At 68.0% G+C, this 56,431-nt stretch carries 53 protein-coding genes (1 of these 53 cut by a window edge); 32 read left to right on the top strand and 21 right to left on the bottom strand.

Annotated elements, in window-relative coordinates; genetic code table 11:
* Positions 1–38 precede the first annotated feature (38 nt).
* Complete coding sequence (locus ABZ004_RS32285; protein ID WP_355684918.1) at positions 39–536, bottom strand: LacI family DNA-binding transcriptional regulator; 498 nt, start codon at positions 534–536, stop codon at positions 39–41.
* A 100-nt stretch (positions 537–636) separates the two neighbouring features.
* Between ABZ004_RS32285 and ABZ004_RS32290 the strand changes: the two genes are divergently transcribed.
* A complete protein-coding gene (locus ABZ004_RS32290; protein WP_355684920.1) occupies positions 637–3,408 on the top strand; it encodes a sugar-binding protein in 2,772 nt (923 codons plus the stop codon).
* A gap of 13 nt (positions 3,409–3,421) precedes the next feature.
* Positions 3,422–6,010 (top strand): glycosyl hydrolase, encoded by a 2,589-nt coding sequence (locus tag ABZ004_RS32295; protein ID WP_355684922.1) that lies wholly within the window; start codon positions 3,422–3,424, stop codon positions 6,008–6,010.
* Positions 6,011–6,066: 56 nt separating this feature from the next.
* On the opposite strand, the gene dprA is transcribed toward ABZ004_RS32295, so the two are convergent.
* The 4 genes from dprA to ABZ004_RS32315 form a co-directional block, all read right to left on the bottom strand.
* Positions 6,067–7,248, bottom strand: coding sequence for a DNA-processing protein DprA (gene dprA, locus ABZ004_RS32300; RefSeq protein WP_355684924.1), 1,182 nt, complete (start codon positions 7,246–7,248; stop codon positions 6,067–6,069).
* Positions 7,245–8,822: a YifB family Mg chelatase-like AAA ATPase gene (locus ABZ004_RS32305; protein WP_355684926.1), complete on the bottom strand. Its 1,578-nt coding sequence runs from the start codon at positions 8,820–8,822 to the stop codon at positions 7,245–7,247. The genes dprA and ABZ004_RS32305 overlap by 4 nt, the downstream gene beginning before the upstream one ends.
* A complete protein-coding gene (locus ABZ004_RS32310) occupies positions 8,822–9,178 on the bottom strand; it encodes a YraN family protein (RefSeq protein ID WP_355684927.1) in 357 nt (118 codons plus the stop codon). The genes ABZ004_RS32305 and ABZ004_RS32310 overlap by 1 nt, the downstream gene beginning before the upstream one ends.
* A gap of 114 nt (positions 9,179–9,292) precedes the next feature.
* Entirely contained in the window at positions 9,293–10,912 is a 1,620-nt protein-coding gene (locus ABZ004_RS32315) for an amino acid permease (protein ID WP_355684929.1), read from the bottom strand.
* Between the two features lie 136 nt (positions 10,913–11,048).
* On the opposite strand from ABZ004_RS32315, the gene ABZ004_RS32320 reads away from it, so the two are divergent.
* Both ABZ004_RS32320 and ABZ004_RS32325 read left to right on the top strand, forming a co-directional pair.
* Positions 11,049–11,993, top strand: coding sequence for a tyrosine recombinase XerC (locus tag ABZ004_RS32320; protein WP_355684931.1), 945 nt, complete (start codon positions 11,049–11,051; stop codon positions 11,991–11,993).
* A gap of 31 nt (positions 11,994–12,024) precedes the next feature.
* On the top strand, positions 12,025–12,504 hold the full coding sequence (locus tag ABZ004_RS32325; protein WP_355684933.1) for an Rrf2 family transcriptional regulator: 480 nt from the start codon (positions 12,025–12,027) through the stop codon (positions 12,502–12,504).
* A 152-nt stretch (positions 12,505–12,656) separates the two neighbouring features.
* Here ABZ004_RS32325 and ABZ004_RS32330 read toward each other — a convergent pair whose 3' ends face one another.
* Positions 12,657–13,661 carry a peptidoglycan DD-metalloendopeptidase family protein gene (locus ABZ004_RS32330; protein WP_355684934.1) on the bottom strand — a complete coding sequence of 335 codons (1,005 nt, stop codon included), beginning with the start codon at positions 13,659–13,661 and terminating at the stop codon, positions 12,657–12,659.
* Between the two features lie 287 nt (positions 13,662–13,948).
* Between ABZ004_RS32330 and rpsB the strand changes: the two genes are divergently transcribed.
* The 6 genes from rpsB to ABZ004_RS32360 all read left to right on the top strand — a co-directional run bounded on the left by rpsB (position 13,949) and on the right by ABZ004_RS32360 (position 18,835).
* Positions 13,949–14,923 (top strand): 30S ribosomal protein S2, encoded by a 975-nt coding sequence (gene rpsB / locus ABZ004_RS32335; RefSeq protein ID WP_355684936.1) that lies wholly within the window; start codon positions 13,949–13,951, stop codon positions 14,921–14,923.
* Positions 14,924–15,075: 152 nt separating this feature from the next.
* Positions 15,076–15,894, top strand: coding sequence for a translation elongation factor Ts (tsf, locus tag ABZ004_RS32340; RefSeq protein ID WP_355684938.1), 819 nt, complete (start codon positions 15,076–15,078; stop codon positions 15,892–15,894).
* Between the two features lie 48 nt (positions 15,895–15,942).
* Complete coding sequence (gene pyrH, locus ABZ004_RS32345; RefSeq protein WP_355684940.1) at positions 15,943–16,704, top strand: UMP kinase; 762 nt, start codon at positions 15,943–15,945, stop codon at positions 16,702–16,704.
* 127 nt (positions 16,705–16,831) lie between these two features.
* The gene (gene frr, locus ABZ004_RS32350; RefSeq protein ID WP_355684941.1) at positions 16,832–17,389 is read left to right on the top strand and encodes a ribosome recycling factor; all 558 of its coding nucleotides are present in this window, start codon (positions 16,832–16,834) and stop codon (positions 17,387–17,389) included.
* Positions 17,389–18,225 carry a phosphatidate cytidylyltransferase gene (locus ABZ004_RS32355; RefSeq protein WP_355684943.1) on the top strand — a complete coding sequence of 279 codons (837 nt, stop codon included), beginning with the start codon at positions 17,389–17,391 and terminating at the stop codon, positions 18,223–18,225. The genes frr and ABZ004_RS32355 overlap by 1 nt, the downstream gene beginning before the upstream one ends.
* A 19-nt stretch (positions 18,226–18,244) precedes the next feature.
* Positions 18,245–18,835, top strand: coding sequence for a GNAT family protein (locus ABZ004_RS32360; RefSeq protein ID WP_355684945.1), 591 nt, complete (start codon positions 18,245–18,247; stop codon positions 18,833–18,835).
* A gap of 18 nt (positions 18,836–18,853) precedes the next feature.
* On the opposite strand, the gene ABZ004_RS32365 is transcribed toward ABZ004_RS32360, so the two are convergent.
* Complete coding sequence (locus ABZ004_RS32365; protein WP_355684946.1) at positions 18,854–19,426, bottom strand: TetR family transcriptional regulator; 573 nt, start codon at positions 19,424–19,426, stop codon at positions 18,854–18,856.
* 107 nt (positions 19,427–19,533) lie between these two features.
* Between ABZ004_RS32365 and ABZ004_RS32370 the strand changes: the two genes are divergently transcribed.
* Entirely contained in the window at positions 19,534–20,079 is a 546-nt protein-coding gene (locus ABZ004_RS32370; protein WP_355684948.1) for a hypothetical protein, read from the top strand.
* Here ABZ004_RS32370 and ABZ004_RS32375 read toward each other — a convergent pair.
* The gene (locus ABZ004_RS32375; protein WP_355684950.1) at positions 20,038–21,063 is read right to left on the bottom strand and encodes an MsnO8 family LLM class oxidoreductase; all 1,026 of its coding nucleotides are present in this window, start codon (positions 21,061–21,063) and stop codon (positions 20,038–20,040) included. The two genes, ABZ004_RS32370 and ABZ004_RS32375, sit on opposite strands and share 42 nt — an antisense overlap.
* Positions 21,064–21,326: 263 nt before the next feature.
* Between ABZ004_RS32375 and ABZ004_RS32380 the strand changes: the two genes are divergently transcribed.
* The 3 genes from ABZ004_RS32380 (at position 21,327) to rlmN (ending at position 24,857) form a co-directional block, all read left to right on the top strand.
* Positions 21,327–22,067, top strand: coding sequence for a C39 family peptidase (locus ABZ004_RS32380; protein WP_355684952.1), 741 nt, complete (start codon positions 21,327–21,329; stop codon positions 22,065–22,067).
* A gap of 86 nt (positions 22,068–22,153) precedes the next feature.
* Positions 22,154–23,695 (top strand): alpha/beta fold hydrolase, encoded by a 1,542-nt coding sequence (locus ABZ004_RS32385; protein ID WP_355684953.1) that lies wholly within the window; start codon positions 22,154–22,156, stop codon positions 23,693–23,695.
* 40 nt (positions 23,696–23,735) lie between these two features.
* Positions 23,736–24,857, top strand: coding sequence for a 23S rRNA (adenine(2503)-C(2))-methyltransferase RlmN (gene rlmN, locus ABZ004_RS32390; RefSeq protein ID WP_355684954.1), 1,122 nt, complete (start codon positions 23,736–23,738; stop codon positions 24,855–24,857).
* Here rlmN and ABZ004_RS32395 read toward each other — a convergent pair whose 3' ends face one another.
* The gene (locus tag ABZ004_RS32395) at positions 24,858–25,547 is read right to left on the bottom strand and encodes an alpha/beta hydrolase (RefSeq protein WP_355684956.1); all 690 of its coding nucleotides are present in this window, start codon (positions 25,545–25,547) and stop codon (positions 24,858–24,860) included.
* 82 nt (positions 25,548–25,629) lie between these two features.
* Between ABZ004_RS32395 and ABZ004_RS32400 the strand changes: the two genes are divergently transcribed.
* Complete coding sequence (locus tag ABZ004_RS32400; protein ID WP_355684957.1) at positions 25,630–26,052, top strand: MarR family transcriptional regulator; 423 nt, start codon at positions 25,630–25,632, stop codon at positions 26,050–26,052.
* Here ABZ004_RS32400 and ABZ004_RS32405 read toward each other — a convergent pair.
* A complete protein-coding gene (locus ABZ004_RS32405) occupies positions 26,049–27,137 on the bottom strand; it encodes an LOG family protein (RefSeq protein ID WP_355685037.1) in 1,089 nt (362 codons plus the stop codon). The two genes, ABZ004_RS32400 and ABZ004_RS32405, sit on opposite strands and share 4 nt — an antisense overlap.
* A gap of 65 nt (positions 27,138–27,202) precedes the next feature.
* Here ABZ004_RS32405 and ABZ004_RS32410 point away from each other — a divergent pair, with 65 nt between their 5' ends.
* A complete protein-coding gene (locus ABZ004_RS32410) occupies positions 27,203–28,492 on the top strand; it encodes an aspartate aminotransferase family protein (protein WP_355684959.1) in 1,290 nt (429 codons plus the stop codon).
* Positions 28,493–28,523: 31 nt separating this feature from the next.
* On the opposite strand, the gene ABZ004_RS32415 is transcribed toward ABZ004_RS32410, so the two are convergent.
* Complete coding sequence (locus ABZ004_RS32415) at positions 28,524–29,408, bottom strand: aminoglycoside phosphotransferase family protein (protein WP_355684961.1); 885 nt, start codon at positions 29,406–29,408, stop codon at positions 28,524–28,526.
* Between the two features lie 125 nt (positions 29,409–29,533).
* Here ABZ004_RS32415 and ABZ004_RS32420 point away from each other — a divergent pair, with 125 nt between their 5' ends.
* Together ABZ004_RS32420 and ABZ004_RS32425 are read left to right on the top strand one after the other, a co-directional pair.
* Complete coding sequence (locus ABZ004_RS32420; RefSeq protein WP_355684962.1) at positions 29,534–30,382, top strand: hypothetical protein; 849 nt, start codon at positions 29,534–29,536, stop codon at positions 30,380–30,382.
* On the top strand, positions 30,379–30,771 hold the full coding sequence (locus ABZ004_RS32425) for a GntR family transcriptional regulator (RefSeq protein WP_355684963.1): 393 nt from the start codon (positions 30,379–30,381) through the stop codon (positions 30,769–30,771). The genes ABZ004_RS32420 and ABZ004_RS32425 overlap by 4 nt, the downstream gene beginning before the upstream one ends.
* A 56-nt stretch (positions 30,772–30,827) precedes the next feature.
* Here ABZ004_RS32425 and ABZ004_RS32430 read toward each other — a convergent pair whose 3' ends face one another.
* The 4 genes from ABZ004_RS32430 to ABZ004_RS32445 all read right to left on the bottom strand — a co-directional run bounded on the left by ABZ004_RS32430 (position 30,828) and on the right by ABZ004_RS32445 (position 34,145).
* Positions 30,828–31,742: an amino acid ABC transporter permease gene (locus ABZ004_RS32430; protein WP_355684965.1), complete on the bottom strand. Its 915-nt coding sequence runs from the start codon at positions 31,740–31,742 to the stop codon at positions 30,828–30,830.
* Complete coding sequence (locus tag ABZ004_RS32435) at positions 31,739–32,428, bottom strand: amino acid ABC transporter permease (RefSeq protein WP_355684966.1); 690 nt, start codon at positions 32,426–32,428, stop codon at positions 31,739–31,741. The genes ABZ004_RS32430 and ABZ004_RS32435 overlap by 4 nt, the downstream gene beginning before the upstream one ends.
* Before the next feature lie 65 nt (positions 32,429–32,493).
* Positions 32,494–33,324, bottom strand: a complete 831-nt coding sequence (locus ABZ004_RS32440; protein ID WP_355684968.1) for a glutamate ABC transporter substrate-binding protein — start codon at positions 33,322–33,324, stop codon at positions 32,494–32,496.
* A gap of 59 nt (positions 33,325–33,383) precedes the next feature.
* The gene (locus ABZ004_RS32445) at positions 33,384–34,145 is read right to left on the bottom strand and encodes an amino acid ABC transporter ATP-binding protein (RefSeq protein WP_355684970.1); all 762 of its coding nucleotides are present in this window, start codon (positions 34,143–34,145) and stop codon (positions 33,384–33,386) included.
* A 257-nt stretch (positions 34,146–34,402) separates the two neighbouring features.
* Between ABZ004_RS32445 and ABZ004_RS32450 the strand changes: the two genes are divergently transcribed.
* Positions 34,403–37,078 (top strand): hypothetical protein, encoded by a 2,676-nt coding sequence (locus ABZ004_RS32450; protein WP_355684971.1) that lies wholly within the window; start codon positions 34,403–34,405, stop codon positions 37,076–37,078.
* A gap of 130 nt (positions 37,079–37,208) precedes the next feature.
* On the opposite strand, the gene ABZ004_RS32455 is transcribed toward ABZ004_RS32450, so the two are convergent.
* Positions 37,209–38,771 carry an amidohydrolase family protein gene (locus tag ABZ004_RS32455; RefSeq protein WP_355684972.1) on the bottom strand — a complete coding sequence of 521 codons (1,563 nt, stop codon included), beginning with the start codon at positions 38,769–38,771 and terminating at the stop codon, positions 37,209–37,211.
* Positions 38,772–38,890: 119 nt separating this feature from the next.
* Between ABZ004_RS32455 and ABZ004_RS32460 the strand changes: the two genes are divergently transcribed.
* From ABZ004_RS32460 to ABZ004_RS32475, 4 genes are all read left to right on the top strand, one after another.
* Entirely contained in the window at positions 38,891–40,426 is a 1,536-nt protein-coding gene (locus ABZ004_RS32460) for a PQQ-binding-like beta-propeller repeat protein (RefSeq protein WP_355684974.1), read from the top strand.
* Between the two features lie 32 nt (positions 40,427–40,458).
* Positions 40,459–41,940: a tRNA (N6-isopentenyl adenosine(37)-C2)-methylthiotransferase MiaB gene (miaB, locus tag ABZ004_RS32465; protein ID WP_355684976.1), complete on the top strand. Its 1,482-nt coding sequence runs from the start codon at positions 40,459–40,461 to the stop codon at positions 41,938–41,940.
* Complete coding sequence (locus ABZ004_RS32470) at positions 41,933–42,667, top strand: phosphotransferase (RefSeq protein WP_355684977.1); 735 nt, start codon at positions 41,933–41,935, stop codon at positions 42,665–42,667. Before miaB ends, ABZ004_RS32470 begins: the two co-directional genes overlap by 8 nt.
* Positions 42,668–42,819: 152 nt before the next feature.
* On the top strand, positions 42,820–43,635 hold the full coding sequence (locus ABZ004_RS32475; RefSeq protein ID WP_355684979.1) for a MarR family transcriptional regulator: 816 nt from the start codon (positions 42,820–42,822) through the stop codon (positions 43,633–43,635).
* A gap of 41 nt (positions 43,636–43,676) precedes the next feature.
* Here ABZ004_RS32475 and ABZ004_RS32480 read toward each other — a convergent pair whose 3' ends face one another.
* From ABZ004_RS32480 to ABZ004_RS32495, 4 genes are all read right to left on the bottom strand, one after another.
* The gene (locus ABZ004_RS32480; RefSeq protein ID WP_355684981.1) at positions 43,677–45,530 is read right to left on the bottom strand and encodes a LamG-like jellyroll fold domain-containing protein; all 1,854 of its coding nucleotides are present in this window, start codon (positions 45,528–45,530) and stop codon (positions 43,677–43,679) included.
* 77 nt (positions 45,531–45,607) lie between these two features.
* A complete protein-coding gene (locus tag ABZ004_RS32485) occupies positions 45,608–46,060 on the bottom strand; it encodes an NUDIX domain-containing protein (RefSeq protein WP_355684983.1) in 453 nt (150 codons plus the stop codon).
* A gap of 93 nt (positions 46,061–46,153) precedes the next feature.
* On the bottom strand, positions 46,154–46,387 hold the full coding sequence (locus ABZ004_RS32490) for an antitoxin (protein ID WP_355684985.1): 234 nt from the start codon (positions 46,385–46,387) through the stop codon (positions 46,154–46,156).
* Between the two features lie 101 nt (positions 46,388–46,488).
* Entirely contained in the window at positions 46,489–46,725 is a 237-nt protein-coding gene (locus ABZ004_RS32495; RefSeq protein WP_355684986.1) for a hypothetical protein, read from the bottom strand.
* Between the two features lie 182 nt (positions 46,726–46,907).
* Here ABZ004_RS32495 and miaA point away from each other — a divergent pair, with 182 nt between their 5' ends.
* The 4 genes from miaA to ggt all read left to right on the top strand — a co-directional run bounded on the left by miaA (position 46,908) and on the right by ggt (position 51,081).
* Positions 46,908–47,930: a tRNA (adenosine(37)-N6)-dimethylallyltransferase MiaA gene (gene miaA, locus ABZ004_RS32500; protein WP_355684987.1), complete on the top strand. Its 1,023-nt coding sequence runs from the start codon at positions 46,908–46,910 to the stop codon at positions 47,928–47,930.
* Positions 47,911–48,438 (top strand): SigE family RNA polymerase sigma factor, encoded by a 528-nt coding sequence (locus tag ABZ004_RS32505; RefSeq protein ID WP_355684988.1) that lies wholly within the window; start codon positions 47,911–47,913, stop codon positions 48,436–48,438. Before miaA ends, ABZ004_RS32505 begins: the two co-directional genes overlap by 20 nt.
* A 1-nt stretch (position 48,439) precedes the next feature.
* The gene (locus ABZ004_RS32510) at positions 48,440–49,123 is read left to right on the top strand and encodes a hypothetical protein (RefSeq protein WP_355684990.1); all 684 of its coding nucleotides are present in this window, start codon (positions 48,440–48,442) and stop codon (positions 49,121–49,123) included.
* Between the two features lie 140 nt (positions 49,124–49,263).
* Positions 49,264–51,081, top strand: a complete 1,818-nt coding sequence (gene ggt, locus ABZ004_RS32515; protein WP_355684992.1) for a gamma-glutamyltransferase — start codon at positions 49,264–49,266, stop codon at positions 51,079–51,081.
* A gap of 204 nt (positions 51,082–51,285) precedes the next feature.
* Here the strand turns inward: ggt and ABZ004_RS32520 are convergent, their stop codons facing one another.
* Positions 51,286–53,865, bottom strand: a complete 2,580-nt coding sequence (locus ABZ004_RS32520; RefSeq protein WP_355684993.1) for a tetratricopeptide repeat protein — start codon at positions 53,863–53,865, stop codon at positions 51,286–51,288.
* Positions 53,866–54,042: 177 nt separating this feature from the next.
* On the opposite strand from ABZ004_RS32520, the gene ABZ004_RS32525 reads away from it, so the two are divergent.
* The 5 genes from ABZ004_RS32525 to dapF form a co-directional block, all read left to right on the top strand.
* The gene (locus tag ABZ004_RS32525) at positions 54,043–54,498 is read left to right on the top strand and encodes a carboxymuconolactone decarboxylase family protein (RefSeq protein WP_355684994.1); all 456 of its coding nucleotides are present in this window, start codon (positions 54,043–54,045) and stop codon (positions 54,496–54,498) included.
* An 18-nt stretch (positions 54,499–54,516) separates the two neighbouring features.
* Positions 54,517–54,648 carry a hypothetical protein gene (locus ABZ004_RS32530; protein ID WP_355684996.1) on the top strand — a complete coding sequence of 44 codons (132 nt, stop codon included), beginning with the start codon at positions 54,517–54,519 and terminating at the stop codon, positions 54,646–54,648.
* 77 nt (positions 54,649–54,725) lie between these two features.
* The gene (locus ABZ004_RS32535; protein WP_355684997.1) at positions 54,726–55,235 is read left to right on the top strand and encodes a SigE family RNA polymerase sigma factor; all 510 of its coding nucleotides are present in this window, start codon (positions 54,726–54,728) and stop codon (positions 55,233–55,235) included.
* A complete protein-coding gene (locus ABZ004_RS32540) occupies positions 55,232–55,711 on the top strand; it encodes a hypothetical protein (RefSeq protein ID WP_355684999.1) in 480 nt (159 codons plus the stop codon). The genes ABZ004_RS32535 and ABZ004_RS32540 overlap by 4 nt, the downstream gene beginning before the upstream one ends.
* Positions 55,712–55,739: 28 nt before the next feature.
* A protein-coding gene (gene dapF, locus ABZ004_RS32545) for a diaminopimelate epimerase (protein ID WP_355685001.1) crosses the window boundary here: on the top strand, positions 55,740–56,431 show its 5' portion. It continues 154 nt past the right edge of the window; the window shows 692 of its 846 coding nt (coding positions 1–692); the start codon lies at positions 55,740–55,742; its stop codon lies beyond the right edge, outside the window.

A 56,431-nucleotide genomic window follows, 5' to 3' on the forward strand; every position in this document is an offset into this window, starting at 1 on the left:
CGATTCGGCCCCTCGAACCGCGTGCAGCGTCGCGGGCATCACGAAGACGTCGCGCGCTGTGCCGCCAACGACGGCAAAGCAATGCAGCGGAAGGCATTGATCACCGGGACCTCGAACCGGTCGGTCAGCGACGGGGTCGGGAACGACGTGCCCGTACCGATCACGATCACGCCGTCGATCCGGCGGGCGCGCAACTGCAAGACGCTCTCGGTGATGTCCTGCTCGTCCATCCGGGCGTCGTACAGCAGGACGGCCTGCTCTTTGGCGCCCAGCTCGGCGGCCACAGTGGCCAGCACGACCCGGCTGAACGGGTTCGAGGCGCGGTGGGTGAGGACACCGATGGTCTGGCTGCGGCCGCGGGCGAAGGAGCGGGCCAGCGCGTTGTGCCGGAAGCCGAGCCGGTCGGCGGTGACGCGCACGTGCTCGCGGGTCGCGGCCGAGATCCGGTCGGTGCCGTTGAGCGCCTTGGAGGCCGTCGACAGCGAGACCCCAGCCGCGTTCGCCACGTCGGACAGGGTGATCAGCTGGTCGGCCATCTGATCATCGTAGTCAGTCGCGAGCCATTGACAGCGGTTCGGAGCCGGTACCAAGGTGTGATTTGCGAAACCGCTTTCGCTCTCTTGGGAGGAGCACCACATGACCCGCCGTCGCTCTGGCGCAGTCAGTCTTCTCACGGCCGGTCTGCTGCTGGCCGCCGTACTCCAGCCACCCGCCCGCGCTGCTGTGACGGTCGCGCCCGCCCTTGCCGTCACGACCCCGACCGTCGGCAACGTCTTCGTCGCCGGTCAACAGGTGACGCTCGGCGTGAGTACCGACGCCGCGACCGTCGGCTGGACCGTTCGCGACGCCGCCGGCACCGAGGTGGCCGAGGGCTCCGCGCCGGCTGCGTCGCTGAACGGCCGGCTCACGCTGCCGATCAGTACGCCGGGCTGGTACCAGACCGACCTGACGGCGATCGGGCCCGACGGCTCGACCACGTCGGGTGGCACGGACTTCGCGGTCCTCAGCCCGCACGACTTCTCCAGCTCGACCGACACCCGGATCGGCGTCGCTTCAGCGCTGGCATTCGGCGGCGCCGCCAACCCCGGGCTCGAGGCGGTGCCGTTGATGGCGGTGGGCGGGATCTCGACGGCTCGCGACGAAGCGTTCTGGTCCGCGGCGGAGACGACGAAGGGTGTCATCCAGTTCCCGCAGAAGGTCAAGGACTACAAGGCCGCACTGGACGCCAACCACGTCGACTTCCTGAACATCCTCGACTACGGCAACACGCTGTACTACCCGGACGAGGCGCCCGCGACGGACGATCAGCGCGCTGCCTTCGCCCGGTACGCCGTCGCCGCCGTGGACGAGTTCGGCACCGAGCACACGACGTACGAACTGTGGAACGAGTGGAACCTGCGCGACCCGAACGGCGCTGCCAAAGCCAGCCCGGACAACTACGTCGCGCTGCTCAAGACGGTCAGTGCGGCGGTCCGGGCGAAGCATCCCGACGTGAAGCTGACCGGTCCGGCGCTGGCCGTCATCAACGACTGGCAGGCCTGGTTCACGCGGTTCGCCGACCTCGGCGGGCTGGACTACGTCGACGCGGTGACCATCCACCCGTACGTGCAGCCGCTCGACCCGGAGGCCTCCGTCACCTACCTCAACACCATCCGCAGCATTATGACGGCGCACGGCTCGACCAAGCCGATCTACATTACCGAGCAGGGCTGGGCGACCGGAACCAACCCGAGCGCGGTCTCCGAGCCGGCCCAGGCCCGCGACCTGGTCCGCGGCCAGCTGCTCTCGTACGGCGCCGGCGTGGCCCGCTACAGCTCGTACAACTTCATGGACTCCGGCAACGACCCCGCGAACGTCGAGCACCGGTTCGGCCTGGTGCGCAACCGGCTCGACCCGCGGGGAGCGCTCGTACCGAAGCCGTCCTATGTCGCCACGGCCGTCCTCGCGCGGCAGATCGACGAACTCCCGCTGATCGGCCAGACCCGCTTCGGCAGCGCCGGGTACGACGTCAGCTTCAACGCCGGTGGCGGACAAAGCGTGCACGCCGTCTGGTCCACCACCCCCGGAGTCGTGGCCGCGACCGCACCGGCGGGCTCGACGGTCCAGGTGACGAACCTGTACGGCGTGGAGACGACACTGACCGCGGATCCCAACGGGCATGTCTGGGTGACAGCTGGACCGGACCCGGTCTACCTGCGGGGAGCCATCACCGGACCGATGCTCCCATCGAGTCGTTTCGCGTTGTCGGTCGCTGCCGAGATCGCCGGCGATCCGGCCACCGGCACGCTGACCTTCACCAACCCGGACGCTGTATCGCACGCGTTCACCGTCAGCGCCGGCGGTGCCGGGACAACTGGCTCGGTCGCGGCGGGCGCTACCGCGACGGCCGCGGTCAGCTACCCGGCGCAGGACTCGACGGGATCGCGGACGTACTCCGCCAAGGTGACGATGGACGGTCGACCGGTAGCACTGATCACTGCGGCCGGCACAGCGACCGCACCGCTGTCGGTGACCGCTTCGCACGTGCTCAACGGCAGCGGCAAGGACCTACTCAGATTCCGGGTCACCAATGCGTCGTCTCGGCCCATCACGGTCGCGGGACTCGACTGGACCACCGGCCCTGCGTCCGGCACCCTGCTCGCCGGGTCCACGGTCCCGGCACACGGTACTGATCAGGCCGACGTCCCGCTGACCCTGACCGGGCCATCGACGTGGTCCGCGAGCCTTCGCCGGCAAGGGCTGGCGGACATCAAGGCGGCAGGCAATCTCACTGCGTTGGCTGCGCCGACCGTCGCCTACCGGCATCCGGTCACCCTGGACGGTGTCATCGACCCAGCCGTGGCCGCGCAGCCGGCGATAGCGCTGGAGGGCACCGGTACTCCGCCCGTGACGGGATGGACGGGACCGAGCGACCTGTCCGGATCACTGTGGCTGACGCACGACGACCAGTTCCTCTACCTGTCCGCCAAGGTCACCGACGACGTGTTCGCGCAACCGAACCGCAACGGCAACATCTGGGCCGGCGACAGCCTGCAACTCGGCATGACCGCGGGTGCGCCGGGCGAGGCGACGCAGGTCCAGGAGATCGGCGTCGCGCTGACCGATGCCGGCACCGTGGACACCTGGCGATGGACCCCGGTGAGCCAGACCGGTACGCCGCCCGGCGTACAGGCCAAGGTGGTTCGTGACGAGGCGGCGCACAGCACGACGTACGAGATCGCCGTCCCGTGGAGAACTCTCGGGTTCGCTCCGGACGACCGGTTGCTGTCGACGACAGTCGTGATCAACGAGAACGACGGGACCGGCCGGCGCGGCTGGCTGAGCTGGGGCAAGGGCGTCGCGGAGACCAAGAACCCGGCCGGCTTCAACGCGGTCCGGCTGGCTCCGGCCGCCCTTCCGGCGAGCTGACGGGGGAGTCGTCATGACACGTCGACGGTTCCGCCTTGCCGCGATCGTCCTGGTCGTCCTGCTCGGGTGCCTGGGCACAGCGCCGCCGGTCTTCGCCGCGCCGGCGCTGACGCTCTCGACGGTTGCCCTGGGCAATGTGTTCACCGACGGGCAGCAGGTTCAGGTGGGGCTCAGTACGAGTGCGGCCTCGGTGAGCTGGTCGGTGACCGACGTGAACGGCGCGACAGTGACCAGCGGAAGCCAGGCCGCCGCCAGTACGTTGCAGATCCCGGTCACCACTCGCGGTTGGTACCAACTGAGCGTGCAGGCCGCCGACAGCGGTGGCACAACGACAGCCCGGACGACCTTCGCGATCATCGGTCCACTGGGCGCGACCCCGCAGTCCGGGATCACGACCAGTGAGCTGGGCGATTTCCAGAGCTCGTCCGAAGGCTGGAGCTTCTATCCGGGCAGCGAATACCCGGGCGCCACCGGAAGCTTTGCCCAGGACACCTCCGACGGTCACAGCGGCGGCAAGTCCGGCCGGTTGTCCGGGGATTTCTCCGGTGGGGGCGCCTACGTCAGCGTCAAACGTGCCGTACCCGCGGTCGGCGCCACCACCTTGAGCTTCTGGGCCCGGACCACCGGGAACGTCTCCTGGATCAACGTCCGGCTGACCGATTCGACCGGACAGGTGCACCAGCAGCGGGTGAATCTCTCGAGCGCGACGGATTGGCAGTCGCTGGCGATCACCCGCTTGAACGGCGGCCGGCAGTACGTTCACTTCGGTGGCGCGAACGACGGTGTGTGGCACGGCCCCGCGAAGGGCGTCGAGCTGGTCCTCGATCGCAACGGAATCACCGGCGGCGGTACGACGGCCACCATCAGCATCGACGACCTGACGGCCGGAGCACCCGCGGCGCAGCCGAACACGGTGCTCGGCGACTACGAGAGTTCGGCTGAAGGCTGGAGCTTCTACCCGGGGAGCGAGTTTCCCGGCGCCACCGGGAGCTACACACTCGACCCGAGTACCGGACACACCGGGGTCCAGTCCGCCAAGCTGTCCGCCAACTTCTCGGGCGGTGGGAACTACGTGGCGCTGCAACGCGACCTGACCTCGCAGAACCTGTCGTCGCTGACCCTTTGGGTGCGTACCACTCAGGTGTCGTCGATCGGACTGCGCCTGACCGATGCCACCGGTCAGGTCCACCAACAACGCCTGCCGTTGTCCGGATCCTCGAACTGGCAGTCGCTGGCCGTCTCCCGGTTCGACGCCGGTACGTCGTACCTGCACTTCGGCGGAGCAGACGACGGGATCTGGCACGGTCCGGCCAAGGCCATCTCGCTCACGCTCGACAAGCCACAGATCATCGGCGGTGGGACAGCCGCGACCGTCAGCATCGACAGCGTGACGGCCTTGTACTCCGGCCCGCTGCTCGGTGCCGGCACGCACTTCGGCGCGAAGTGGAGCCCGGATCCGCTGCCGCTGGTCGCGCTGTCGGGCGCCCGCACGGTGCGCGACGAGGCCTACTGGGGGGACGCCGAGACGACGCGGGGGACGTTCGCCTTCCCGGCCAAGGTGACGAACTACCTGACCACGTTGCAGAACAACTCGATCGATCCGCTGCTCATCGCCGACTACGGCAACTGTCTGTACGACTGCCCGGACCAGGCGTTCAACGCGCCGTCCACCGATCCCGGGCGAGCAGCGTTCGCCAACTACGCCGACGCCCTGCTCACGAAGTACCCGCAGGTGAAGAACCTCGCGGTCTGGAACGAGTGGGACAACAACGCCGCCGGGCCGGCGAACAAGTCCCCGGACAGCTACCTCGCCCTGCTGAAGGCGACGTACGCCAGGGTGAAGGCCGGCCATCCGGCGGTCACTGTGGTCGGTGGAGGCGACACAGATGTCAACCAGGTGGCCTGGTTCCAGTCGTTCGCCGCTCTCGGAGGCCTGCGTTACCTGGATGCCGTGTCGATCCATCCGTACAACTACCTGCACGCGCCGGAGAGCCTCGGTACGTACATCGCGCAGCTACGGGCGATCATCCGCCAGTACAACGGCGGTGTCGACAAGCCGATCTGGATCACCGAGGCCGGCTGGCGGACGGCCACCAGCAGCGATTCGGTCGACGAAGGCACTCAGGCGATGTACGTGGCTCGTGCGGAACTGGTCACGCTTGGCCTCGGCATCCAGCGGCACTATCTGTACGACTTCATGAACGACGGATCCGATCCGGCGGGACTCGAGGACAACTTCGGTCTCATCCACCACAGCACCGACCCGCTCGGTCCGTACACCCCGAAGCCGTCGTACGTCGCCTACGCGACCGCCGCGCGCCAACTCGCGGGCGCAACCTTCCTCGGCAAGGAGAACCCAGGCAACGGATTGATCGACCAGGTCTTCTCGGCCGCGGACGGATCGCCGCTGCGCGCCGTCTGGGCAGCCACCGGCGCCAACACGACGGTGACGGTGAATGCCGGCGGCCCGATCCAGGTCACCAGTCTCTATGGCCTGTCCACCACGTTCACTCCGGACGCCGCCGGAAACATCACGGTCCCGGTCGGCGTCCGGCCCGTCTACGTCAAAGGCTCCACCATCAACTACCTCAGCACTCCCTGACATACCTGCGGTTCTGGCTCGGCGACCAGGTCAGCCGACGAGCGCGCTGCTAGCGATCAGGTCGTTCCCAGGGCGCGGCGGTGGGTGGGGGAGAGGCGCCAGCCGGTGGGGGTGTGTTCTATCAGGGTGGCTTCGGCGAGGGTTTCGAGGCATTGCTGGACGGTGGCGGTGTCCAGGCCTGCGGTGACTGCGATGCGGGCGGCGGGGGCGGGTCTGAGGACGGGGACGGCGTCCAGGGTGCGGCGGACTTCCAGGTCGAAGCCGTCGGTCGGTTCGGCAGGGGCGTGCGGGTACGGCGTCAGCTCGGTGCCGAGTGGGGCGATTGCTTCGAGGATGTCCGCGATGCTCGTCACCAGGACCGCGTTGCGCTCCCTCACCAGAAGATGCGCACCTTCTGACATCCGCGAGGTGATCGGTCCGGGCACCGCGAGCACGGCGCGTCCGCACTGCTCGGCCCAGCCGGCGCTGTTGAGCGCACCGCTTCGTACTGCGGCCTCGACGACCAGCGTCCCGAGCGTGCTCGCCGCGATCAGCCGGTTGCGTGCGAGGAACCGCAACCTGGTCGGCGAACAGCCAGGCGGCAACTCGCTCAGGATCAGCCCTTCGGCTGCGATCCGGTCGAACAACGCGGTGTTGCGCTTCGGGTAGCTGACGTCCACGCCGCAAGCGAGAACCGCGATCGTCAGCCCAGAGGCGGCCAGCGCTCCGCGATGAGCGGCGGCATCGACGCCGTACGCACCACCCGAAACCACGGTCACCTGGTTGTCGGCCAGCCCCGCGGACAACTCCGCGGCCGCATGCTCGCCGTACGACGAACACGCGCGTGATCCGACCACCGCGACGGACTTTTCCAAAGCCTGACGGAGATCGGCCTCACCCCGGACCCAGAGTCCGAACGGCACTCCACCCCGGCGGGCCTGCTGACCGGCATCAGCCAGTACTTCGATCTGCTCCGGCCACTCGGCGTCGCCAGGAATCACGAACCGTCCCCCGGCTAGCTGTGCACGCTCGAGATCCCGCTCCGGGTCCGTGTTCGCGAGCCGCATCGACCAGCGCTCTGTCCGCGGTGCTCCACTGCGCAGCAACTCCCAGATCTCGAGAACGGACATCCCGTCGAAGGCTTCCAGCGCTGCCGGATCACCCGGCTCCACCACCCGCGACAGCCCCACCCGCGCAATCCGTTCCAGGTCGCTGGAGGTTCGTTCGGTCGCGGTACTCATCGGGTTTGTCATGGTCATGATGCGTTTTCCCTGATGGGTTTGTGGTCGGCTAGAGGAGTGAGGGGTTCGCCGCTGCGCAGTTGGTAGGCCTGGTGGGTCAGCTCCGCGGTGGGGCGTGCCGTGCCTTCCAGGTCTGCGAGAGTCCAGGCGAGCCGGACCACGCGGTCGAAGCCGCGGGCGGTCAGGCGGCCTTCGGTGTAGAGGTCTTCGAGCATCCTCTGGCTTGCGGAGTCGAGCTGGAACTGCCGTCGCAACAGCGGTCCGGGGACCTGGCTGTTCAGAAGCCAGCCGGTGTCGCGGTAGCGGTGGGTCTGGCGGTCGCGGGCGGCCTTCACCCGTTCGGCGACGACGGCGGTGGACTCGGGTTGCACGCCGTCCTGGCTGCCGCGGGCGGCGGGCAGGATCTGGCGCTGGATGTCGATCCGGTCCTTGATCGGCCCACTGATCCGCTGCCGATAGCGATGAAGCACCTGCGGCGTACAGCTGCAGATCCCGTACGGCGTCCCCGCCTGGCCGCACGGGCAGGGATTCGCTGCGAGCACGAGCATGAAGCGAGCGGGAAACTTCGCCACGGCAGCAGCGCGGTGCACTTCGATGAACCCGGACTCCAGCGGTTGCCGCAGGGTGTCGAGTGTCAGCGGGTGCATCTCCGGCGCCTCGTCGATGAACAAGATGCCGCGGTGGGCGCAACTGATGGCTCCGGGACGAGGCATGCCCGAGCCGCCGCCGACCAGGCTCGACAGAGAAGCCGTGTGGTGCGGCGCGATGAAGGGCGGTCTCACCACAAGCTCGGCATCCCCAGTCAGTAGGCCCGCCAATGAGTGCACGGCCGACACCTCCAGCGAGTCGTCGGTACTCAGATCAGGCAGCAGTCCGGCTAGTCGTTCAGCGAGCATCGTCTTGCCTGAGCCCGGTGGTCCGTGCAGGTAGAGGTGATGACCACCGGCCGCGGCCGCCTCGATCGCACGCCGACCCTCGTGCTGGCCGAGCACATCGTCCAGATCCACCTCGGGGACTCGCGTGAGCGACTCGGAGAGCAGGCGCGGCTCGGCCCGCGGCGGGTCTTCGTCGGGGATCTCGGTCCCGCGGAGGATCGCGAGCACCTGGCGCAGCGAGCGGACGCCGTACACCGCGATTCCAGGAACCAGCCGGGCCTCGCCCGCGTTCAGTTCGGGGACGACGATGCGCTCGAAGCCGGAGCGGGAGGCGGCCAGTGTCATCGCGAGGGCGCCGCGCACTTCGCGGATCCGTCCGTCGAGCCCCAGCTCTCCGATCATCGCGGCATGGCGCAGCCGCGGACCTTCGACGACACCGGCGGCCGCGAGCAGCGCACAAGCGATCGCGACGTCGTAGTGAGATCCGGTCTTCGGCAAGGTCGCGGGGGACAGGCCGATCGTCACCTTGCGGTCCGGAAATCGCTCACCGGAGTTGACGACCGCGGCCCGGACCCGATCCCTTGCCTCTGACAACGAAGCGTCCGGCAGGCCGATCAGCGTCGTCTTCGGCAGGCCCTGCGCGATGTCGGCCTCGATCTCGACCAGATGACCTTCCAGGCCGACCAGGGCGACCGACCAGGCTTGGGCGAGCGGCATCAGGCCACGCCCCTGACGTGATCGACCGTGGGCTCCCCGTGGTGCGGGAGAAGAACGGCGACGATGTCGATCCGGACCTGCGGGGGCCGCAGGGCGTGCTGATTCAGCCAGCGGCCGGCCAGCCCGCGCAGCGTCGTCAGCTTGCGAAAGGTGATCGACTCCAGCGGTGAGCCGTAGTTGAGACCTCGCCGGGTCTTCACCTCGCAGACGACGAGCGTGTCGCCGTCCCGGGCGACGATGTCGATCTCGCCCAGCTCACATCGCCAGTTCCGCTCCAGAATGGCGAAACCGGCGTCTATCAGGTACTTCGCGGCGAGCTCCTCGCCGTACCGCCCGACTGCTTGTGTGGCTCGCATCGGTAACCACCTCCCGGCTAAGAACATGCCGGGATCGGCACCGATTTCGGACCCGAATTCGAGCCTGTGGACAAACCTGGGCGCCGGCACCGGAAGTGGCAACGGCGCCCGAGGTCAGTTGCGCATGTGCTTGCCGCGGTTCGACTTCGGCGGCGTACGGACCGCGCGCAGCTCGGAGGTGTCGGTGTCGGTCGGCCGGATCGGCTGCAGGCCACCGGTCCCCGGATCGGTGTCACCGATCTCGAAGTCCCAGCTCTCCTCGTTGGCCAGCCGGCTGTGCCAGCGGCCGTAGAGGCCGTAGACAGCGAGTCCGAAGACCATCCAGACGATGAACATCCACCAGGTGCTGGTCTTCAGGTTCAGCATCAGCCACAGCGTCGCGCCGAGCGAGAGCAGTGGGACGAACGGGACCATCGGCACCCGGAAGCCGCGCTCGAGGTTCGGCTCGGTGCGCCGGAGGCGCAGCACACCGACTGCACAGAAGGCGAAGCAGAACAGGGCACCGATGACGAGCAGTTCCTCGAGGTCGATGACCTTCGGATACAGCGTGAGCACCACTGCCGCGACGCCGGCCGCGGTGGCCGCACGGGCGGGGGAGGAGTAGACCCGGCTGACCCGGCCCAGGCTCTTCGGGAGCAGCCCGTCGCGACCCATGTTGAACAGAACACGGCTCTGCGCGATCAGCACCACCATGATCACGGTCATCAACGCGAGCAGCGCGCCCAGGTTGACCACGTCCGCGGCCCAGCCGACCCCGACCGCGTCCATCGCCTCGGAGACCGGTGCGGCGCCACCCAGCTGGCCGTAGGGCCGCAGACCGACCAGGACCACCGCCATCGCGACGTACAGGATGGTGACGGCGCCGACACCGAGCAGCATGCCCTGCGGAACCGTCTTGCGCGGGTTGCGGGCGTCCTCCGACGCGGTCGCGATCAGGTCGAAGCCGATGAAGGCGAACACGATCGAGCTGGCCGCGGTGAAGATGCCCATTACGCCGAACGAGCCGAACGACGAGTCCACGATCCAGCTGAGCAAGGTCGGACTGGCGGTCGCGGGCGCGGCCCGGCTGATCGGGATGAACGGGTGGTAGTTCGCCCAGTTGATGTGCGTCGCGCCGACGATGACGACCAGCAGGATCACCGCGACCTTGGCTGCGACGACCACGGTCAGCACCCGCGACGACAGCTTCGTGCCGGTGACGATCATCGCGGTCAGCAACAGCAACAGCAGCGGCGCGACCAGGTTCACCTTCGCGTCGGGGCCGAAGAACTGGGCCAGACCGTCGGGCAGGGTGACGCCGAAACCGTTCAGGGTCGCCAGGAAGTAGGCGGACCAGACGCGGGCCACGATGGCGGCCGCGGTGACGAGTTCGAGCACGAGCGCCCAGCCGACCAGCCAGGCCCACATCTCGCCGAACGTCACATAGCTGAAGGTGTAGGCACTACCGGAAACCGGGATCGTGGAGGACAGTTCGGCATAGCAGGCGGCCGCGAGCACGCAGACGAACGCCGCGATCAGGAACGACAAGATCACGGCAGGTCCGGCGACGCTCGCCGCTTGCTTGCCGCTCAGGCTGAAGATGCCGGACCCGATCATCACACCGAGGCCGAGCACGACGAGGTCGCGACGGCCGAACAGGCGTGGCAGACGGTGCCGCGCATCCTCGACTCTAGTGAACGCCGACTCGACCGGCAGGCGCCGGCCTACGGTCTGTCCGTTCGCTGAGGGGGCCATGGTCAGGGGTGCCTCCGTTGCTACTAGGGCAATCGGGCCGAACAGTAGTCGACCATCGGTCTACGGACCAGACCTCCTCTGTCTCGACCCAGCGCGGTGGCTTGCGATGCCGTGGACACTCCCGCATGGTCGAGGCATGAAGCCGGACGATGTCAGCGAAATCCCTTCTCTGTCAGAAGGTTTCACTGTGTTACTGGCCGACTACGAACGGCACTTGACGGCGGAAAGAGACCTCAGCAAACATTCGGTGCGAGCCTACCTCGGTGATATCGCGGACCTCCTGGACCATTTGACTCGGCTTGGTCACGATGCGGATCTGAACGGGCTGGACATCCGTGGGCTGCGCTCCTGGCTGGCCAAGCAGCAGAGCCTGGGCAAGGCGCGGAGCACGATGGCGCGCCGGGCGACCGCCGCCCGCGTCTTCACCGCCTGGGCGCAGCGGACCGGGCGGATCAAGACCGACCCCGGTGCGCTCCTGGCCAGTCCCAAGCCGCATCGACCGCTGCCCGGCGTACTGGGGCAGGCCGACACGCGCGCCGTACTGGATGCCGCCGCGGTCGCGGCCGATGACGGCAGCCCGGTCGGACTGCGCGATCTCGCCATCATGGAACTCCTGTACGCGACCGGGATCCGGGTCGGCGAGCTGTGCGCCCTCGACGTCGACGAGGTGGACTCCTCCCGCCGGGTGGTCCGCGTCTTCGGCAAGGGGCGGAAAGAGCGGTCGGTCCCGTACGGCGTACCGGCGGCAGCCGCGTTGGAGACCTGGTTGCAGACCGCTCGGCCAAAGCTGGTCCAGCCCGGGAGCGGGCCGGCCTTGTTCCTCGGTGCACGGGGTGGGCGGATCGATCAACGGACCGTACGCCGGGTCGTCCACGCCCGGATGGACGCGGTCGACGCACCTGATCTGTCGCCGCACGGACTGCGTCACACCGCGGCCACGCACCTGCTGGAAGGCGGTGCCGACCTGCGCAGCGTGCAGGAGTTGCTCGGGCACGCCTCGCTCGCGACGACCCAGGTCTACACGCATGTCTCGGGTGACAGACTGCGACGCGCGTACGAACAAGCCCATCCACGGGCGTGACGAAGGCCCCGGATAAGGCAGACTGCGGAGCATGCGGGTTTCGGCGAAGTCTGACTATGCGTTGCGAGCGCTGATCGAGATCACTCAGCACTGGATGGCGAACGACCCCACGGTCGTGTCCGCCGAGGAACTCAGTCGTGCGCAGGGCATTCCGCACGGCTTCCTGCAGGGCATCCTCGCCGACCTGCGCCGGGCCGGTGTGCTGTCGAGTCAGCGCGGGCAGTCCGGCGGGTGGAAGCTCGCCGTCGACCCGAACAACATCTCGGTCGCCGACGTGATGCGGGCGGTCGACGGACCGATCGTGAGCATCTCCGGGGTGCGGCCGGAGAGCGTCGACTACAACGAGCAGGCGGTTGTGTTGCAGCGGGTCTGGATCGCGGCCCGGGCGAGTCTGCGGGACGTACTGGAGCACACCACGCTCGTCGACCTTGCCAAAGGCAAGCTTCCGGCGGGGGTCGAGCGGCGCTCGCGCGACGAGGACGCTTGGCAGGCGCGAGTCCAGGGCAGCTGAGGTTTGAGTCGCTGAGGTCGGGGCTTGCCGCACGGCACGCTGAAGGCGACCAGCGAGATGGTCAAGACCGGTGAAGTGATGTTCTTCTGCGGGCCCTGTGGCGCTGGTGGTTGGCGAGTTGGCCGGGTTCGCCGGTGAATTGGTCGGGTTCATCAGTGGCGCCTGATCAGGAGTGCGCCGCCGAGGGTGAGTGCGGCGGCGATGCCGACAACAGCAGTCGCCGGGCCTGTACTCCGGTCCGCTGGGCTGCGCGCGCCGGTGGGGCTGCTGTGCACGCCAGCCGGGGTACTGAGTTCGCCAGTTGGTCTACTGCCTCCGTCCGCTGAGGCTTCGCCGACCACGGTGGGGTTGCTGCGCGCATTGGGTGGGCTAGCGAGTACGCCCGCTGCGGGTTCGCCGAGAGCGGCGGGGTTACCGCGTGCACTAGGCGGGATGGCGAGTACGCCGGTCGAGGGGTCGCCGAGGGCGGCTGGGTTGCCGCGTGCAGCAGTAGGTGGGCTAGCGAGGGTGCCCGTGGATGAGCCGGGTGCGGGGTTGTCGGTTGGGTCTGTGGTGAGGGCGTCGGGTGCCAGGCTGGGCGCGGTGTTCGGGGCGCCGGAGTCCGGGCGGTTCGGGGTGTCTGTTGGTTGGGCGGTGAGTGGCGGCTGAGGGTTTGGGTCGGGTTGGGGGAGTAGGCGGATGGGGTGGGTTGGGAGGAGAGACAAGGGGTTGAGGTAGGTGGCTGAGTTGAGGAGGCCCCAGTGGAGGCAGGGGTTGGGTGGGCAATGGGTGCCGGCGGTGGAGAGGGTGCCTAGTTGGGTGCCGGGGGTGACGGTGGCGCCTCGGTGAATGGTCGGGATGACCGGCTCGTAGGTGGTGCGGAACGGGCCGTTGGTGACGACGACTACGCCGCGGCCGGCCAGCGGACCGGCGTACGTGATGGTGCCGGCGGTGGCGGACAGGACAGGTTGGCCGGGGGAGCCGGCCAGGTCGAGGCCGCGGTGGCCGGTGAGCCAGGGCTTGGCTGGAGGTTCGAAGCCACGGACGATCGCTGGCCGCGGCGAGAGCGGCCAGACGCCGACCGGCGGCGCGGGCAAGGCAGGCAGGGCCGGAAGAACAAAGCTGCTCGCGAAGGTCAGAGCGATGGCTGCGAGGGTGGTTCGCGGGGTGAGAGTCATACTTGGAATGTGCCGGGGAATGGGTGTCTGGATGGGGTGAAGTTTGGGGCTGTGGATGGTGGGGTGGGTCGATTCGACCTGGGTGGGGGTGTCCCGTAGACTTTCGGTGGCGTCCCACGCGAGTGGGTCGACTACGCACGCCTGCATAATCCCGAACCTCCTCGGTCCCGGCTCGCCGGGTGGAGGGTCGTGGCGGGCGTCAGGCGCGGCGGACCGTCCGGTCCGGCGCGGGACAACCGAACATGCACCGGTTCAGGTACGGACCGGCGCGACAGGAGGAACACCTCATGGCCGTCGTGACCATGAAGCAGCTGCTCGAGAGCGGCGTCCACTTCGGGCACCAGACCCGTCGCTGGAACCCGAAGATGAAGCGATTCATCTTCACCGAGCGCAACGGCATCTACATCATCGACCTGCAGCAGTCGCTGTCGTACATCGACCGCGCCTACGAGTTCGTCCGGAGCACCGTCGCCTCCGGCGGCGCGATCCTGTTCGTCGGCACCAAGAAGCAGGCCCAGGAAGCGATCGCCGAGCAGGCGACCCGGGTCGGCATGCCGTACGTGAACCAGCGCTGGCTGGGCGGCATGCTCACCAACTTCCAGACCGTCAACAAGCGGCTCCAGCGTCTCAAGGAGCTCGAGCTGCTGGACTTCGACGACGTCGCGGCCTCCGGTGTGACGAAGAAGGAGCTGCTGCAGAAGCGTCGCGAGCACGACAAGCTGCTCAAGACCCTCGGCGGTATCCGTGACATGGCCCGCGTTCCGGCCGCCGTCTGGATCGTCGACACCAAGAAGGAGCACCTCGCGGTCGACGAGGCGCGCAAGCTGAAGCTGCCGATCATCGGCATCCTGGACACCAACTGCGACCCGGACGAGGTCGACTTCCCGATCCCGGGCAACGACGACGCGATCCGTTCGGTCGGCCTGCTGACCCGGGTGGTCGCCGACGCCGTCGCCGACGGCCTGATGTCGCGTGGCGGCCAGGGTGCGGCCGCGGCCGGCGAGGAGCTGGGTGCCGAGGAGCCGATGGCTGCCTGGGAGCGCGAGCTGCTGGAGAGCCAGAACGGCGCTGCCAAGGCCGACGAGGCCCCCGCCGCCGAGGTGAAGACCGAAGAGGCCCCCGCCGCCGAGGTCAAGGCCGAAGAGGCCCCCGCCGCTGAGGTCACCGAGGCTGCAGAGGTCACCGAGGCCGTCGAGGCACCGGCCGCCGAGGCGACCACCGAAGAGGCCGCCGCCGAGGCACCGAAGACCGACGAGGCCTGATCGGTCCGTCGCCGTCCAGCAGCAAAGCCGGTCCCCGTACTACGGTGGCCGGCGCCCTGCCCGGACGGCGACCAGCCACCGGCTCCCGGAGTACGAGAGCCGGCCGGCGAACCCCACCAGCTGACGCACTACTCAAGACGAGAGAACGAGGAATGGCGAACTTCACCGCCGCTGACGTCAAGAAGCTCCGCGACGCGACTGGCGCGGGCATGATGGATGCGAAGAAGGCCCTCGAGAGCACCGACGGTGACTTCGAGAAGGCGATCGAGGAGCTGCGCATCCACGGCGCGGCCAAGGCCGCCAAGCGTGGCGCCGAGCGGTCCGCGACCAACGGCCTGGTGGCCGCCGCGGAGAACGCGATGGTCCAGTTCAACTGCGAGACCGACTTCGTCGCGAAGAACGAGCAGTTCCAGCAGCTCGCGGCCGACATCGTCGCGCACGCCTCGGCCAGCAAGGTCGGTGACGTCGAGGGTCTGCTCGGCGAGAAGCTGGCCGACGGCAAGAGCGTCGCCGAGAACATCGAGGCGCTGGCCGCGGTGATCGGTGAGAAGCTCGAGCTCGGCCGGGTCGTCGTCTTCGACGGCAAGGTCGCGGCGTACATGCACAAGCGTGCCGCCGACCTGCCCGCGCAGGTGGGCGTGCTGGTCGAGTTCGAGGGCGACGACATCGACGCCGCGCGCGGCGCGGCCATGCAGGCCGCCGCGATGCGTCCGGAGTACACCACCCGCGACGAGGTCCCGGCCGAGACGGTCGAGAACGAGAAGCGGATCGCCGAGGCGACCGCCCGCGAAGAGGGCAAGCCCGAGGGCGCACTGCCGAAGATCATCGAGGGCCGGGTGAACGGCTTCTTCAAGGAGGTCGTGCTGCTCGAGCAGTCGTCGGTCCAGGAGAGCAAGAAGACCGTGAAGGCCGTTCTGGACGAGGCCGGCGTGACCGTCAAGCGGTTCGCACGCTTCGAGGTCGGGGCCTGACGGTCGCGACGCACTAGTCAAACGCAGGTCGACGAGGAGGCCGGAATCGTGACGGAAACCCTGGGTACCGAGACGAATCCGGCCTCTTCGCCGTTCGCACCGGCCTATCACCGGGTGCTGCTGAAGCTGTCGGGCGAGGTGTTCGGCGGCGGCAAGCTGGGCGTCGACCCCGACGTGGTGAACTCGATCGCCAAGCAGATCACCGAGGTGGTCCGGGCCGGTGTCCAGGTCGCCATCGTGGTCGGCGGCGGCAACTTCTTCCGCGGTGCGGAGTTGCAGCAGCGCGGGATGGAGCGCAACCGCGCCGACTACATGGGGATGCTCGGCACGGTGATGAACTGCCTGGCACTGCAGGACTTCCTGGAGAAGCTGGGTGTCGAGACCCGGGTCCAGACCGCCATCACGATGGGTCAGGTCGCCGAGCCGTACATCCCGCGCAAGGCCGACCGGCATCTGGCCAAGGGCCGCGTGGTGATCTTCGGTGCCGGCTCCGGCATGCCGTACTTCTCCACCGATACGGTCGCCGCCCAGCGCGCGCTGGAGATCGGCGCCGAGGCGCTGCTGATGGGCAAGCAGGGTGTCGACGGGGTCTACGACTCCGACCCCAAGAAGAACCCGGACGCGGTCAAGTTCGACCAGCTCTCGTACGACGACTTCCTGTCCCGCGGCCTGCGGGTCGCCGACGCGACCGCGATCAGCCTGGCCCGCGACAACGCGCTGCCGATCGTCATCTTCGGTCTCGAGGAGGGCAACATCGCCCGCGTCGTCCGCGGTGAGAAGATCGGAACGGTCGTCTCACCGGGCCAATAAGGCCCCTGAGCGGCGAAAGCACTAAGATCACGGCCAACACACGGGCCGACGTCCGTTATCTGGTAAACCAGCGTTCGTAGGGTTGGAGCGGCCGCACCGATGCGGCCTCTAGGAAGCGAGGAATGTCGTGATCGACGAAGCACTCCGCGATGCCGAGCAGAAGATGGCGAAGGCCGTGGAGGTCGCCAAGGACGACTTCGCCGCGATCCGCACCGGCCGGGCGCACCCCTCGATGTTCGCGAACATCGTGGCGGACTACTACGGATCGCCCACGCCGCTGCAGCAGCTGGCGGGCTTCCAGGTCCCCGAGCCGCGCACTGTCCTGATCTCGCCCTACGACAAGGGCGCGATGGCCGCGATCGAGAAGGCCATCCGGGACTCCGATCTCGGCGTGAACCCGGGCAACGACGGTTCGGTGATCCGGGTCCAGATGCCGCAGCTCACCGAGGAACGCCGCAAGGAATACATCAAGCTGGCGAAGACCAAGGGCGAGGACGCCAAGGTCTCGGTGCGCAACATCCGCCGGACGGCGATGGACCAGGTGCACAAGACCGTCAAGGACGGCGAGGCGGGCGAGGACGAAGGCAAGAGTGCTGAGAAGCGGCTCGACGGGATGACGAAGAAGTTCGTCGACTCGATCGACCAGCTGCTCAAGCACAAGGAAGCCGAACTGCTCGAGGTGTGATGGGCGTCGACCAGAGCACGCCCGCACCGAGCCGTGCCGGGCGCAACCTGCCCGCGGCGATCGCGGTCGGTGTCGGCCTCGGTGCGGTCATCCTCGGTTCGCTCTTCTGGCAGAAGGTTCTCTTCATCTTCGTCGTGCTCGCTGCCGTCCTGGTAGCGGTCGACGAACTCATCCGTGTCTTCCATGCGGCCGGTGCGAAGCTGCACCGGATCCCGTTGTTCGCCGGAACGGCCGCGATGGCGGTTTCCGCGTACTTCGGGGGACCGCTCGCGCTGCTGGTCGCGATGGCGCTGACGGTGCTGGCCACGATCTTCTGGCGGATGCCGGACGGTTCGGTCGGTTTCGTCCGCGACATCACCACCGGGACGTTCCTGATCAGCTACGTGCCGTTGCTGGCGGGGTTCGCGATCCTGCTGGTGCAGCCGGAGCACGACGGCCCGGAGCGGGTGGTGACGTTCTTCCTGGTCGTGGTGGCCAGCGACGTCGGCGGGTACGTCGCCGGCATCCTGTTCGGCAAGCACCCGATGGCGCCGACGATCAGCCCGAAGAAGACCTGGGAGGGCTTCACCGGCTCGACGCTGGCCTGCATCGGCGCCGGGATCGCCGCGGTCGTCTGGCTGCTGGACGGTCACTGGTGGGTCGGCGCGATCGTCGGTGTGGTCGCGGTGCTGACGGCGACGGTCGGCGACCTGGCCGAGTCGATGATCAAGCGCGACCTCGGCATCAAGGACATGTCCAACCTGCTGCCTGGTCACGGTGGCGTGATGGACCGGCTGGATTCCTTGCTGGCAACGGCTCCCGCGGTCTGGCTGCTGCTGCACCTGCTGGTCAAATGAACCTGGTTTGATAGGCGACATGACTACAGCACCTGACGGCCGCTCCCTGATCGGTGACGTCGTCCGCCTCGACCCACTCGTTGCCGATGACATCGATGCGCTCTACGCCGCGATCGGCAACGAGCAGGTGTACGCCGGCGGCTTCAGCGGCGGCATTCCCGGGATGCCCGCCAACGCCGACGAGATGCGCGAGGACTGGGTCGCGGGCGCGGCGAAGCGTACGGCGTACGTGGTCCGGCTCGTCGAGGACGGAACGGTCGTCGGTACGTCGAGTCTCGGCGACGTCGATCTGCACAACGAATCCGTGCACCTCGGCTGGACCGGGTACACGCCGTCGGTGTGGGGGACCGCGGTGAACCCCGCGACCAAGCTGCTCCTGCTGCAGCATGCGTTCGAGGACTGCGGCTTCGGCCGGGTCAAGATCCAGACGGGCTCCACCAACGAGCGTTCCCAGGCGGCCATCGCCAAGCTGGGCGCCACCCGCGAAGGTGTACTCCGCCGGCACAAGCGGCTCCCGGACGGCTCGTTCCGCGACACCGTGGTGTTCTCGATCCTGGCCGACGAGTGGCCGGACGTCCGCAAGCGCCTGCAGGACCGGATCAGCCGCTAGCCGCCGGGTCGCTGGCAGTTAACCGTCGGGCCGCTCCCGGCTGCGGTATGTGAGCAGGCCCTCGATCCCGCGCAGGAAGGTTTCGCAGACCGCCTGCGGGTCGGACAAGCAGCCGGCCGCCATCGCGCCGTCCCGCAGCATCACGAAATGCCGGGCGGCGGGCTCCGCATCGGGTTTGCCGGTGGCGGTGAAGAGCTCGGTCATCGTGTCCAGGAACCACTGCCGATGCCTGAGCACCGCCTGATGGACCGGGTGCGCCGGGTCGGCGTACTCCGCGGCGGCGTTGAGGAATGCGCAGCCACGGAAGCCGGGACGCCGGATGTCGTCGGCGATGGATCCGGCGACGGCCCGGATGACGTCGTCGGGGGAGGCGTCCTGGGTCCGGGCAGTGGTGGCTCGGTCGCGGATCGCGTCGTCGGCCTCGGTCAGGTACGCGACGACGAGGTCGTCCTTGCTCGGGAAGTGCTTGTACAGCGTGGCGCGGGTGACCGGCGCGGCGGCGACGATCCGGTCGATGCCCACCGAATGCAGCCCTTCGGCGTAGAACAGCTCGCTCGCCGTCCTGAGGAGGCGCGCTCTTGCTTCCGACATGCGCCCAAACTAGCAGATAGAACGATCTGTCTTGACACTTGTGCCGCCAACCCGCAGTCTTGAGCAGACCGATCGTTCTGTCTGCCACAACCGCGAAAGAGAACCCGATGTCCAGCCTGCGCAATCTGTACTACGTACGCTTCGGCTTCGCCGTCGCCTGGGCGGCCCTCCTCGCCCTCACAGCCTCCAAGCTCGGCCCCATCAGCATCGCCCTGCTGGTGATCTACCCACTCGTCGACGTCGCCGCGGCCGTGATCGACTTCCGCTCCTCAGGTGCTGTCCGCCCACGGGGACCGCTGCGCCTGAATATCGCCCTGAGCCTGCTCGCCGCCATCGGTCTTGCCGTCGCCGCCACCGACGGCATCCCCAGCGTTCTGCGGGTGTGGGGCACCTGGGCGATCACGGCGGGCATCGTGCAACTGATCGTCGCGATCCAGCGCTACCGACTCGGCGGCCAATGGCCGATGATCCTCAGCGGCGGCATCTCGGCCCTCGCCGGCACAGGCTTCATCGTCCAAGCCGGCGGCACGAAGCCGTCGCTCACTTCCCTCGCCGGATACGCGACGCTGGGCGGTATCTTCTTCCTGATCTCCGCGATCCGTCTGCACCGATCAGCTAGCGCTGAGCTCCGCGAGCCGCTCGTACGACGCTAGTAGGTCGCCGCGGTCGTAGGTGTTGGTGGTCACCAGCACCTCGTCCGCACCAGTTCGCTGCACGAGTCCACCGAGTGCAGCATCCACCTCGGCAGGCGTGCCGTAAATCTGCCCCTGCAGCGACTGCTCGAAGATGCTGCGTTCCTTCGACGACATGTCGATCCGCAGCACCTCGTCGACAGGCAGCAGAGGTGGGAAGACGCCTCGCGTCCTTGAGTACGCACTCGACCAGGCTTCGGGCAGCAGGAGTCGACGAGCTTCGTCCTGGGTCGCAGCCACAGCAACGGTCGCCGCGAGTACGACGTACGGGCTGCTGGCCCAGGCGGACGGGCGGAAGCTGGAGCGATAGCGCTCTAGTAGCGCCAGGAGCTCCTGCTCGCCCTTGACTCCAGCGATGACGAGTGGAAGCCCCAGTGATGCGGCTAGCAACGCGCCCTCGCCTATGGCCAGCACGTACGCCGGTATTTGCAACCCTTCACCGGGTCGCGCATGCACCTGCGGATGACTCTGCTGCTTCCCTGTGAAGTACCCGAGCAGTTCCTCAACCTGTGCCGAGAAGTCCTCGGCTGCATCCTTCTCCACGCCGAGCGCCCGCCGGATCCCACCAGTGAAGCCGACGGATCTGCCCAGCCCCATGTCGATCCGGCCGGGAAAGAGCGACTCCAGTACGCCGAACTGCTCAGCAACAACCAAAGGCTGGTGATTGGGCAGCATCACCCCGCCTGTGCCGACCCGGATCCGGCTGGTTGCCGCCGCGACCGCAGCAGCCAGCACCGTCGGGGCGGACCCCACCACACCAGGGACGCTGTGGTGCTCCGAGACCCAGAACCGGTGATACCCGAGCTCCTCGACCTGCTGAGCCAGCCGGACCGTGCCCCGCAGTGTCTCAGCCTCGCTCTCGCCGGATCGGGTCCGGGAGCGGTCGAGGACGGACAACGGCACGCCGGCGATCGACGGCTGGGGGAAGGCGCCTGGCAAGTCCATGATGCAGAGTCCAACGGGCTGGTCCGAACCCCCATTCCCGGCCCCTTTTCGATTCAGGTCGAAATGCGGCCGTCAATTTTTGACGACTCTAGCGAACCATTCGCAACCTGTTGACAACGCTCTGACCTGCGGAAACGTCGCAAGCGTCGTCGCTGTGGGTGCCCGACTGTGCCCGGAGAGTGGGTTTACAACCTTCTCGTGGCGGTCTGCACTTGCTTGTGCGGTGACCGCGACGGTCGCCGCGATGAGGCTGAGGAGCTGACATGCGAGGTCACCTGAACCAGCCGCCCGTGAGGCTCGGGAGGCGTACCACGACGAAGTTGAAGGCCGCTGCCTGCGGTCTGGCTCTGGTAGTCGGAGTATCGATGCCGTCGGCCCTGGCGAACGCGGTCCAGGTCTCCGGCATCGGAGGAGCACCTGCGGCCATGACCGCAGTACAGACCGCCAATGCGGCGGCAGCGGCCAAGAAGGTCCCGGCCGGCGGGTACTCCGCACAGGGTCTGCGTACGCTGAACATCCAGTTCCAGTACCAGCAGACTGGCTACTGGTGTGGTCCGGCGGCGACCAGGATCGCGCTGTCGGCGCGGATCTCACCGCCGAGCCAGCAGCAGTTGGCGAATGAGCTGCCGACGACCACCAACGGCACCGACTGGATCGGCCAGGTCACCCGGGTGCTCAACAACCACCTCGGCACCGGCTGGTACGAAACCAAGGAGATGCCGAACGACCCGCCCACCCAGGCACAGCGCGATCTGCTCTGGCGGGACGTCATCCTCGACATCGACAACAACTACCCGATCGTCGCCAACATCGTGGCCCCGGCCAACAACCACCCGCCGGGCTACCCGAACTACACGATCTGGCACTACTTCACCGTGATCGGCTACGACACCAGTGACTCCACAGTGCTGATCGCGGACCCGGCCGGCTTCGGCCCTGCCACCTACTGGCTCACCTTCAACCAGCTCGCCACGCTCATCCCGCCGAAGGGCTACTCGGCCTGATCGCGTCACCGGCGCCCCGCAGTACGAACCTGTACTGCGGGGCGCTGCCATTGTGAGAGGTTTGTTTCGAGAGTAATCTCTCAGATATGGATGAATGGGTGGGGTGCCTGGAAGTCGGTGGCGTACGCCGGGTGGCCATGCTGACCGGGGAGCTGGTGCCGGACGGGGTGACCGAGTTCGCCTTCCCGGCCGAGCGGATCTTCCGGCTCGAAATGAAGCTTGCTGGTCTCCAAGGCGAGCCCGAGGCGAAGCTCGTCGGTCTCCAAAGCGAAGTGGTCGCGCGTGGCGAGACCGTCCGCCTCGAGGGGCAGCGAGACGGGGAGACGTTTGTCGGCACCTGCGAGACAGACGCGGGGCACGGCTCGATCGAGCTGCATCAGGTGCACCTCTTGAGCCTCGACGAGTACCGCAAGCTGAGCACGCAGTACGAGCTGGCCGATGGTCGGCGCATCTCCGTCTTCGTCAACGCCGACGAGTTCATCGGGACACCGACCCTGTTCTTTGCCGAGGGGGATCGGTTCGTCCGGATCTATCCCACCGCGAAGGGTCTGTTCTCCGAGGACGGCGAGTGGCTTGAGCTGAGCAAGCGCGCAGAGGGCTGGATCGACGAGGAAGTGACGATCGACGGACCGGACGGCAAGCTCGCCGGCACGCTGATGTCGCCACCCAGCCCCGGCCCGCATCCGGCCGTCGTGATGATCCATGGCGCTGCCGGCGGTCTGCGGGACTACTACCGGGCGTTCGCCGAACAGTTCGTCCGCAACGGCGTCGCGGCGCTGGTGTTCGACCGGCGTGGCTGGGGCGAGTCCGAGGGGAATCCGCAGCCGACGTTCGGGGAGAAGGCCGACGATGCCGCGGCGTGGATCGACTACCTGCGCACCCGGCCGGACGTCGCGAAGGTCGGCATCTGGGGATTCAGCAACGGTTCCTGGGTCGCGCCGCTGGTGGCCGCCCGCGATCCGCGGGTCGCCTTCGTCTGCGTCATCGGAGCCGCCGGTACGACGGCGCTCGAGACCGAGATCCACCGACGGGCCTTCGATCTCCGCGGTCAAGGGGTGCCCGAGGAGCAGGTCGAGTGGATCCGGGAGATGTGGCGGATGATCTTCGCCGCCGATCTCAGCCGGCTACCCGATGAGCAGCATCGACGCCGGTACGACGAACTGGCGCCACTGGTTGCTGCGAGCAACGAACTTCAGCAGATCACCCTGCAGGAGTACGCGATCCAGGTACCGGAGCTCGGACCGGTGCCGCCCTGGGCGGCGTACGGCGAACTGCTGGCCGAACTGGGTGAGCCGGAGGAAGCGAGCGATCTGTGGACCCTCGATCCGGTCGACTCCTACAAGGTCATCAAGGCACCGGTGCTCTTCCTGGTCGGTGTCGACGACTCGAACCTGCCCGCGGTGGAGAGCGCCGAACGGGTCAGCCGAGCACTGGAGCACAATCGCGAGTCGATCGTCGTTCTCTTCCCGAACACCGGTCACGCGATGAACCTTGGCCGCCCGGACGCGATCGGGATGAGCGACGAGGAGGCGGGCTACCGGCTGCACGACTACCGCTTCGCCAGCGGCTACCTGGACCTGATCGAGCACTGGATCCGGACCCGGGTGACCGAGCACACGGTGATGTGAATTTGTGAATGGGGGTGGGCGGGGGCGACAATTGACCGCGATGACTACCTCCCTCCCCCTTGTTTTCGATGAACCGCGCCGTGCCAAGAAGCCGCCGCGGCACCTGGCCGACCTCACCGGCGAGGAGCGGCGTACGGCGGTGACGGCGCTGGGGGAGCCCGCGTTCCGGGCCAAGCAGTTGTCGAACCACTACTTCAGCCGGCTCACCGACGACCCCGCGCAGATGACCGATCTGCCGGCCGCGACCCGGGACAAGCTGGTCGCCGAGTTGATGCCGCCGCTGCTGACCAAGGTCCGCGACATGGAGTGCGACAACGGCACCACCCGCAAGTCGCTGTGGAAGCTGCTGGACGGATCGCTGGTCGAGTCCGTGCTGATGCGCTACAAGGACCGCACCACCATGTGCGTCTCGTCGCAGGCCGGCTGCGGGATGGCGTGCCCGTTCTGTGCGACCGGCCAGGCCGGGCTGACCCGGAACATGAGCACCGCCGAGATTGTCGAGCAGGTCGTGGACGGCGCCCGGGCGCTGTCCCGCGGTGAGATCGCCGGTGGTCCTGGCCGGGTCAACAACATCGTCTTCATGGGCATGGGCGAGCCGATGGCCAACTACAAGGCCGTGATCGGCGCCGTACGCCGGTTCACCGACCCGTCGCCGGAAGGCCTCGGCATCTCCGCGCGCGGGGTGACGGTCTCGACCGTCGGCCTGGTGCCGCGGATCAACCAGCTCTCCACCGAGGGCATCCCGGTCACGCTGGCGCTGTCGCTGCACGCTCCGGACGACGAGCTGCGCGACGAGCTGGTCCCGATCAACAACCGGTGGAAGGTCGACGAGGTCCTCGACGCCGCCTGGGGCTACGCGGAGAAGACCAAGCGCCGGGTCTCGATCGAGTACGCGATGATCCGCGACATCAACGACCACGCCTGGCGCGCGGACCTGCTGGCCGAGAAGCTCCGCGCCCGCGGCGACTGGGCCTGGGTGCACGTCAACCTGATCCCGCTGAACCCGACGCCGGGCTCGAAGTGGACCGCCTCCGACCCGGCCGACGAGCGGGAGTTCGTACGCCGCTTGCAGGCCGGCGGCATCCCGACCACGGTCCGGGACACCCGCGGGCAGGAGATCGACGGCGCCTGCGGCCAACTAGCCGCCGCCAACAAGGCCTGATCACCCGGCGGTGACCTCGAGGAGCGCTCCGAGGAGTTCTTCGGGGGTCTCCAGTTGCGGTAGGTGGCCGGTTTGGGGGAGCAGGGTGAAGGTCGCGCCGGGGATCGCGGCGGCGAAGGCCCGTCCGTACTCCGGGTCGGCGATGCCGTCGCTCTCGCCCCAGAGCACGTGGGCCGGGATGTCGATGTCGCCGAGGCGCTTGCTGAGAGTCGGGTCGAGCATCGCGGGACCGGTGTAGCCGATCAACGCGAGCACGTCCGGGCTCGGGCCTTTGCCTCCAGCCGGTGGAACGGGCGCCTTGCTCGGGTCGTGGAAGGAGAACGCCCGCAGTTCGGTGGCGGGAAGGCCGCTGACGTCGGTGATCGGGTGGCCGCCGACCTCGATGCCGATTCCGTCGACGATCACGGCACGGCTGACACGTGGGCTGTGCAGCAGGGCGATCTCGGCCGCGAGCCAGCCGCCGAAGGAGTTGCCGAGCACGGTCACGTCGGCGAGGTCGAGTTCCTCGAGCTGTTCGACGTACCGGCGGGCCAGGTCGGTGACGCTGTTCAGCCCTTCGGGTTTCGGCGTGCCACCGAAGCCGGGGTGGGTCGGCAGCAACACGCGCGAATGGGTGCGCTCGGCAAGTAAGTCGGCGAAGCCGACCATCGTCGCCACTCCACCGCCGCCGTGCAGCAACAGGTACGTCATGGTGTCGTCCCAACGTCTCGAGAGTTATATCAGGAACCTTAGATCAGCTTCCTGATATAAGCAACCTGATATAGTGTGCCTCATGACGTATCGAGCGGCCGAGGTCGGCCTTGCCGTGAAGCGGCTGCAGTATCGCCATCACCGCGCGCTGAGCCAGGCGCTCGCCCCGCTGGGTCTCTCGCTCGTGCAGTGGGACACGCTCCGCCACCTGCACCGCAAGCCGGACGCCTCGTTGCACGACCTCGCCGTCCTGACGTTCCAGACCGACCAGTCCTTCGGCTCACTCGCCACCCGGATGGCCGACCGCGGCCTGATCGAGCGCGTCCCCGGCCCCGGCCGGGCCGTCCGCCATCAACTCACCGAGGAAGGCGCCCGCCTCCGCGCCGCCGGCCAGGACGCCGTCGACAGCGTCATCGGATCCTCATTCCAAGCCTTGAACCAAACCCAGCTCAATCAACTGGGCGAACTCCTCGACCTCGCCCTCGGCCCAGACCCGACCGCTTAGCAGACGAGCTTGGTGGCTTCTTCGATGGTGTTGACGAGGTGGATGGAGGAGGCCATGGGGCGGTTTGAGGCTAGGCGTTGGAGGACGTTCCAGACGGGGACTTTGGTGGTCCAGTGGTCGCAGTCGACCAGGATCATCGGGGTCTGGGTCGCCTGGTCGCCGTAGTAGTTGGGGGTGACGGCCTGGAAGATCTCCTGGACTGTGCCTGCCGCGCCTGGGAGGTAGATGATGCCGCCGCAGGCCCGGCTGAGCAGGACGTCCTCGCGTTGGGCGTTGGAGAAGTACTTCGCGATCGCTCCAGCGAACACGTTCGGCGGCTCGTGCCCGTAGAACCAGGTCGGGATCGACACCCCACCATCACCAGGAAAGGCGTCCCGTACTGCGAGTCCCGCCGTGGCCCACGCAGCGATCGACGGCCGGAAGGAGGGCACCTTCGCCAGCTCGTCCAAAGCCGCGGAGACCGAGGCATCGTCGTACGACGCCAGTGAGGCACCCAAGTTCGCCGCCTCCATGGCACCCGGACCGCCGCCGGTCGCGACCATCAGACCCGAGCGGGCCAGCGTCCTTCCGAGCAGTACTGCGGCGCGGTAGTTCGCATCGCCGCGCTGAATTCCGTGGCCGCCCATCACGCCGATCCATGGCCGATCTGCGGGAAGTTCGGCCAGCGCATCTGCGATCGAATGGTCGTGCAGCGCGGCCGCCAGGGTGCGGCTGGTGTCGCCGCGCTCGCCCTGCTGCCGCGACCAGGCGTAGATCTGCGCATCCGGAGTCGCCTCGTAGCCCGCGGACAAGTCGGCGTACAGCTCGTCGGCCGAGTACAGGAAGCCGCGGTACGGATCGAAGGGCAGTTCGGGAATGGCCGGGAAGATCAGGCCGCCGCCGTCGCGGATCCAGGTGGCGGCCTCCTCGTCGAGCGCGCAGCCGAGGAAGACCGACCCGGCGGGCCTGAGCTTCCGTAGTACGGACGTCCGTTCGAGCAGTGGCACGGACTGGACCCGCCAGCCGGTCATCGAGGTGGCCCCGGCGGCCACCACCCGGTCGAAATGCTCCAGGGACTCGATATCCACATGCAGAACAGCAGGCATTGTCACGAGCAGCAGAGTAGCGGGCCCCTATCAGCGAAGCCCGCCGATGAGGTAATCCTTAGGACATGACTCATGCGGAGCTCTGGGAGCGTCACAAGGCCGTCATGCCCGACTGGTTGTCGTTGTACTACGAGCAGCCGATCGAGATCGTGAAGGGATCCGGCCGCCGGGTGACCGACGGTGAGGGCAAGGAGTACCTCGACTTCTTCGCCGGCATCCTGACCAACGCGATCGGGTACGACATCGCCGAGATCTCCGACGCCGTCCGGGCGCAACTCGAGACCGGGATCGCGCACACCTCCACGGTGTACCTGATCCGCCGCCAGATCGAGCTGGCCGAGAAGATCGCCGAGCTGTCCGGCATCCCGGACGCCAAGGTCTTCTTCACCAACTCCGGCACCGAGGCGAACGAGGCGGCGCTGCTGCTGGCGACGCAGAAGCGCCGCTCCAACCAGGTGCTCGCGCTGCGCAACTCCTACCACGGGCGCGCGTTCGGCACCGTCGCGATCACCGGCAACCGCGGCTGGTCGGCCAGCAGCCTGTCGCCGGTGAACGTGCAGTACGTGCAGGGCGCCTACCGCTACCGCAGCCCGTTCAAGGACCTGCCGGACGCGGAGTACATCAAGGTCTGCACCGACGACCTGCGTGAGGTCATCCAGACCACCACGGCCGGCGACGTCGCCTGCATGATCGTCGAGCCGATCCAGGGCGTCGGCGGCTTCTCCTCACCTCCGGACGGCCTGTACGCCGCGTTCAAGGAGGTGCTCGACGAGTTCGGCATCTTGCTCATCTCCGACGAGGTGCAGACCGGGTGGGGCCGGACCGGCGACAACTTCTGGGGCATCCAGGCGCACAACGTCGTACCGGATGCCATGACGTTCGCGAAGGGGCTCGGGAACGGGTTCGCCATCGGGGGTGTGGTTGCTCGAGCGGAACTGATGGACAGTCTCAGCGCGAACTCGCTGTCGACGTTCGGTGGCAACCCGATCTCGACCACTGCGGCCAAGGCGACCCTCGACTACCTGCTCGACAAGGACCTGCAAGCGAATGCGGCCAAGCGCGGCGCCCAGTTGATGGACGGCCTGCGCGGTATCTCGGAGGAGTTCCCCGAGCTGGGTGACGTCCGCGGCAAGGGCTTGATGCTGGCGGCCGAGATCGTCACGCCGGATGACAACAAGCCAGATGCCGCGACGACGGCGAAACTGCAGCAGGAGACCAAGAACCGCGGCCTGCTGATCGGCAAGGGCGGCCTCTACGGCAACGTCCTGCGGATGGCTCCGCCGATGACGCTGACCGAGGAAGAGACCACCGAGGCACTGGAGATCATCCGCGACTCCTTCAACACCCTGCGCTAGTTCAACACCTGCGCCAGTTCAACACCCTGCGCTAGGCATTCGCCGCGTGGTCGGCCAGCACCTGGTCGATCACGCGGCGGTTGGTGTCGACGCTCTGTTGATCGGCCATCACAATCAAGGCTTTCCAGAGTGCCCAGCCGCGGGCCCGGGCCCAGGTCCCTGCATCCTGATCCACCGTACGACGGAATGCCGCCCGGCTCTCGCCCTCGAACATGGTCCACGCGATCACCAGATCGCACGCGGGGTCGCCTACCCCCGACGTACCGAAGTCGATCACCGCCGACAGCTTCCCGTCCTCGACGAGAAGGTTGCCGCTGGCAATGTCTCCGTGGAACCAGGTCGGCGGCCCGTCCCACACCGACCCGATGGCGGCCTCCCAGACTGCGGTCGCGGCAACGGTGTCGACCTGTCCTTCCAAGGTGAGCAGGGCCCGGCGGGTCTCGTCGTCGTAGTACGCCGGCGGCGCGCCCCGATGAAAACTGTGCGCACCGGCGACGGGCCCACCGCTCGCGTCGCACGCCTGCAACGCTTTGATGAACTCCGCCACGGCGACCGCGAACTCCACCAGGTCGTCGATCCGCTCCGGGCTCGACGTCGCTCCGCTGAGCCACCGCCGGATCGACCAGTTGAAGGCATACCCCTCACCCGGCACGCCCTTCCCCAGCACCTCCGGCACCGCGACAGGCAACTGTGGCGCCAGCACCGGCAACCACCGATCCTCCTTGTCCACTGCAGGCGCGTACGCCGATGCCGTAGGCAACCGCACCGTCATCGAGTCCCCGAGTCGATAGGTCCGGTTGTCATGCCCGTCCACGCGGACCGGCTCGACCTCCAACTCGGCCCACTGCGGAAACTGAGCCTTCACCAGCCGCCGGACCAACCCGGCATCAATCCCAGCACGCCCGTCGGAAGTCATCCCAGAAGTCTCAGCCGCTCCCGCGAACCATGCAACACGTTTAACTTGTGCCAACTGTTTGACACAAGCGCTCACTCAAGGCACGCTGTGTTGTGTCAACTGATTGATACAAGTGGGGGATCCGAATGTCCGTGCAGGTGCTCGGTGTGGTTCTGCTGCTGGCGATCCTCGTCACCGTGTTGTTCATCCCCGCTCCGGACCAGGACTCCTCTGCTGGGGACGCCCGGAAGTGGCGGTGGGGCGGCGTGCTGGCCGGAGTCGTTGCCGGCTTGATCATCGCCCGGTCGCTGGGCCTCGGGCGGGGCCTGTTGCTGGCGGCCCCGGTTTTCAGCCTGGCGGTTCTGCTCGGTGTCGTTCTCGGCGAGCTGCGAACGCCACGTGTGTTCGGACCGGTGCGGCGCGCGGCCGTCGAGACCCGTTCGGTGCTGGACTATCTGCCGAAGCGGCCGGCCGTCTTCGTGGGCGTGGCCGGGATCTTCGAGTTGGGGTTGCTGGCCTGGACCACGTCGTTGGGTTCGGCTGACGACCTGGGGCGTGCCGGGCGATCACTGACCCGCGTGTGCGGAGACATGACCATGAGCAGGAGCCCGTGGCTCGGATCCTTCTACAGCTTGCCGCTCGGTGCGGCGTTGGTGCTCGGTCTACTGCTCGCGGTCATCGGACTGCGGCGGACAGCGGGCCGTCCACGCCCGGTAGGGCAAGCAGGGGAGCTGGTTCAGGACGACGCGGCACGGCGCCATTCGGCGACCGCCCTCACCGGAGCCTGCGGTGTGCTGATCACCGTTCCGTTGCTCGCCGCCTCGTTCGTGACGGCTGCCCAGTTGGTGCTGACGCCGTGCCGGGCGGATTCATGGAAGCCGATCGGCTGCGTTCTCCTCGTCCTGATGATCGGCTGGTTCGCCCTCTTCGTCTGGAGCGTCCGGGCGATCGCGGTGCCGAGCGGTCAGCCGCGCGCGAGCCGGGTCGCCGTGTGAGCGGGCCGACCACTCTGCTCGTCTCCGCGTCCGACCCGACCCCGCCGTACGAGCAGCTCCGTAAGCAGTTCACCGACCTGATCAGCTCCGGCGTCCTCGCACCCGGAGACCGGGTGCCGCCGCTGCGGCAGCTCGCCCGGGATCTCGGACTCGCGGTCGGCACGGTGGCCCGCACCTATCGCGAGCTCGAGGCGGAAGGTCTGCTCGTCTCCCGCCGCGGTGGCGGGACCCGCGTCGCCGACAATCTGCCTCGACTCTCCAGCGACGAACGCAGGCACCGCCTGAACGAGTTGGCGACCTCGTACCTCCAGCACGCCCGCCAACTCGGCGTCGACGACCACGCAGCCCTGGAAGCCGTACGCCGCGCGCTCGCCCCGGATCACCCCTGACGAACGCGAGAGCCCCGCACGCCGTACTGCGCGTGCGGGGCTCTCGCCGGGTCAGGTCAGGCGCCGGGCTGGCCGGTGTAGGCCTGGTTGGCGTTGGCGGCGGCGACCGCTACCGCGGCCTGGTCGTTCTGGTCGGGGGCTATAGTCCCTGAGGCCGAGCGGCCGCGGCGGCGGGTGCGCGCCTCGAGCCTGGTGGCGAGCAGGCCGACGAGGTTGTTGATGAGGATGTACAGCACGCCGACGACGATCAGGGCCGGCAGCAGGTTCGCCTTGAAGTTCCCGATCTGCTCCGCCTTCCGGAGCAGTTCCTCGTACGTGATGATGTAGCCGAGCGCGGTGTCCTTCAGGACCACCACCAGCTGACCGACGATCGCCGGCATCATCGCGGTGATTGCCTGTGGCAACAGGACGAGCCGCATCGTCTTACCGGTGGTGAGGCCGATCGCCAGCGCCGCCTCGTTCTGCCCCTTCGGCAGCGAGTGCACTCCGGACCGGACCAGCTCGGCGATCACCGAGCCGTTGTAGAAGGTCAGTCCGGTCACCACGCCCGCCAGCGCGAGCTGGTCCGCCGGGAACGTCGCGTAATGCCCGTAGATGAAGTACGCGAACAGCATCATCAGCAGCACGGGGACCGAGCGGAAGAACTCGACCACGATGCTGCTCGGCCAGCGGATCCACTTGGCGCTGGACAGCCGGCCGACTCCGAGCAGGACGCCGAGCACACCGGCGAACACGACCGAGATGGCGGCCGCCTTGAGGGTGCCGAGGATGCCGGGGATCAGGTACTGCGACCAGATCTCGCCGGTGAGGAACGGCTTCCATTTCGCGGCGGTGAGCTGGCCCTTGTCGTCGAGCTTGGCCAGTACGAACCAGACGATCAGCAAGAGGATGACGATGCTGGCCGCGCCGATCACGGCGTACAACCGCCTGGCCCGCGGTCCGGGGGCATCGAACAGGACGCCGGCGCTCATCGCTTCACCGCCAGGCGCTTGGACAGCGAGGTGAGCAGGATGCCGACCGGCAGGGTGAGGACGACGAAGCCCAGCGCGAAGATGCCGAAGATCGCGACCAGCACGTCAGGACGGTTCTCCATCATTTCCTTCATCGTCGCCGACGACTCGGCGACGCCGATCACGGAGGCGACGGTCGAGTTCTTGGTGAGCGCGATCAGAACGTTCGCCAGCGGCGCGATCGCGCCGCGGAACGCCTGCGGCAGGACGACGTGGCGCAGCGTCTTCACGAACGGCAGGCCGATCGCGCGGGCCGCCTCGGCCTGGCCCATCGGAACGGTGTTCACACCGCTGCGGATCGCCTCGGCCACGAAGGACGCGTGGTACACCGACAGGCCGAGTACGGCGAGCCGGAAGTTGTTGGTATCGATGAAGGTGTCGGAGTTCTTGTTCGCCACTGCCACACCCAGCTGGATGAACAGGCCCAGGTTGCAGAACACGATCACCAGCGTGAGCGGCGTGTTCCGGACGATGTTGACGTAGCCGGAGCCGATCAGCTGCAGCACCCGGATGGGCGAGACCCGCATCACCGCGACGCCGGTGCCGATCAGCAGCGAGAACACCGCGGCCAACAGCGTCAGGTAGATGGTCTCCTTGAAGGCGCTGAAGATCGGATAGTCGGAGAACAACTGGGAGATGACGTGCATGCTGCTCCAGCGGGGAACGAGGTCGTGGGGAGGAACCGGAGCGGTCCCTCCCCACGAAGGTCAGGTCAGGCGCAGGGGTCGAACGACTTCGGCGGGTTGGTCGCCGGGTCCAGCTTCAGCCCGGACGGGCCGATGTTGGCGTCGAACGCCTTCTGCCACTCACCGGAGTCGACCATCTTCTTCAGCGCCGCGTTCACCTTGTTGCAGGTGTCGGTGTCGCCCTTCTTCAGGCCGACGCCGTAGCGCTCGGTGGAGAAGGTCTTGCCGACCACCTTGAACTTGCCCTGGTTGGCGGCCTGCGCGGCGAAACCGGCCAGGATCGTGTTGTCCGTGGTGACCGCGTCGATCGCACCGCCGGCCAGCGCCTCGACACACTTGGAGTAGGTGTCGTACTTCTGCAACTGCACGGTCTTGGCGTACTTGTCCGCGACCTTCTGGGCCGAGGTCGAGCCGGTGACCGAGCAGAGCTTCTTGCCGCCCAGGTCGTCCGGACCGGTGATGGTGCTGTCGGCCTTGACCAGCAGGTCCTGACCGGCGACCAGGTACGGGCCGGCGAAGGAGACCTTCTCCTTGCGGGCGTCGGTGATCGAGTAGGTCGCCAGGACCATCTTGACCTGACCGTTGGACAGCAGCGTCTCGCGCTGGGCCGACGGGGACTCCTTGAACTCGATCTTGTCCTCGGCGTAGCCGAGTTCCTTGGCGACGTACTTCGCCACGTCGACGTCGAAGCCGGTGTTCTTCGAGCCTTCCTTCAGGCCGAGACCGGGCTGGTCGAACTTGACGCCGATGACGATCTTGTCGCCCCCGCCGCCGGAGCCCGAGTCGTCGCCACAGGCGGTCAGGCCGGTGGCGGCCAGGACCGTGATGCCGAGGGCAGCGATGATCCGCTGTCGCATGTTGGTTTCCTCCGTGTATTCGGTACTGCTCAGGAATTGCAGGGGACGGGCAGTGGCGGTCAGTGCGTCAGGATCTTGGAGAGGAAGTCCTGGGCCCGACGGGTCTGCGGGTCGGTGAAGAACTTCTCCGGCGCGGCCTCTTCGACGATCTGGCCGTCGGCCATGAAGACCACCCGGTTGGCGGCCTTCCGGGCGAAGCCCATCTCGTGCGTGACCACGACCATCGTCATGCTCTGCTTGGCCAGCTCGACCATCACGTCGAGGACTTCGTTGATCATCTCCGGGTCGAGCGCCGAGGTCGGCTCGTCGAACAGCATCACCTTCGGGTCCATCGCCAGCGCCCGCGCGATCGCGACGCGCTGCTGCTGGCCACCGGACAGCTGGGCCGGGAACTTGTCGGCCTGGGCGCCGACCCCGACCCGGTCGAGCAGGGCGCGGGCGTTCTTCTCCGCCTCCGCCTTGGAGTGGCCGCGGACCTTCATCGGGCCGAGGGTGACGTTCTGCAGGATGGTCTTGTGCGCGAACAGATTGAAGCTCTGGAAGACCATGCCGACGTCAGCGCGCAGCTTCGCCAGCGCCTTGCCCTCACTGGGCAGCGGCTGGCCGTCGAGCGTGATGCTGCCGGAGTCGATCGGCTCCAGCCGGTTGATCGCGCGGCACAGGGTCGACTTGCCGGAGCCGGACGGTCCGATCACCACCACGACCTCGCCCTTGCCGATGGACAGGTTGATGTCCTTCAGCACGTGCAGGTCGCCGAAATGTTTGTTGACGTCCGTCAGGGCGACAAGACCAGTTGTCGTCAGGGTGCCGGAATCACTCATGGCCAGAACCTAGCGGAGGCAGAGGGTGACCCGCACGGCCCGGGGGTTCCACAGAGGTAACGATCTGCGACGAACGCGTCGGTGCGTCACGAACCGGTCACGCACCGAACGATCATGCAGGATTTCCCTTGTTCCATGGCTGGCGGCCCCGATCTGCTACCCCGGGGAAGACCCCCGGGCGTACGGTCGCTGCGGCCTTGTGCTACGGGAGTGCCGGGAGAACCGACGGCACCCCGCCGGAATTCTCGGAGCGTGTCATGCGGATCTCGCTGACCGGACGTACTCGCAAAATCGTGGCAGGTGTCCTCGGCGTAGGACTCGTGTCCGCCGGTATCGGCGGGTACGCCGGCCGGTACGAACTCAAGGAGGAATGGCTCAAGCATCAGTGGGCCGACAAGCACTACAACGCGGCCGTGATGGAGAAGGCGCTGATGATCGCCGGCGGAAACCCGTCGGAGATGCAGAGCGAGTCCAAGGAAGCCTTCACGATCGCCGACGAGTTCGAGCAGGCCCGGACGGCACCGGGCGGCATCGTTGCCCCGGGCGCGTACTCCGCGGCGTTCGCCCAGCTCACCGCGATGCAGCACACGGCCGGGACCTGGAGTGACGTCACCAAGGTTCCCTACAACGCGGACGACCCGCGCTACCGCGACTGGTACTCAAACTCCAGTGGTGGCGCCGGGCACGTCAGCGGCCGCATCACCGGGCTCGCCGCGGACAACGCGAACCACGTGTACGCCGCGGGCGCCAACGGTGGCGTCTGGCGCTCCAGCGCCGGCGGCGGCAACTGGACCCCGTTGAGCGACTCGCTGCCCTCACTGAGCGGCGGTGACCTGCAACTCGCCGGTGACGGATCGCTCTGGTACGCGACAGGCGAGGCCAACACGGGCGGTACGTCGTACGTCGGGTCGGGCGTCTATCGCCTGGCGAACCCGACCTCGGGCGTGTTCGCTCCGTCGGACCGGGTCGGCGGCAAGGAACTGGAGTCGACCACGGTCGGCCGGTTGCGCTGGGGCGGCGGCCAGGTGTTCGCCGCGACCAACCGCGGAATCTGGTACCACGACGCGTCGACGAAGTCCGGTGCCTGGAAGGTCGCGTTCTACCCGAACCCGGACTTCATGCCCGAGATCAAGGACGACGCGGGCAACGTGCTGGTGCCGGCCGGAACTCAGACCGGTGGCGCCACCAACGCGGCGTACAAGAACATCGTCAACGACATCGCGATCGACCCGAAGAACCCCAAGCATGTGATCGCCGCGATCGGCTGGCGCTCGGGTGACACCTACAACGGCTTCTACGAGACGAACGACTTCACCGCCGGTCCGTCGAGCTGGAAGCGGCTCAGTGTCGTGCTCGGCGGGATCAAGAACAGCACCGACGTCGGGTACACGACCTTCGCCTTCTCCAAGACCGGCGACCGGCTGTACGCCCTGGTGCAGCAGCCGAGCAAGATCAACACCAGCTCCAGCCTCGCCGGCATCTTCGTGTCGAAGACCGGTAGCCCGGCCGGCCCGTGGAACAAGATCGCCGACGCGCAGATCCTGCACAACAGCGGCTCGGCCCTGGACCGCAAGGGGTACGCGGTCGGCGTACAGGCCTGGTACAACCAGTTCCTCGCTGTCGATCCGGCGAATGCCGATCACGTCTGGGCGGGTCTCGAAGAGGTCTTCGAGACGACCGATGGCGGATCGCACTGGGCGACCATCGGTCCGTACTGGAACTTCGGTTTCGACTGCTGGAACATCGCGGACTCCAAGAACACCTGCCCGATGGCACCGCACTCCGATCAGCACTCGGTCGCAGTCGGTACGGCGGGCGGAAAGCCGGTCGTGTTCGTCGGCAACGACGGTGGTCTTTACCGGCGCCCGGTGAACGGTCAGATCAACGCGAACAAGAACGCCACCGACTGGTCGTCGCTAACCGATGACGGAACCATGGACGCGCTGCAGTACTACTCGGTGTCCGTCGGCAAGGACACCAAGAACGGCGGCGTCGTGGTCTCGGGAGGTCTGCAGGACAACGGTGTGTCGAACCTGTTCTCGGTCAAACCCAACGGGAGCACCGGCGACACCGAGATGGGCTCGAACTTCGGTGGCGACGGCGGTGACGGCGCTGCCGACCCGCAGAACGGCTGCAACCAGCTCCAGGAGTACACCGCGCTGGCGGTCAAGATCACCAACAACTGCGCGCTGAACCCTGGTGCGTTGAGCGTTGACCAGGCGAGCTCCTGGAGTCTGGACCCGGGCGACCCGGCGCCACGGTTCATCGCACCGGTCGCGATCGACTCGGCGAACTCCGGCGGCTTCATCGCGGGCGGCCAGTTCGTCTACACCTCCACCAAGGGCTGGGGGATGCGGAGCGCGTCGGAGTGGACCAAGGCGTTCGATCTCGGTGCCGGCCACTCGGCGACCGCGGTCGCGATGCGCGGCGGCGTCGGCTGGGTGAGCTGGTGCGGTCCGTGCAACAACGCCGGATTCGCTCGCGGGCTGGCGACCAACGCGGGTGGCAGTTGGCATCAGGTCACGCTGCCGGGCAGCTTCCCGAACCGGTACCTCGCCGGCGTGGGGATCGATCCGGCGTCGGGTCAGCACGCGTACGTCGCGGTGAACGGCTTCTCCCGCCGCTTCACCGAGGGGCCGGGCGCCGGGGTCGGCCATGTCTTCGAGACGAAGGACGGCGGTGCGACCTGGGCGGATATCTCGGCGAACCTGCCGGACATCCCGACCAGCGCGGTCAAGCAGTTGGCGAACGGTGCGCTGGTGGTCGGGTCCGACCTGGCCACGTTCTACCGGGCACCGGGTGCGACGACCTGGCAGATCCTGGGCAACGGTGCACCGACGACAACGGTGATGGACATCGAAGCCGGGCCTGACGGCCGGGTGTACGCCGCAACTCACGGCCGCGGGATCTGGAGCATCACCCCGCCGGCGTGAGTCACCAACCAGGGCGGCCCGCTCTCTCGAGGCGGGCCGTCCTGCTGTTCCCCGCGAGGCCGGCCGGCCTGTTGAGGAGCGCCGTCCTGTTGAGGAGCGCCGTCCTGTTGAGGCGAGCCGGGCTGTTGCTTCAGGCGGGGCGGCTTGTTCCGCAGCAGCCGCCGGTGGCGATCGCGGCGGCCGAAGCGGGCTGCTTCACCGCCGTCTCGACGTCGGCGAGCATCTTCTGCCGGGCAGCGGGGGAGATGACCCGGCCCCGAGTGATGACCGAGTGGATCTGTCGGGTGTTCCGGATGTCCTGCAACGGGTCGGCGTCCAGTACGACGAGGTCGGCGAGCTTCCGCGGTTCGACCGCACCGGTGTGCATCCCGAGGAATCGCGCGGGCTCGATCGTCGCGGTGGCCAGCGCCTGCCTCGTCGATGCACCGGCGGCGACGAGCAACTCGAGTTCGTCGTGCAGGGCGAAGCCGGGGACGGAGTACGGCGTACCGGTGTCCGTGCCGGCCAGGACCGGTACGTCGTGGTCGAACAACTCGCGGACGAATCGTTGCCGGTACTCCCACATCTGCTGCTGGTGTGCGATCTCCTCGGCACCGCGATTCGCCTTGTAGAGCGTGTCGATCACGTACTCGAACGTCCCGATCGAGTCCTCGCTGAGGTACTTCAGCGTCGACGGATCGGGGCCGGTGAAGTCGGGCAGGTCCAGCGCGTGGTGCATGGTGAGCGTCGGCGTGACTCGGGTCCGGTTGCGTCGGAGCGTGCCGAAGACGTCGGCTGCCCGTGCGGAGCTGTAGGTGTTCGCGGCGATCCACTCGATCGGGTGCATCTGGCGGAACCACCCGTTGTAGTCGCCGGTCTTCACGGTGATGGCGCGCTGCATACGGCGTACGTCGGCCTCCCGGCTCGACACCGACAAGGCCAGCGAGTGGATGTGCTCGATGCTGCGCTGCCCGGCGGCGCTGACCTGCTTGATCGACACCTGGTCCGGCGCGTGCCCGTGAACTGTGAGGCCCTGCTTCTTTGCCTCGTCGAGGATCGCCCGGTACGCCGTGGGGCTGAGCCGCGAGTACACCTTGATGAAGTCGGCGCCCTCGCCCTTCACCTGCCGCACCGCGGCCCGCGCGCCGGCCTCGTCCTTCACCACCAGCACGTGCAGCAGGTTCGGGTCCCACAAGGTCGGGTCGCCGTCGATGATCTGGCTGGCCACGACCATCCGCGGCCCGAGCAGGGTGCCCGCCTCGATCCGGTCACGCCAGTCGTACAGGACAGGGTCGGGGGCGGCCATCTCGCGGACCGTGGTGAGTCCGTTCGCCAGGTAGAGCGGCGGTGAGACGTGCTCGTCGCCGAGCGAGTGGACGTGCATGTCGGCAAGCCCGGGGATGACGAACTTGCCGGACAGCCGGATCTCGGTGGCACCCCGCGGCACCGGCAGTCGGCCGACCCCGATGATCTCCTCACCGCTGATCAACACGGTCTGATGCTTGTTGCGCCGGCCGGTCACTACATCGATCACCGTGACATCGGTCAACGCGGTGATCCGGGTGCCGGACGCGATGGCCCGGGCGGTGATCCGGGTTCCGCTCTGCGGGGCGGTGAACGCGGAGGCAGGAGAGGCGGCGGCGAAGGACCCACCGGCGACCACCGCGGCCCCGGCTGCGGACTGGGCAAGAAACTGACGACGGGAACTGTTCATGGGTTCCAGTGTTATGCCGGCCGGGGTGCGTGGCAGGGGCCGCAGAACCCCGATCACGGTGGTGCTAGCTCCACCTACCCGCAGTCACCCAGACCCGCTGCCCGCCTATGCTCAGCCGGGTGAAGTTTCAACTGGTCACTCGTGGGCGGGCCGCCTTTCTGGGGATCCTGGCGTTGGCCGGCCTCGGGGCCGTGGGGTGGGCGGTCGCCGTACCGCGCCCTGTCCTCTACGTCCTCGGGCTGCTTCTCTGCGCACCCCTGCTTGTCCTCGTCGTCGCTGAAGTGCTTCGGCGGCGGACTTCGCGGCGGCTGATTCTCTGGCCGGCCGGGTTGCTGGTCGCGGTCGTTGTGCTGGCGGTGGCGATCGCGGTTCCGCGCGCAGCTCTCGATGCCCGGACCCGATCCGACATCCAGTGGTCCGCGTCGCTGGACGATCGGCTGTCGAACGCCGGCGGAATTGCGGTCTGGGCGATCGGTGACCGCATTTATCTGCTGGGCACCCAGCAGCCGCTGCGGTCCTACGAGAAGTCGACGGGCCGGTTCGTTGCCAGCTATCCGGCGGCCCGGTACGAAACGTCGGCGGTCGCTGCCGACGGCTCGGTTGTCGGCTGGTCGGCCTCCGGTGAGGACGGGGGCAACCTGACCTACTACTCCCGGGACGGCGAGAAGCTCTGGGCCAGATCCTTCAAAGGTCGCGGGGCGATCGGCTCGCTCGGCTACGTCACGCCTGTCGTGGCGGCGTCCGAGGGGCTGGTCGTTCTAGCGGACTGCAAGTTCAGGGAGTTGAGTGAGACCAAGCCCTGTACCTGGACCGGCGTCGACAAAACGGGCAAGACCGTCTGGACACAGCAGGACTACCGTGCGGCCGAGGACATGGCTGGGCGGACCCGCATCTTCCGCCGTACGGTCCCGGCGTTGCCGTCCGTGGTGGTGGGGCTGCGTCAGGTGGACAAGGAGCGCCGCGAGTATGTCATCCGGTCCGCTACTGACGGCCGTGAGCTGAACCGGCACCTCGTCCAGCCGCTGAGCACGCTCGGCTTGCAGGGTGATCTGACTGTGATCGCGGAGAAGGTCGATGGCAGCTGCCAGTTGCTGGGCTTCCGCGACGGGAAGCAGACGCTCGCCACCTCGGGAATGCCTTGTTTGCAAGGGCTGCACACGATGTACCCGGGCACCCTTCGGCTCACCCCCGACCGGGCGTATCTGCTGGAGGGCAGCAATGCGCGGACGGTGTCGCTGAAGGACGGCAGTTGGCGGTCGATCGGCGGCCTGACGATCTCCACCGGTGACGAGCCGGCGGTGGCCGGATCCGACGAGATCGTCTACCGCAGCGGCGGCACCCTCACGGCCGTCGACGCCGGCAGTGGTGACCAGCTGTGGAAGAAGGACGCTCCGGGCGACATCGTCGGGATGTACGTCGACAACGGCGGCCTGCTGGTCTTCAGCAAGCCGAACGTCCACAACCCGTTCCTGTCCCACGCCGACCAGGGCGAACGCGCGATCCAGGTCACCTCGTGGGTGTCGCGGACCGGGAAGCAGACGGCTTCGCTGCTGGTCCGGAACGGCAACGCGACCCGCGGTGCCTCGATCGGCCCGGGCGAGAGCTTCCTGGTCGCCTACGATGCGCCGGCCGTCCGACTGGTCGGTGGCGACTGAGGCCGCCGTACGACGTACTCTTGGTGGCTGTTATGCGTACATATGAGGTCCGCACCTACGGGTGTCAGATGAACGTCCACGACTCCGAGCGGCTCCGCGGGCTGCTGGAGGACGCGGGTTATGTCCGTGCGCCCGAGGGTGACCAGGCCGATGTGGTCGTGTTCAACACCTGCGCGGTCCGGGAGAACGCCGACAACAAGCTGTACGGCAACCTCGGGCACCTCGCGCCGGTGAAGGCCAAGACGCCCGGTATGCAGATCGCCGTCGGCGGCTGCCTGGCGCAGAAGGACAAGGCCACCATCACCAAGAAGGCGCCCTGGGTGGACGTCGTCTTCGGGACCCACAACATCGGCTCGCTGCCGGTGCTGCTGGAGCGGGCCCGGATCGCCGAGGAGTCCCAGGTCGAGATCCTGGAGTCGCTCGACGTCTTCCCCTCGACGCTGCCGACCCGCCGCGAGTCGCCGTACTCCGCCTGGGTCTCGGTCAGCGTCGGCTGCAACAACACCTGCACGTTCTGCATCGTCCCGGCGCTGCGCGGTCGTGAGAAGGACCGCCGCCCGGGCGACGTCCTCGCGGAGGTCGAGGCGCTCGTCGCCGAGGGCGTCCTCGAGGTGACCCTGCTCGGCCAGAATGTGAACTCGTACGGCGTGGAGTTCGGCGACCGTTATGCCTTCTCGAAGCTGCTTCGTGCCTGCGGAACCATCGAGGGGCTCGAGCGGGTCCGGTTCACCTCCCCGCATCCGCGTGACTTCACCGCGGACGTGATCGAGGCGATGGCCGAGACGCCGAACGTGATGCCGTCGCTGCACATGCCGCTGCAGTCGGGGTCGGACCAGATCCTGAAGACGATGCGGCGCTCGTACCGGCGCGATCGGTACCTGAAGATCATCGAGGACGTCCGCGCTGCGATGCCGGAGGCGGCGATCACGACGGACATCATCGTCGGGTTCCCGGGTGAGACCGAGGCAGATTTCCAGGGCACGCTGGACGTCGTACGGCAGGCGCGGTTCGCCGGTGCGTTCACGTTCCAGTACTCCAAGCGGCCCGGTACTCCGGCGGAGTCGATGGAGGAGCAGGTGCCGCGCGACGTCGTACAGGACCGCTACGAGCGGCTCGTCGCGTTGCAGGAAGAGATGGCCTGGGCGGAGAACAAGAAGGTCGTCGGGCGGTCGCTCGAGGTGCTCGTCGCCGAGGGGGAGGGGCGCAAGGACGCCGCCACCCACCGGCTGTCGGGTCGCGCCCAGGACAACCGCCTGGTCCACTTCGCCCTCCCCGAAGGCGTCGAGAAGCCGCGCCCCGGCGACATGGCGACCGTCGAGGTCACCTACGCCGCCCCCCACCACCTGGTCGCCGACACGTTCGGTTCCGTACGCCGTACGCGAGCCGGCGACGCCTGGGAACGCCTCCAGGACGCGCCTCCATCAACTGCCCCGGGCGTCATGCTCGGCATGCCCACCATCGGCACCAAGCCGGCTCCCCTGGAACCCGCGACCGGCGGCTGCCAAGTTGGCTGACGTCCCACCCGACCCGGCCAGGACCGAACCTGCCGACGCACCGATGGTCAGCCCGGCAGGGCTGATTTCTGCTGATGCGGAGCCGTTTGCGGCGGGGCGGGATGCGGATGTGTACTCGATCGACGACGGGTGGGTGCTGCGGCGGTATCGGAATGGGCATCCGGTGCGCGACGAGGCCGACTTCATGCGATGGGTCGCGAAGTACGACTACCCGGTGCCCGCGGTCCGTCAGGTCGGCGGCGCTGACATGGTCATCCAGCGGCTCACCGGTCCGACTCTCGCCGACGCAGCAGTCGCAGGTGACCTGACCGCGGAAGATCTCGGCCGAGTCCACGCCGACCTCCACCGCCGCCTGCACGCGATCCCCCCACCGAGCGGCACCGCCGGCCTGGTCGTCATGCACGGCGACCTCCACCCGTACAACGTCATCCAGACCACGGACGGCCCGGTCGTCATCGACTGGCGCAACGCCGAAGAGGGCCCGGCAGGGTTCGACATCGCCATGACGGCGATCATCTTCGCCCAGGTAGCCCTGGACCCCGCCTGGGCCACCTTGTCACCCCTCCTCCGCGAGGCCCTGGCCGTCTACCTCGCCAATTCCTCCGACCCCACCCCCAGCCTCGACGCAGCCCTGGCCTCCCGCGCCCGCAACGTCACCCTCACCCCCGAAGAGCAAGCCCTCCTCCCCGCCCAAGCCGCCTTGATCCGCACCCACCTAACCTCCTGACTCGCGCCCCCGGCGACTCGATCCCCACCCCCTCGCGCCCTGACCCGCGCCGGCCTGAGGTATTTGTGGGAGAGGATGTCGGAATGGGGGACCGGGGTTCGTAGGAAGGGTGAGTGGGTGCCCAGGAGGGGTGCCGCGACAAGGAGGAAATCATGTCGTTCGCCCGGCAGATGCACGAGTTGGTCAGCCCGATCCACGAGCTTGCGTACTTCGCCGACGAGGTGGACGAGGCGCTGATGGCGCTCGGACTGCGGAACACCTGGGACGCCTACTTCGCCGGTCGCGCCGCACCGCTCGGCCTGGCACCGGCCGAAGTCGTGCACGCGATCTTCTACAACTTCGCGCCCGGCGAGGTCGCCCGCCACATCCCGTACGTCTGGAAGCTGACCACCCCACAAGCAGCGTTGGCCGCTCGCGAACAGGGCTGCACCGCGGCGCTCCGGCGCATTCTCGGCGACCTCGCCGACGACCCGAGCATCGCCCGCGCCGCCGACCTCGCCACCAAGGCGGCGTACAGCGCGCCGACCGTCGGACGCCCCCTGTACGCCGGACTTCGGGCGCTCCCCGCACCCATCGAGCCGGTCGCGCGTCTCTGGCACGCGGCGACCCTCCTCCGCGAGCACCGCGGCGACGGTCACATCGCCGCCCTGGTCAGCGAGGGCGTCGGCGGAACGGAAGCCCACGTGCTCCACGCGCTCTGGGAAGGCATGCCCGCCGAGAAGTTCGGCCGGATCCACCACCTCCCGGCAGCTCAGCTGAACGCAGTCATCGACGGCATGCGCTCAAGAGGCCTGGTAGACGACGGCGGCCTCACCGACGCCGGCCGCGCAACCAAGGCCCGCATCGAGGACCTCACCGACACCCTCGCCGCCACCGCCTACGTCATCTTGTCTCCGGCCGAACAGGACCAGCTCCGCACCGACCTCGCCCCCATCGGCAAAGCCGCCCTCACCGCCGTCCCCTGGTAGCCCTGGGGCCAACCGCGGGGTGAGACGACCGCCGACGGAGCTCAGGCGTTGAGGAATTGGGCTGGGTTGAGGGCGTGGTCGACTATGCGAACGTCGCCGATCGAGCCGGCGAAGCCCTGGTCGATGGTGTTGGCGTAGTGGCCGGCGCCGAGGAGCCAGGCGGCACCGGTGGTGCTGAGGCCGTTCGAGCGGGTGGACGGGTTGCGGAGAAGCTCTGAGGAATCGACGTACAAGGTGCTGTGCCGGCCGTCGTTGACGACGGCGAGGTGGAACCAGCGACCCGCGACCTGCTCGTGTCCCCAGTTGGTGAAGGTGTCGTTCTTGTCGAGCGGGTAGACGGCCCACTGCGCCTGCCGCCCACCGGAGAAGCCCAACTTGGCGACCGGCTCGGACGGATCGCTGCCGGTCTTCCCGACATCGGCGCCGGTACCCAGACGGCTGAGCAAACCTTCCCACGAATGATCGGCACCGTCGTCGGCCAGCTTGACGAACGCCTCGATCGTGTAGCCGTTGCGGAAGGTCTGACGGTTCAACGGCGCATTGTCCGCCGTACGGAGATAACCACCACGTGCCGGATCCTTGCCCCCGGCAAACAACCAGCTGGCGTGCGCAGGCTGATCGGGATGATGCTCGGAAGACACCTGGAGGCTGTCGGCAGCGCTCCCCGGCAACAGCACCGGCGTGAGGTCGTTGCCGCGGCCCGACCGGTCGATCACCTTGCCCACAGCACCATCAAGCCGCCAGTACGCCAGCGTCCCCGGGATCACCAGCTGGCCCGCGGGCCGTTCCGGCCGTACCGGCTGCGGGTCGAAGCCAGCAAAGCGGGCACTGAAGTCGAACGGCACCGAGAACCGGTTGGTCTCGTCGGTGAGCTCGATCTCGCCCTCGGCCAGCAGGCTGCGCCGGGCCGGGTTCTGGTCCATGATCCACGGCGAGATCGTCTCGACGTCGATCGTGTTGCGGGCCAGGTCGAAGTGGTAGAGGCGGATCATCGCCGAGCCGCCGTAGTACCGGTCCTGGTAGTTGGTGATGTGCAGGTGCACGTCATGGCCGGCCTTGTTCTGCCGGGCGACGCGCCCCGACGGCCAGTAGTGGCCGTTCAGGGTGAGGAAGATCTGGTCGTTGCCGTCGACAAGTTGTTCCCAGACCCGGTCGCCGTGGTCGGAGAACTTCGCGACCGGGTCGCCCGCGTCGGCGTACACGATCTCGTGGATGGTCAGGATCACCGGCAGCCGGGGGTGGTCCGCGATCACCTCGCGGGCCCAGGCGAAGCCGGCGTCCGACGGTCGCCAATCCATTGCCAGCAGCAACCATTGCCGGCCGGCCGCGCGGAACACATGGAAGGAGTTGTACCCGTCCGGCGACGAACCGCCGTACGTGCTCGACTTCCTGAATCGCTTCGGGCCGAACGTCCGCAGGTACGGCGTATCGCCGCGCTGGTCGTCCGTGCTGCCGTCGATGTCGTGGTTGCCGGCCAGCACCGAGTACGGCATCCGCGCCTTGTCGAGGATGTCGAAGACCGGTCCGGCCTGGGCGAACTCCATCCCGAGCGCGTTCTCGACCACGTCGCCCAGATGCGCGGTGAAGACGATGTTCTCGGCCTCGCGCTGCTCGATCAGATACTCGAAGGACGCCCTTAACGGCGCCGGATCACCCCGATCGGTGTCAAACAAATACTGCGTATCCGGCACGACGGCCACCGTGAACCGCGGGTTGTCAGCATCCCCCGTACGCCGCGCAGCGGCCCCCGTCGCCGAGGCGGACGCAGTGGCGTCGGTGACCGCGGAGGCGGGCGAGACGGCACCAGGCAGCGCCCCGAGCCCGACCGCACCGATCCCGGCGGCACCCGCCTGAAGCAATAGACGCCTACTTGTACCGTCGCTCTGCACGTCCACAATCGACCTCCGCAAGTGGTTGACAACGAAGGCACTGTAGAGCGAGCCGGAGGGCCCGGCGGTGAACAGCCGGAGAACTACTCGAAACCTTGCGCGATGACTGCGGGCAGACCGCCCGACTGGAGCCCTCTCAGCACCCGTGCCTCGTGCGGGACCACCGGGTCGGGCAGGTTGTCCAAGGAGTACCAGGCGAGCCCGGCAGCCTTGCCGGGCTCCATCAAGCGGGGCTCACCACTCCAGCGCGACGTGGTGAAGAAGAAATCGACCCGTTCGTCGATCGCCTGCCCGTTCCCGCCGGTCCGGTGCATCGCGGTGACCGGCACCAGGTCGTCCGGGTCGATCTCGACACCGACCTCCTCGCGCACTTCGCGAAGAGCAGCAGCGAGCACCGACTCGTCCTTCTCCACATGCCCGGCCGGCACCGCCCAGTAGCCGTCCATGTAGCCGGTATTGGCCCTGAGCAACATCAAGACCTCGTCGCCACGCCGCAGTACAACGTACGCCGCCGGAATCACCTGAAACCGATCCATCCCGCCACCCTAGTGCCCCGTGTCGGACAACCCTCGACAAGCAGAAGGGCCGCGAGGAGAAGGTTCGCCTCGCGGCCCCGGGACCTGCAGACGTCAGGCCTTGTTGGCGATGTCGTCGTCCTGACCGTCCAGTCCGTCGAGGCCGTCCTTGGCCTTGTCGACGCCCTGGTCGATCTTGTCGCCGTACTTGCCGCCGGTCTTCTCGTCAACGAAGTCGCCGGCCTTGTCGAGACCATCCCCGACCTTGTCGCCGTGCTGGTCGACGAGGTCGGTCGCCTTGTCCTTGAGGTCCTCGGCCTTGCCCTTGAACTTGTCGAAGATGCCCATCGCGTGGGGCTCCCATTCCTAGCGTAGTGAACTACTTACAGACAGCTAGGCTGGATACTCCCACCAAGCGGGCCCCAGGTGTGGGATCCCGGCGTACCGCTTTACTCGACGTCGCCGCCGCTCTCGTCCGGCCCACCGACCTCGACGTCCCCGCCGCTCTTGTCCGGTCCGCTGATCTCGACGTCCCCGCCGCTCTTCTGGGCCTCGACGTCGCCGCCGCTCTTACCCTTGAGCTCCACGTCGCCACCACTGCGCTTGGCGTCGGCGGAGTCGATCCCGCCGTCCAGGTCCAGTGCGTCCTTGGCGGCGTCGCCCTCTTCGTCGAACTGATTCGTCACTTGCAAACCCTCCCGAGTCGGTACTGCTCGCGAAATAAAGTCGGCCCCCCGTAGCGGACCGGAACTCCTTGCCCTTGTTCTTACCGAACGGACAGGGTCATCACAACCCCCGCACGGGCAGACTTGGGCAAGACTTCACGCCTGTCCGGCAGCCCGAAGAGCCGCACTGTCACACTGGTGTGATGGTCGTGCCCCTTGTCGTCGCAGTCGTCGGTCCCACGGCGGCCGGCAAATCCGACCTCTCCGTTGCCTTGTGCAAACGACTGGCGGGGGAGGTCGTCAACGCAGATGCGATGCAGGTTTATCGCGGGATGGATGTTGGTACGGCGAAAATCACGGCGGCCGAGCGGCAGGGGATCACCCATCATCTGCTCGACATCCTCGACGTCACCCAGACCGCGACCGTCGCCGAGTTCCAGCACCTCGCCCGCGCGGCGATCGACGACTGCCTGAGTCGTCAGGTGGTTCCCGTCCTCGCCGGTGGTTCCGCGCTCTACGTCCGCGCGATCCTGGACGACTTCGCCTTCCCGGGCACCGACCCCGCAGTACGGGCACGGCTGGAAGCCGAGCTAGCCGAGCACGGATGCGGCGAGCTGCATCGACGGCTAGCCGCCAAGGATCCGGCCGCCGCCCAGCAGATCCTGCCGAGCAACGGACGGCGGATCGTGCGCGCGTTGGAGGTCATCGAGATCACCGGTACGCCGTACGTCGCGACGCTGCCCGAACACACCTACATCTACCCCGGTGCCGTCCAGCTCGGACTCGACGTGCCGCGGCCGGTCCTCGACGAACGCATCGACCGCCGGGTGGACCGCATGTTCGAGAACGGCTTCGTCGACGAGGTCCGCGACCTGCTCGGCAAAGGTCTCGCAGAGGGCCGTACGGCGAACCGCGCGCTCGGCTACTCCCAGGTGATCGCGTTGCTGGCCGGTGAGATCAGCGAAGCGGAGGCGCGCGAGCGCACCGCTCAGGCGACCCGGAGATTCGCCCGCCGGCAGGATTCCTGGTTCCGCAAGGATCCCCGGATCACCTGGCTGGCCTACGACGATCCCGATCTGGTCGACCGCGCGCTGTCCGTCGTACGGGAAGCGGCCGAAAGCCAAGAGGAATCGGGTAATCCTTCGCGTGCGCAAGGCAACCGATCCCGCGCTACAGACGTAGTCGGGGTGGAAGAAGGCGCACGGCATGTCGATGCGAGGGGGTGACCGTGAGGCCGAGTTCCGCGAGTACGTACTCGCGGATCGCAACCGACTGATGCGTACGGCGATGTTGCTCACCGTGGGCGATGTGCACACCGCCGAGGATCTGGTCCAGACCGCCTGTACCCGGGTGTACGTGCACTGGCACCGGATCCGGCACGAAGGCGCTGGGCCGTATGCGCACCGCATCCTGGTCAACGCCTTCCTGGATGAGCGCCGCCGGGCCGGCCGCCACCCCGAGGTGGTGACCGCGGAGGCACTCGAGCCGCGACTGTCCGACGAGACGGACCCGGTGGACACACTGGCCGTCCGGCGGGCGCTCCTCGACCTGGCGCCGAGGCAACGGGCCGTCCTGGTTCTGCGGTACTTCCAGGACCTCGACGTCGCGAGCTGCGCACGGATCCTGGAGTGCACCGAGGGGACAGTGAAGAGCCAGACGGCGAAAGCCCTGAAACGACTGAAGGATCTGATGGCCGAGGACCCGGCCGCGGATCCCGCGACCGGGAGTAGTTGACGTGGACGAGGTGAAGAAGCTGCTGACGCAGTTCGCCGACCAGGCGGTCGACGGCCTGCCGCCGGCCGATGTGGACGCGGACGTGGCGCGCGGCCGCCGGGCGCTGTTCCGGATCCGGGCCCGCCGCCGGACGACCGGCGTGCTCTGCATCGCCGCCGTCTCGACGGCCGTGTTCGCCTTCGGCAACCAGCTGAAGTGGTGGGGCGGTGCGGACAAGGAGGTGGCCACGGGTGGGGCCACCTCGGAGACCACCGCGACCCCGACGCCGGCCGCGCCGACCCCGAGCCAGGCCGGCGAGACGATGTCGATGTTCGCCGGCGCCGCGCTCGACCTGGTCGCGAACACCAAGCCCTGGAGCTCGGTCGCCTGCACGCTCGTGCCGCGCGGCTGGACCCCGCAGACCCCGATCACCGCCGACCGCGTCGTACTGACTCCGCCGAGCGTGCGGACGTCGGACGAGAACGCCAAGCTCGTACTCCGGTCGGCCACCGACGCGCAGAGCCTGGCGTCCGTGCGGGTGAGCCAGGCGGACGGCAAGGTCTTCCACATCGGGACCGCGGCCGGGCGCGAGGTCGGTCAGGTGAAGCTCGGCGAGCGCTGGCTGGTGGTGCAACTGCCGGAGCAGCACCAGGAGTGGGACGACGTCTCGTTCCAGCGCTTCCTGGCATCTTGCTCGCTGTCCTGACAGAGCTGTCCTGACAGAGCTGTCCTGACGGAAACTGTCCTGACGGAAACTGGCCTGACACGGTTTCGACTGGCGGACCGGGCGTTGAGGCTGTAGGCAGGGGCTTGTCCCTGTTTTGCCGACCCCTGCGGAGGACCCCGGTGACACCGAAGAGCTTGGCTGCTGCCCTGACGACCGGCGCACTCGTCCTGTCCGGCCTGACTGTCACTACCGCGAGCGCCCACCACCCACCGGCGCCGACTCCCAAGGTGCCCACCGCGGTCGGGTACGGCGGTGCCGTGGCCTCCGTCGACGCCGATGCCACCAACATCGGCCTGTCCGTACTCCGGCGCGGAGGCAACGCGGTCGACGCGGCGGTCGCCACCGCGGCCGCGCTCGGCGTCACCGAGCCGTACTCGGCCGGGATCGGTGGTGGCGGCTACTTCGTGTACTACAACGCGAAGAGCCGCAAGGTGTACACGATCGACGGCCGGGAGACCGCGCCGGCGACGATGCCGAGCGACGCGTTCATCAATCCGGCGACCGGCAAGCCGTACACCTTCTTCCCCGACCTGGTGACGTCCGGCGTCTCGGTGGGCATCCCGGGCACGCTGGCGACCTGGGACTCCGCCTTGAAGTCGTGGGGATCGTTGTCCCTCGGCAAGGCGTTGCAGCCGGCCGCTGATCTGGCCAAGCACGGGTTCGTCATCGACCAGACCTTCCGCAACCAGACGCTGGACAACAAGGTGCGCTTCTCGGCGATCGTGCCGACGGCGAACCTGTACCTGCCCGGTGGCGATGCCCCGGTCGTCGGGTCGGTGTTCCGGAACAAGGACCTCGCGAAGACCTACGAGTTGCTGGGGCGCAAGGGCACCTCGGCGTTCTACAACGGGCCGATCGCGCACGAGATCGAGAGCGTGGTGAAGACGCCGCCGAAGGCCCCGGGGACCACCTTGCCGGTGATGCCTGGCTACCTGTCGACGGCCGACCTCGCGAAGTACAAGGTCATCAAGCGGGACCCGACGAAGGTGCACTACGAAGGACTCGACGTCTACGGGATGGCGCCGTCGTCATCGGGCGGTACGACGGTGGGCGAGGCGCTGAACATCCTGGCGCCGCAGCACTTGTCACAGCTGCCGGATGCGCAGAGATTGCACATGTATCTGGAGGCGTCGGCGCTGGCCTTTGCCGATCGTGGCGCCTACGTGGGCGACCCGGCGTACGTGGATGTCCCGACCAAGGAGCTGTTGTCGAAGGGCTTCGGGGCGGAACGTTCTTGCTTGATCGACCCGGCGCACGCTGCCGTGAAGCCGGTCAAGGCAGGCTCGCCGGACGGCTCGTACCAGCCTTGCACTGCAGGGGTTGCGTCGGCCGACCGTCCTGACACCGAGGGGCTGTCGACGACGCACCTGGTCACTGCGGACAAGTGGGGCAACGTGGTCTCGTACACGTTGACGATCGAGCAGACCGGCGGCAGCGGCATCCTCGTCCCGGGGCGCGGCTTCCTGCTGAACAACGAGCTGACCGACTTCTCCGCGGTCTACGACCCGGCTGACCCGAACCGCATCCAGCCCGGCAAGCGGCCGCGCTCCTCGATGTCGCCGACCATCGTGCTGCGTCACGGCAAGCCGTTCCTGGCGCTGGGTTCACCCGGCGGCTCGACCATCATCACCACCGTCCTGCAGGTGCTGACGAACCGGCTGGACCGGGACATGACGTTGCCTGAGGCAATCGCCGACCCGCGCGCCTCCCAGCGCAACACCGCGAACGTGTCCGCCGAACCCCCGTTCATCGTGAAGTACGGCAGCGCGTTGACCCCGTACGGCCACACCCTGATCAAATCCGGCGACGAACTCACCTCGGCCGCCGAGATCGGCGCCGTGGCAGCCCTCGAGTTCCTCCCCGGCGGCCGCTACCTGGCCGCCGCCGAACCCACCCGCCGAGGCGGCGGCGCAGCCGGCACCGTCTGGCCCCGCTGAGATTCTTCGCCTGCCCGCATGGACTTCCCGCGACTTACCGGATCGACTCGCCGAATTTTCGTCGGAAAATCGGCGAGTCGAGAAGGGGAGTTGAAGGACATCGGCCAGTCGAGCCGGTAAGTCGATCGGAGTGCGGCGAGCGCGCCGGTCAGTGGCTTTGCCGAGGCCGTGCGAGCCAGTGGGGCAACTCTCGATCGGAGCGCTTCAGGGGTTCTTGAGGCGTTTCGGGGCGGTGGGGAGGGGAGGGGGAGTGACGGGTGGCTCGGTGGTAGGGGTTTCGAGCCATCCGTCGTACTGCGTGAGTAGGTCGTCCAGGAGCGCGAGGTCGGTCGTACTGGGCAGGATGACCATCCACGGGTGGTCCTCGTCGTCGTCCTCGCCCTGGAAGCGGCCTCGGCGCATTTCGCCGGACAGGGCGTCGGCGACTGCCTCGGCGTCTTCGCGTTCGAAGAAGTAGGCGACCAGTTCCATGGGACGAAGCCTACTGAGACCCTCCCGGGCGACCGTGGCCTCGTGGGCGTAGCCGGTGGATTCGGCGAGCTCCAGAGCCTCCTGATAGATGCGGCGTGCATCGTCGGTCCGGCCGGCGACGAGGGAGGTTTCGGCGTAGCTGTTCAGGAAGTTCACGGCCCACTGGTGTTCGGTGGAGTCCTCGACGAGCTGCAGTGCATTCCGGTGATCGGCGAGCGCCTCGTCGTACTGGCCGGCATGCCGGAGAGCGACGGCCAGGTAGTTGAGGCACCAGGCCTGGTTCTGCAGGTGGTCGTCCTCGCGAGCGAGTCGTAGCGCCTCGGTGAGGTGGCCAATCGCGGCCTCGGGATCTGAAGAGCCGGTTGCCGCGCCGAGGGTGACGAGCGCCGTGATCGGTGGCGGCCAGTCCTCCTTGTCTTGCTGCAGGGCAAGGGCATTCGCGGCGAGCGCGGCTGCCTCGTCCAACCGCCCGAGCTGGTACGCCGCCCAGGCCTGGAACGCGGTCGCATGGGCGACACCCTTCGGCCGGCCGTCGGCACCGAAGAGCTGAGCGGCCTGCTCGAACAACGCCATCGCCCGGGCCGTCTCACCGAGATCCTGGTGGAGGTACCCACGGCGTACCGCCAGTGAGGCGGAGTCGGGCATCGCGGCCGCCGCGGATTCGTAGTACTGCAAGGCTTCCTGGAAGCGACCTGCGCTGTAGCGGGCGAATCCGAGATCGGCTTGGACCGCCGCGACGAGGCCGGGATCGTCCAGGCGTTCGGCGGCTGCCAGCGCCAGGTCGAGCAGGCGGTTCTCGTCGGCGGAAGCGGCGCGCCGGAAGTAGTACGGGCGGAGCACGCGTGGCAGGCGGCTGACATGCAGATCCGAGCCGAGAGCCAGAGCCTCCACGAGGTTCGGATACTCGTGGTCGAACCACGCCAATGCGGCATCCTGGTCAGCGAAAGCCGGCATCGCGGCCGGCTCGGGACAGGGGAGTGGTGTCTCGTCCGGATAGGCGTAGCGAAGAAGTCTGCTTGCGGCCGCAGCGCTGTGCAGGTAGTAGTCGAGCACTCGTACGACGGCCTGCCGCTGCTCCGCCTCGGACTCCTCGGCGGCAGTGAGTCGGCCGGCGTAGGCGCGCACCAGGTCGTGCAGCCGGTAGACCTCCGCTCGCGGTTGCTGCACGAGGTGGCTGTCGACCAGATCCTCCAACTGCTCCTGCGTGGCGCCGAGGGTGTTGCCGGTGAGCGCGGCCACGACGTACCCGTCGAAAGTTGCTCCTGGCAACAGCCCTAGCAACCGGAAGGTTCGCCGCTGACCATGATCCAGCTGCCGCAGCGACATCGAGAGCGCAGTGTCGACGTGATCCGAGCCGGCCCGCAACCGGTCCGCCAGTACGCCGACCGTCCACCCGGGCCGGTGCCGCAACCGTGCTGCCGACAACCTGATCGCCAACGGCAGCCCGCCGCAGAGCCGCAGTACTTCCGCTGCCGCGTCCGGTTCGTTCGCCACCCGATCGCCAGGACCACCCGCGTGCCGTAGGAGCTCGATCCCGTCGGCGTCGTCGAGCACCTCCAGCGAGACCGGCGGGACCTGGTCGAGCTCGACGAGCCGCTTGCGGCTGGTGGTCAGGACCGCGCTGGCACCGGCGCCCGGCAGCAACGGCCGGACCTGCTCGGCGGTGGCCGCGTTGTCCAGCAGCACGAGCACCCGGCGATCAGCCAGCTCGGCCCGCCAGCGCGCCGCCAGCTCCTCCAGCCCGTCCGATCCGCTCGGCACGGGGACCTCGAGAGCGGCAAGCAGCATCCGTAGCGCGTTGGCGGTCTCCAGCGGTTCACGCCCAGGCGTGAAGCCGTGCAGGTCCAGGTAGAGCCGGCCATCGGCGTACTCGGCTGCCAGTTGGTGGGCCAGATGCACGGCCAGGCAGGTCTTCCCGACGCCGGCCATTCCATCGATCGCGACCGCACGACCGGCGGCGAGGCTCTCCCGGACTGCGTCGAGTTCCGCCTGCCGTCCGGTGAAGTCGGCGACGTCCAGCGGAAGATCGTTGCGCCCCGCGACCTTGGGACGAGCCGGCGGCGGTGACGGCGGGAGCCGGGAGGCCTGCTCCCAGAGTTCGCGCAACGGACGGGGATCGCGCTGCACCACGCGGCACAGGGCGACGACCGAGGCCCAGGGCGGGAGGCTGCGGCCCGCGAAGTACCGCGACAGCGATGACGAACTGATGCCGGTCGCCCGCTCGAGTTCGCGCAGGCTCCGCCCGGACAGGTCCTGGATCGCCTGCAACCGCCCGGCCAGTTCGGTCCGGGGCGATGCGGCCCGCTGTGTCACGCCCCACCTCCGCCCGTGTCCCACCCCGGGACGATCATCTCCCCGCACATTAGTGCAGGTGGGAGCGCGTTTCGCTGTCCCACGGTGTCCCACCGGCCTCGCTGGGGCAGTGCTCCCGATGGTCCGATCGGTCCTGTTCACACCGAACACGAACAAGACACCGAGAAGGAGCCGACAATGCAGTCACGGATGAAGAACCCGGTCATGGTCATCACCGAGGCGATGGGTCCCGCACAGAAGTTGATGGGCGCGGCGAAGCTGGGCGGCGTACCGGAGACGACCCTCGAACTGGTCCACCTGCGGGTCAGCCAGATCAACGGGTGCAGCGCCTGTGTCGACGGCGGGACGAAGACCGCCCGCAAGGCCGGTGAGACCGAGGACCGGCTCGCCGCGCTCGTCGCCTGGCGCGAGACGCCGTACTACACCGACGCCGAGCGAGCAGCGCTCGCCCTCGCCGAAGCCGGGACCCGGCTGGCCGACGCCGCCCCGGGCGTCTCCGACGAGATCTGGGACGAGGCCGCCCAGTACTACGACGAGCGCGGCCTGGCGGCGCTGGTGCTGATGATCGGCGTCACCAACCTGTTCAACCGCCTCAACGCCACCACCCGCCAAATCGCCGGCGCCTGGGGCTGAGCTCGCGAGGAGAACCCGATGACCGTACGAATGCACACTTACCGGGTCGGCCCGGACGACCTGCCCGAATTCCTCAGCCGGCGAGCGGCCGTCATGTCCTTCACCGCCGACACCCACGCCCAGAACGGCGAAATCATCGACGAACACTGACTGGGCACTCGGACTTCCGTGCAACCGATCGCTGACCCGCCCTGTAGTTCAGGGTGAGATCAACGACAGGGGCACGGATGAGCCGGGACACGGAGTTTCTGGAGTATGTGACCGCGCACCGCGGGCGGATGGTGCGGACCGCGCGGTTGCTGGCCGGCGGGGATCATCATTGGGCCGAGGACCTGGTGCAGACCGCGCTGACCAAGTTGTACGTGCACTGGGGGAAGGTGCGCCAGGCCGAGGGCGCCTCGTCGTACGCCGATCGCATCCTGATCAACGCGTTCATCGACGAGCGCCGCCGGTTCTGGCGCTCCCGCGAAACCAGTACGGCGGAACTCCACGACCCGGATCCGCCGAGAGGCCCCGATCACGCGGACCGCCTCACCGTGCTCGACGCCCTCGCCCAGCTACCTCGCAGGCAACGCGCGGTCGTCGTACTGCGGTACTTCCAGGACCTCGACGTGGCCGCCGTGGCCCGGGCGATGGACTGCAGCGAAGGCACCGTGAAGAGCCAGACCGCCCGGGCGCTCGCCAAACTCCGCGATCTCATCGACGACCCTCTGGACACCTTGGAGCGTGCACGATGACCGACCTGAAGCACCTCCTCGACCACGCAGCCGGTGACGAGCCGGTCCTGACCGATGCCGACCTGACAGCCGATCTGACTCGCGGCCACCGCTCGCTCCGACGCCGTCGTTTCGTGGGGATCGCGGGCACTGCTACCGGTACCGTCGCTGCCATCGGCGTTGCCCTGTCAGTGGGCGCTCCGTGGAACAGCCCGGTTGCCGGCGGTACCCATGACGGCGTACGGCTCGTGCTCAGCGGCAAGGCGCTGCCCGGCGCGAAGGTGTGGTGCGACTTGAAGCCGGCCGGGTGGACACCGATAGTCCGGCCTTCCGTGGACGGGCAGTACCGGCTGGAGATTCTTCCGCCCAGCGGTGGCGACCCTCTCGTCGTCACCGCTGACGACGAACTGATCAACTCCTTCGACACGCCGCCGTCGATCATGGCGGATTCGGTGACCCTGCATCGGTTCACGGACTCCTGTCACACGGTCAAGTAGCTTCGCCCAGCCCCGTAGGATCGGGGGTGTGGGAGAGACTTTTGGTTGGCTCAAGGGGCATGGGACCGAGAACGACTTCGTGTTGTTGCCCGACCCCGACGGGACCGTGCACGGGGATCTGGTGCCTGGGTTCGTGCGGTTCCTGTGTGATCGGCATGCCGGGATCGGGGCCGACGGGGTGCTACGGGTGATCGAGGGGTCGAAGCAGTCGTACGTCGAGGACGGCGGCGCCTGGTTCATGGACTACTGGAACTCCGACGGGTCGATCGGGGAGATGTGCGGCAACGGGATCCGGGTCTTCGCCCGGTATCTGCTCGAGGCGGGTCTGATCGGCGACAAGCCGGTCCTGATCGGTACCCGGTCCGGCGTCAAGGAGGTCTCCTTCAACGACGACGGGACGCTCACCGTCGACATGGGGGAGCCGGCCTTCCCCGGCCCGGCCGGGATCGTCGTCGGGGCGAACGGGCACCAGTGGCCGGCCGTCCACGTCAACATGGGCAATCCGCACGCGGTGGCGTTCGTCGACGACCTCCGCGAGCCGGGCCCGCTGGTGGACGCGCCGGACTGGTCCCCGCTCGAAGCTTTCCCGGACGGAGTGAACGTGGAATTCGTGGTCCGCAAGGGCCCGAACGAGGTCGAGATGCGGGTCCACGAGCGCGGCTCGGGCGAGACCCGCTCCTGCGGCACCGGCACCTGCGCGGTCGCGGTGGCCTCCGCACG

This window comes from Kribbella sp. NPDC006257, from assembly GCF_040613535.1.
Lineage (GTDB): Bacteria > Actinomycetota > Actinomycetes > Propionibacteriales > Kribbellaceae > Kribbella.

Excerpts from the sequence above, each read along its gene's own strand:
- ABZ004_RS32285 (WP_355684918.1), bottom strand. The coding sequence starts at position 536 with ATGGCCGACCAGCTGATCACCCTGTCCGACGTGGCGAACGCGGCTGGG.
- ABZ004_RS32290 (WP_355684920.1), top strand. The coding sequence starts at position 637 with ATGACCCGCCGTCGCTCTGGCGCAGTCAGTCTTCTCACGGCCGGTCTG.
- ABZ004_RS32295 (WP_355684922.1), top strand. The coding sequence starts at position 3,422 with ATGACACGTCGACGGTTCCGCCTTGCCGCGATCGTCCTGGTCGTCCTG.
- dprA (WP_355684924.1), bottom strand. The coding sequence starts at position 7,248 with ATGACCATGACAAACCCGATGAGTACCGCGACCGAACGAACCTCCAGC.
- ABZ004_RS32305 (WP_355684926.1), bottom strand. The coding sequence starts at position 8,822 with ATGCCGCTCGCCCAAGCCTGGTCGGTCGCCCTGGTCGGCCTGGAAGGT.
- ABZ004_RS32310 (WP_355684927.1), bottom strand. The coding sequence starts at position 9,178 with ATGCGAGCCACACAAGCAGTCGGGCGGTACGGCGAGGAGCTCGCCGCG.
- ABZ004_RS32315 (WP_355684929.1), bottom strand. The coding sequence starts at position 10,912 with ATGGCCCCCTCAGCGAACGGACAGACCGTAGGCCGGCGCCTGCCGGTC.
- ABZ004_RS32320 (WP_355684931.1), top strand. The coding sequence starts at position 11,049 with ATGAAGCCGGACGATGTCAGCGAAATCCCTTCTCTGTCAGAAGGTTTC.
- ABZ004_RS32325 (WP_355684933.1), top strand. The coding sequence starts at position 12,025 with ATGCGGGTTTCGGCGAAGTCTGACTATGCGTTGCGAGCGCTGATCGAG.
- ABZ004_RS32330 (WP_355684934.1), bottom strand. The coding sequence starts at position 13,661 with ATGACTCTCACCCCGCGAACCACCCTCGCAGCCATCGCTCTGACCTTC.
- rpsB (WP_355684936.1), top strand. The coding sequence starts at position 13,949 with ATGGCCGTCGTGACCATGAAGCAGCTGCTCGAGAGCGGCGTCCACTTC.
- tsf (WP_355684938.1), top strand. The coding sequence starts at position 15,076 with ATGGCGAACTTCACCGCCGCTGACGTCAAGAAGCTCCGCGACGCGACT.
- ABZ004_RS32355 (WP_355684943.1), top strand. The coding sequence starts at position 17,389 with ATGGGCGTCGACCAGAGCACGCCCGCACCGAGCCGTGCCGGGCGCAAC.
- ABZ004_RS32360 (WP_355684945.1), top strand. The coding sequence starts at position 18,245 with ATGACTACAGCACCTGACGGCCGCTCCCTGATCGGTGACGTCGTCCGC.
- ABZ004_RS32365 (WP_355684946.1), bottom strand. The coding sequence starts at position 19,426 with ATGTCGGAAGCAAGAGCGCGCCTCCTCAGGACGGCGAGCGAGCTGTTC.
- ABZ004_RS32370 (WP_355684948.1), top strand. The coding sequence starts at position 19,534 with ATGTCCAGCCTGCGCAATCTGTACTACGTACGCTTCGGCTTCGCCGTC.
- ABZ004_RS32375 (WP_355684950.1), bottom strand. The coding sequence starts at position 21,063 with ATGGACTTGCCAGGCGCCTTCCCCCAGCCGTCGATCGCCGGCGTGCCG.
- ABZ004_RS32380 (WP_355684952.1), top strand. The coding sequence starts at position 21,327 with ATGCGAGGTCACCTGAACCAGCCGCCCGTGAGGCTCGGGAGGCGTACC.
- ABZ004_RS32385 (WP_355684953.1), top strand. The coding sequence starts at position 22,154 with ATGGATGAATGGGTGGGGTGCCTGGAAGTCGGTGGCGTACGCCGGGTG.
- rlmN (WP_355684954.1), top strand. The coding sequence starts at position 23,736 with ATGACTACCTCCCTCCCCCTTGTTTTCGATGAACCGCGCCGTGCCAAG.
- ABZ004_RS32395 (WP_355684956.1), bottom strand. The coding sequence starts at position 25,547 with ATGACGTACCTGTTGCTGCACGGCGGCGGTGGAGTGGCGACGATGGTC.
- ABZ004_RS32400 (WP_355684957.1), top strand. The coding sequence starts at position 25,630 with ATGACGTATCGAGCGGCCGAGGTCGGCCTTGCCGTGAAGCGGCTGCAG.
- ABZ004_RS32405 (WP_355685037.1), bottom strand. The coding sequence starts at position 27,137 with ATGCCTGCTGTTCTGCATGTGGATATCGAGTCCCTGGAGCATTTCGAC.
- ABZ004_RS32410 (WP_355684959.1), top strand. The coding sequence starts at position 27,203 with ATGACTCATGCGGAGCTCTGGGAGCGTCACAAGGCCGTCATGCCCGAC.
- ABZ004_RS32415 (WP_355684961.1), bottom strand. The coding sequence starts at position 29,408 with ATGACTTCCGACGGGCGTGCTGGGATTGATGCCGGGTTGGTCCGGCGG.
- ABZ004_RS32420 (WP_355684962.1), top strand. The coding sequence starts at position 29,534 with ATGTCCGTGCAGGTGCTCGGTGTGGTTCTGCTGCTGGCGATCCTCGTC.
- ABZ004_RS32430 (WP_355684965.1), bottom strand. The coding sequence starts at position 31,742 with ATGAGCGCCGGCGTCCTGTTCGATGCCCCCGGACCGCGGGCCAGGCGG.
- ABZ004_RS32435 (WP_355684966.1), bottom strand. The coding sequence starts at position 32,428 with ATGCACGTCATCTCCCAGTTGTTCTCCGACTATCCGATCTTCAGCGCC.
- ABZ004_RS32440 (WP_355684968.1), bottom strand. The coding sequence starts at position 33,324 with ATGCGACAGCGGATCATCGCTGCCCTCGGCATCACGGTCCTGGCCGCC.
- ABZ004_RS32445 (WP_355684970.1), bottom strand. The coding sequence starts at position 34,145 with ATGAGTGATTCCGGCACCCTGACGACAACTGGTCTTGTCGCCCTGACG.
- ABZ004_RS32450 (WP_355684971.1), top strand. The coding sequence starts at position 34,403 with ATGCGGATCTCGCTGACCGGACGTACTCGCAAAATCGTGGCAGGTGTC.
- ABZ004_RS32455 (WP_355684972.1), bottom strand. The coding sequence starts at position 38,771 with ATGAACAGTTCCCGTCGTCAGTTTCTTGCCCAGTCCGCAGCCGGGGCC.
- miaB (WP_355684976.1), top strand. The coding sequence starts at position 40,459 with ATGCGTACATATGAGGTCCGCACCTACGGGTGTCAGATGAACGTCCAC.
- ABZ004_RS32475 (WP_355684979.1), top strand. The coding sequence starts at position 42,820 with ATGTCGTTCGCCCGGCAGATGCACGAGTTGGTCAGCCCGATCCACGAG.
- ABZ004_RS32485 (WP_355684983.1), bottom strand. The coding sequence starts at position 46,060 with ATGGATCGGTTTCAGGTGATTCCGGCGGCGTACGTTGTACTGCGGCGT.
- ABZ004_RS32490 (WP_355684985.1), bottom strand. The coding sequence starts at position 46,387 with ATGGGCATCTTCGACAAGTTCAAGGGCAAGGCCGAGGACCTCAAGGAC.
- miaA (WP_355684987.1), top strand. The coding sequence starts at position 46,908 with ATGGTCGTGCCCCTTGTCGTCGCAGTCGTCGGTCCCACGGCGGCCGGC.
- ABZ004_RS32505 (WP_355684988.1), top strand. The coding sequence starts at position 47,911 with ATGTCGATGCGAGGGGGTGACCGTGAGGCCGAGTTCCGCGAGTACGTA.
- ABZ004_RS32525 (WP_355684994.1), top strand. The coding sequence starts at position 54,043 with ATGCAGTCACGGATGAAGAACCCGGTCATGGTCATCACCGAGGCGATG.
- ABZ004_RS32530 (WP_355684996.1), top strand. The coding sequence starts at position 54,517 with ATGACCGTACGAATGCACACTTACCGGGTCGGCCCGGACGACCTGCCC.
- ABZ004_RS32535 (WP_355684997.1), top strand. The coding sequence starts at position 54,726 with ATGAGCCGGGACACGGAGTTTCTGGAGTATGTGACCGCGCACCGCGGG.
- ABZ004_RS32540 (WP_355684999.1), top strand. The coding sequence starts at position 55,232 with ATGACCGACCTGAAGCACCTCCTCGACCACGCAGCCGGTGACGAGCCG.